The 52,440-nt window shown below is 71.1% G+C and carries 48 protein-coding genes, 5 pseudogenes and 1 riboswitch; of the genes and pseudogenes, 18 read left to right on the top strand and 35 right to left on the bottom strand.

The features are described from left to right. Window positions 1–286: 286 nt before the first annotated feature. The 3 genes from ACWC24_RS37160 to ACWC24_RS37150 all read right to left on the bottom strand — a co-directional run bounded on the left by ACWC24_RS37160 (window position 287) and on the right by ACWC24_RS37150 (window position 4,284). The gene (locus tag ACWC24_RS37160; RefSeq protein ID WP_450667326.1) at window positions 287–811 is read right to left on the bottom strand and encodes a GNAT family N-acetyltransferase; all 525 of its coding nucleotides are present in this window, start codon (window positions 809–811) and stop codon (window positions 287–289) included. Between the two features lie 73 nt (window positions 812–884). Then, window positions 885–2,774, bottom strand: a complete 1,890-nt coding sequence (locus ACWC24_RS37155; protein WP_450667325.1) for an ATP-binding cassette domain-containing protein — start codon at window positions 2,772–2,774, stop codon at window positions 885–887. 229 nt (window positions 2,775–3,003) lie between these two features. Further along, the gene (locus ACWC24_RS37150; RefSeq protein WP_450667324.1) at window positions 3,004–4,284 is read right to left on the bottom strand and encodes a M20 metallopeptidase family protein; all 1,281 of its coding nucleotides are present in this window, start codon (window positions 4,282–4,284) and stop codon (window positions 3,004–3,006) included. Between the two features lie 160 nt (window positions 4,285–4,444). Here ACWC24_RS37150 and ACWC24_RS37145 point away from each other — a divergent pair, with 160 nt between their 5' ends. After that, the gene (locus ACWC24_RS37145) at window positions 4,445–4,873 is read left to right on the top strand and encodes an ankyrin repeat domain-containing protein (protein WP_450667323.1); all 429 of its coding nucleotides are present in this window, start codon (window positions 4,445–4,447) and stop codon (window positions 4,871–4,873) included. Here the strand turns inward: ACWC24_RS37145 and ACWC24_RS37140 are convergent. The 15 genes and pseudogenes from ACWC24_RS37140 to ACWC24_RS37070 all read right to left on the bottom strand — a co-directional run. Next, window positions 4,870–5,091: pseudogene (locus tag ACWC24_RS37140) on the bottom strand (integrase core domain-containing protein); the annotation flags it as partial. The gene ACWC24_RS37145 and the pseudogene ACWC24_RS37140 sit on opposite strands and share 4 nt — an antisense overlap. After that, window positions 5,046–7,388 carry a family 43 glycosylhydrolase gene (locus tag ACWC24_RS37135; protein ID WP_450667322.1) on the bottom strand — a complete coding sequence of 781 codons (2,343 nt, stop codon included), beginning with the start codon at window positions 7,386–7,388 and terminating at the stop codon, window positions 5,046–5,048. The gene ACWC24_RS37135 and the pseudogene ACWC24_RS37140, both read right to left, overlap by 46 nt. 19 nt (window positions 7,389–7,407) lie before the next feature. Further along, on the bottom strand, window positions 7,408–8,871 hold the full coding sequence (locus ACWC24_RS37130) for a sulfatase-like hydrolase/transferase (RefSeq protein WP_450667321.1): 1,464 nt from the start codon (window positions 8,869–8,871) through the stop codon (window positions 7,408–7,410). Next, window positions 8,868–9,854, bottom strand: a complete 987-nt coding sequence (locus ACWC24_RS37125) for an aliphatic sulfonate ABC transporter substrate-binding protein (protein ID WP_450667320.1) — start codon at window positions 9,852–9,854, stop codon at window positions 8,868–8,870. The genes ACWC24_RS37130 and ACWC24_RS37125 overlap by 4 nt, the downstream gene beginning before the upstream one ends. A gap of 67 nt (window positions 9,855–9,921) precedes the next feature. After that, entirely contained in the window at window positions 9,922–10,701 is a 780-nt protein-coding gene (locus tag ACWC24_RS37120; RefSeq protein WP_450667328.1) for an ABC transporter ATP-binding protein, read from the bottom strand. Window positions 10,702–10,802: 101 nt separating this feature from the next. Next, complete coding sequence (locus ACWC24_RS37115; protein WP_450667319.1) at window positions 10,803–11,615, bottom strand: ABC transporter permease; 813 nt, start codon at window positions 11,613–11,615, stop codon at window positions 10,803–10,805. Window positions 11,616–11,646: 31 nt separating this feature from the next. After that, window positions 11,647–12,903: an ROK family transcriptional regulator gene (locus tag ACWC24_RS37110; RefSeq protein ID WP_450667318.1), complete on the bottom strand. Its 1,257-nt coding sequence runs from the start codon at window positions 12,901–12,903 to the stop codon at window positions 11,647–11,649. Between the two features lie 164 nt (window positions 12,904–13,067). Beyond that, window positions 13,068–14,051 carry a formylglycine-generating enzyme family protein gene (locus tag ACWC24_RS37105; RefSeq protein ID WP_450667317.1) on the bottom strand — a complete coding sequence of 328 codons (984 nt, stop codon included), beginning with the start codon at window positions 14,049–14,051 and terminating at the stop codon, window positions 13,068–13,070. Between the two features lie 100 nt (window positions 14,052–14,151). After that, window positions 14,152–15,801, bottom strand: coding sequence for a dipeptide ABC transporter ATP-binding protein (locus ACWC24_RS37100; protein WP_450667316.1), 1,650 nt, complete (start codon window positions 15,799–15,801; stop codon window positions 14,152–14,154). An 84-nt stretch (window positions 15,802–15,885) separates the two neighbouring features. Next, window positions 15,886–16,821 carry an ABC transporter permease gene (locus tag ACWC24_RS37095; protein ID WP_450667315.1) on the bottom strand — a complete coding sequence of 312 codons (936 nt, stop codon included), beginning with the start codon at window positions 16,819–16,821 and terminating at the stop codon, window positions 15,886–15,888. Beyond that, entirely contained in the window at window positions 16,818–17,780 is a 963-nt protein-coding gene (locus ACWC24_RS37090) for an ABC transporter permease (RefSeq protein WP_450667314.1), read from the bottom strand. Before ACWC24_RS37090 ends, ACWC24_RS37095 begins: the two co-directional genes overlap by 4 nt. A 4-nt stretch (window positions 17,781–17,784) precedes the next feature. After that, window positions 17,785–19,404, bottom strand: coding sequence for an ABC transporter substrate-binding protein (locus ACWC24_RS37085; RefSeq protein WP_450667313.1), 1,620 nt, complete (start codon window positions 19,402–19,404; stop codon window positions 17,785–17,787). A 239-nt stretch (window positions 19,405–19,643) separates the two neighbouring features. Beyond that, window positions 19,644–19,760 (bottom strand): putative leader peptide, encoded by a 117-nt coding sequence (locus ACWC24_RS37080; RefSeq protein WP_450667312.1) that lies wholly within the window; start codon window positions 19,758–19,760, stop codon window positions 19,644–19,646. 34 nt (window positions 19,761–19,794) lie between these two features. Continuing rightward, a riboswitch (SAM riboswitch) is annotated at window positions 19,795–19,908 on the bottom strand. A 102-nt stretch (window positions 19,909–20,010) separates the two neighbouring features. Next, entirely contained in the window at window positions 20,011–20,835 is an 825-nt protein-coding gene (locus ACWC24_RS37075; RefSeq protein ID WP_450667311.1) for a DUF1684 domain-containing protein, read from the bottom strand. A 107-nt stretch (window positions 20,836–20,942) separates the two neighbouring features. After that, the gene (locus ACWC24_RS37070) at window positions 20,943–21,866 is read right to left on the bottom strand and encodes a TIGR03564 family F420-dependent LLM class oxidoreductase (RefSeq protein ID WP_450667310.1); all 924 of its coding nucleotides are present in this window, start codon (window positions 21,864–21,866) and stop codon (window positions 20,943–20,945) included. 410 nt (window positions 21,867–22,276) lie between these two features. Here ACWC24_RS37070 and ACWC24_RS37065 point away from each other — a divergent pair, with 410 nt between their 5' ends. Beyond that, window positions 22,277–23,551, top strand: coding sequence for a sulfite oxidase (locus tag ACWC24_RS37065; protein ID WP_450667309.1), 1,275 nt, complete (start codon window positions 22,277–22,279; stop codon window positions 23,549–23,551). A gap of 57 nt (window positions 23,552–23,608) precedes the next feature. On the opposite strand, the pseudogene metX reads toward ACWC24_RS37065, so the two are convergent. The 3 pseudogenes from metX to ACWC24_RS37050 form a co-directional block, all read right to left on the bottom strand. Next, window positions 23,609–24,780: pseudogene (metX, locus tag ACWC24_RS37060) on the bottom strand (homoserine O-acetyltransferase MetX). Continuing rightward, window positions 24,777–24,902 (bottom strand): annotated as a pseudogene (locus ACWC24_RS37055) (PLP-dependent transferase); the annotation flags it as partial. The pseudogenes ACWC24_RS37055 and metX, both read right to left, overlap by 4 nt. Next, window positions 24,902–25,729 (bottom strand): annotated as a pseudogene (locus ACWC24_RS37050) (zinc-binding dehydrogenase); the annotation flags it as partial. The pseudogenes ACWC24_RS37055 and ACWC24_RS37050, both read right to left, overlap by 1 nt. Window positions 25,730–26,752: 1,023 nt before the next feature. Here ACWC24_RS37050 and ACWC24_RS37045 point away from each other — a divergent pair. Genes ACWC24_RS37045 through ACWC24_RS37025 form a run of 5 tightly spaced genes read left to right on the top strand, consistent with a single transcriptional unit; the run spans window position 26,753 to window position 31,733 of the window. Then, window positions 26,753–27,649 carry a TauD/TfdA dioxygenase family protein gene (locus ACWC24_RS37045; protein ID WP_450667308.1) on the top strand — a complete coding sequence of 299 codons (897 nt, stop codon included), beginning with the start codon at window positions 26,753–26,755 and terminating at the stop codon, window positions 27,647–27,649. Next, window positions 27,646–28,539, top strand: a complete 894-nt coding sequence (locus tag ACWC24_RS37040; RefSeq protein WP_450667307.1) for an ABC transporter permease — start codon at window positions 27,646–27,648, stop codon at window positions 28,537–28,539. Before ACWC24_RS37045 ends, ACWC24_RS37040 begins: the two co-directional genes overlap by 4 nt. Continuing rightward, window positions 28,536–29,267 (top strand): ABC transporter ATP-binding protein, encoded by a 732-nt coding sequence (locus ACWC24_RS37035; RefSeq protein WP_450667306.1) that lies wholly within the window; start codon window positions 28,536–28,538, stop codon window positions 29,265–29,267. Before ACWC24_RS37040 ends, ACWC24_RS37035 begins: the two co-directional genes overlap by 4 nt. Before the next feature lie 46 nt (window positions 29,268–29,313). Further along, entirely contained in the window at window positions 29,314–30,366 is a 1,053-nt protein-coding gene (locus tag ACWC24_RS37030) for an ABC transporter substrate-binding protein (protein WP_450667305.1), read from the top strand. Window positions 30,367–30,404: 38 nt separating this feature from the next. Then, on the top strand, window positions 30,405–31,733 hold the full coding sequence (locus tag ACWC24_RS37025) for an LLM class flavin-dependent oxidoreductase (RefSeq protein ID WP_450667304.1): 1,329 nt from the start codon (window positions 30,405–30,407) through the stop codon (window positions 31,731–31,733). A gap of 63 nt (window positions 31,734–31,796) precedes the next feature. On the opposite strand, the gene ACWC24_RS37020 is transcribed toward ACWC24_RS37025, so the two are convergent. Then, window positions 31,797–32,174, bottom strand: coding sequence for a hypothetical protein (locus ACWC24_RS37020; protein ID WP_450667303.1), 378 nt, complete (start codon window positions 32,172–32,174; stop codon window positions 31,797–31,799). Window positions 32,175–32,462: 288 nt separating this feature from the next. On the opposite strand from ACWC24_RS37020, the gene ACWC24_RS37015 reads away from it, so the two are divergent. After that, window positions 32,463–32,867, top strand: a complete 405-nt coding sequence (locus ACWC24_RS37015) for a VOC family protein (RefSeq protein ID WP_450667302.1) — start codon at window positions 32,463–32,465, stop codon at window positions 32,865–32,867. Window positions 32,868–32,959: 92 nt separating this feature from the next. Here the strand turns inward: ACWC24_RS37015 and sigJ are convergent, their stop codons facing one another. After that, a complete protein-coding gene (gene sigJ / locus ACWC24_RS37010) occupies window positions 32,960–33,892 on the bottom strand; it encodes an RNA polymerase sigma factor SigJ (protein ID WP_450667301.1) in 933 nt (310 codons plus the stop codon). A gap of 101 nt (window positions 33,893–33,993) precedes the next feature. On the opposite strand from sigJ, the gene ACWC24_RS37005 reads away from it, so the two are divergent. After that, window positions 33,994–34,395, top strand: coding sequence for a hypothetical protein (locus ACWC24_RS37005; RefSeq protein ID WP_450667300.1), 402 nt, complete (start codon window positions 33,994–33,996; stop codon window positions 34,393–34,395). 42 nt (window positions 34,396–34,437) lie between these two features. Here ACWC24_RS37005 and ACWC24_RS37000 read toward each other — a convergent pair whose 3' ends face one another. The 7 genes from ACWC24_RS37000 to ACWC24_RS36970 form a co-directional block, all read right to left on the bottom strand. Beyond that, window positions 34,438–35,766: an MFS transporter gene (locus tag ACWC24_RS37000; protein WP_450667299.1), complete on the bottom strand. Its 1,329-nt coding sequence runs from the start codon at window positions 35,764–35,766 to the stop codon at window positions 34,438–34,440. A 38-nt stretch (window positions 35,767–35,804) separates the two neighbouring features. Further along, the gene (locus tag ACWC24_RS36995; protein WP_450667298.1) at window positions 35,805–36,128 is read right to left on the bottom strand and encodes an HGxxPAAW family protein; all 324 of its coding nucleotides are present in this window, start codon (window positions 36,126–36,128) and stop codon (window positions 35,805–35,807) included. Between the two features lie 850 nt (window positions 36,129–36,978). Then, window positions 36,979–37,530 (bottom strand): type 1 glutamine amidotransferase domain-containing protein, encoded by a 552-nt coding sequence (locus ACWC24_RS36990; protein WP_450667297.1) that lies wholly within the window; start codon window positions 37,528–37,530, stop codon window positions 36,979–36,981. Window positions 37,531–37,753: 223 nt separating this feature from the next. Beyond that, window positions 37,754–37,981: a hypothetical protein gene (locus ACWC24_RS36985; protein WP_450667296.1), complete on the bottom strand. Its 228-nt coding sequence runs from the start codon at window positions 37,979–37,981 to the stop codon at window positions 37,754–37,756. A gap of 109 nt (window positions 37,982–38,090) precedes the next feature. Beyond that, window positions 38,091–38,468, bottom strand: a complete 378-nt coding sequence (locus ACWC24_RS36980) for a PaaI family thioesterase (protein WP_450667327.1) — start codon at window positions 38,466–38,468, stop codon at window positions 38,091–38,093. 230 nt (window positions 38,469–38,698) lie between these two features. Continuing rightward, entirely contained in the window at window positions 38,699–39,733 is a 1,035-nt protein-coding gene (locus ACWC24_RS36975) for a hypothetical protein (RefSeq protein WP_450667295.1), read from the bottom strand. A gap of 92 nt (window positions 39,734–39,825) precedes the next feature. Then, window positions 39,826–40,941 carry an endonuclease/exonuclease/phosphatase family protein gene (locus ACWC24_RS36970; protein ID WP_450667294.1) on the bottom strand — a complete coding sequence of 372 codons (1,116 nt, stop codon included), beginning with the start codon at window positions 40,939–40,941 and terminating at the stop codon, window positions 39,826–39,828. Window positions 40,942–41,028: 87 nt separating this feature from the next. Between ACWC24_RS36970 and ACWC24_RS36965 the strand changes: the two genes are divergently transcribed. Then, window positions 41,029–42,129, top strand: coding sequence for a sensor histidine kinase (locus tag ACWC24_RS36965; RefSeq protein WP_450667293.1), 1,101 nt, complete (start codon window positions 41,029–41,031; stop codon window positions 42,127–42,129). Between the two features lie 8 nt (window positions 42,130–42,137). On the opposite strand, the gene ACWC24_RS36960 is transcribed toward ACWC24_RS36965, so the two are convergent. Then, entirely contained in the window at window positions 42,138–42,650 is a 513-nt protein-coding gene (locus tag ACWC24_RS36960; RefSeq protein ID WP_450667292.1) for a hypothetical protein, read from the bottom strand. A gap of 188 nt (window positions 42,651–42,838) precedes the next feature. On the opposite strand from ACWC24_RS36960, the gene ACWC24_RS36955 reads away from it, so the two are divergent. The 5 genes and pseudogenes from ACWC24_RS36955 to ACWC24_RS36935 all read left to right on the top strand — a co-directional run. Further along, on the top strand, window positions 42,839–43,642 hold the full coding sequence (locus ACWC24_RS36955) for an alpha/beta fold hydrolase (RefSeq protein ID WP_450667291.1): 804 nt from the start codon (window positions 42,839–42,841) through the stop codon (window positions 43,640–43,642). Beyond that, window positions 43,642–44,931: a PP2C family protein-serine/threonine phosphatase gene (locus tag ACWC24_RS36950; protein ID WP_450667290.1), complete on the top strand. Its 1,290-nt coding sequence runs from the start codon at window positions 43,642–43,644 to the stop codon at window positions 44,929–44,931. The genes ACWC24_RS36955 and ACWC24_RS36950 overlap by 1 nt, the downstream gene beginning before the upstream one ends. Continuing rightward, window positions 44,928–45,275: an STAS domain-containing protein gene (locus tag ACWC24_RS36945; protein ID WP_450667289.1), complete on the top strand. Its 348-nt coding sequence runs from the start codon at window positions 44,928–44,930 to the stop codon at window positions 45,273–45,275. The genes ACWC24_RS36950 and ACWC24_RS36945 overlap by 4 nt, the downstream gene beginning before the upstream one ends. A 127-nt stretch (window positions 45,276–45,402) precedes the next feature. Then, complete coding sequence (locus ACWC24_RS36940; protein ID WP_450667288.1) at window positions 45,403–47,502, top strand: SpoIIE family protein phosphatase; 2,100 nt, start codon at window positions 45,403–45,405, stop codon at window positions 47,500–47,502. A 75-nt stretch (window positions 47,503–47,577) separates the two neighbouring features. After that, a pseudogene (locus tag ACWC24_RS36935) lies at window positions 47,578–48,333 on the top strand (YhjD/YihY/BrkB family envelope integrity protein); the annotation flags it as partial. A gap of 10 nt (window positions 48,334–48,343) precedes the next feature. On the opposite strand, the gene ACWC24_RS36930 reads toward ACWC24_RS36935, so the two are convergent. Together ACWC24_RS36930 and ACWC24_RS36925 are read right to left on the bottom strand one after the other, a co-directional pair. Continuing rightward, window positions 48,344–48,595 (bottom strand): helix-turn-helix domain-containing protein, encoded by a 252-nt coding sequence (locus tag ACWC24_RS36930; RefSeq protein WP_450667287.1) that lies wholly within the window; start codon window positions 48,593–48,595, stop codon window positions 48,344–48,346. Continuing rightward, a complete protein-coding gene (locus ACWC24_RS36925) occupies window positions 48,595–49,086 on the bottom strand; it encodes a DUF2975 domain-containing protein (RefSeq protein ID WP_450667286.1) in 492 nt (163 codons plus the stop codon). The genes ACWC24_RS36930 and ACWC24_RS36925 overlap by 1 nt, the downstream gene beginning before the upstream one ends. Before the next feature lie 245 nt (window positions 49,087–49,331). On the opposite strand from ACWC24_RS36925, the gene ACWC24_RS36920 reads away from it, so the two are divergent. Then, window positions 49,332–49,616 (top strand): hypothetical protein, encoded by a 285-nt coding sequence (locus tag ACWC24_RS36920; RefSeq protein WP_450667285.1) that lies wholly within the window; start codon window positions 49,332–49,334, stop codon window positions 49,614–49,616. 202 nt (window positions 49,617–49,818) lie between these two features. Here the strand turns inward: ACWC24_RS36920 and ACWC24_RS36915 are convergent, their stop codons facing one another. Continuing rightward, window positions 49,819–50,463: an NADPH-dependent F420 reductase gene (locus ACWC24_RS36915; RefSeq protein WP_450667284.1), complete on the bottom strand. Its 645-nt coding sequence runs from the start codon at window positions 50,461–50,463 to the stop codon at window positions 49,819–49,821. 93 nt (window positions 50,464–50,556) lie between these two features. Between ACWC24_RS36915 and ACWC24_RS36910 the strand changes: the two genes are divergently transcribed. Continuing rightward, on the top strand, window positions 50,557–50,940 hold the full coding sequence (locus tag ACWC24_RS36910) for a winged helix-turn-helix transcriptional regulator (RefSeq protein ID WP_450667283.1): 384 nt from the start codon (window positions 50,557–50,559) through the stop codon (window positions 50,938–50,940). 71 nt (window positions 50,941–51,011) lie between these two features. On the opposite strand, the gene ACWC24_RS36905 is transcribed toward ACWC24_RS36910, so the two are convergent. Continuing rightward, window positions 51,012–51,374 (bottom strand): PRC-barrel domain-containing protein, encoded by a 363-nt coding sequence (locus ACWC24_RS36905; RefSeq protein ID WP_450667282.1) that lies wholly within the window; start codon window positions 51,372–51,374, stop codon window positions 51,012–51,014. A 354-nt stretch (window positions 51,375–51,728) separates the two neighbouring features. Here ACWC24_RS36905 and ACWC24_RS36900 point away from each other — a divergent pair, with 354 nt between their 5' ends. Beyond that, a complete protein-coding gene (locus tag ACWC24_RS36900; RefSeq protein ID WP_450667281.1) occupies window positions 51,729–52,172 on the top strand; it encodes a hypothetical protein in 444 nt (147 codons plus the stop codon). Window positions 52,173–52,440 lie beyond the last annotated feature (268 nt).

The raw sequence follows: 52,440 nt of genomic DNA, 5'->3' as shown, positions 1-52,440 counted from the left end.
TCGTGGTGCCTGGCGACGTCCTCAAGACAAGCAGGCCCGAGAGGCGTCCGCAATGACCCCTTTTACTAGTTGTGGCCGCATTGGGGTGTTTGCCGATTGGTGTGAGCTGGCTCTCAATCCGCAGGTCAAAGCATGTGTGCGCGTCCAAACATGTCCCTTTTCATCCACTATCGCGGGTAGTGGGTGACGTGGGTCATGTGGGGTGCTTCACCGGTTCCGCGACACTGCGCGCACGGGGGATCACGGTGCGGGTGCGGTCGATGTGACCGCGCGTACGTCGACGGGCTCAGACCAGGTCGGTGGCGAGGAGGTCCATCAGCAGGCCGTCGTGCCACCTTCCGTCCGAGCCCCGCTCGTACGCCCGCATGATGCCGATCGGACGGAATCCCACCTTGCGGTAGCAGGCGATGGCCGCCGCGTTGTCGGCCGCCGGGTCGATGACGAGGCGGTGGTGGGCGTGGTCCTCGATCAGGTGCTGGACCAGGGTGCGGACGGCGTCCGTCCCCAGGCCCCGGCCGTGGACCGACGGGTCGAGGTAGACGTCGATGCCGGCGTGCCGGTACTCCGGGTCCTGCTCGGCGTACCACTGGATCTGTCCGACCACCTGTCCCTCGTACTCCACCACGAACACCTGGGTGTCCGCGTCGGCGAGGTCCTCGGCCACCTCCGCCGCCAGATCGGGGCCGCCCCGCCACCACCGGTGCACCTCCGGCGTGGCGCGGATCGCGGCCAGGCGCGGGATGTCCCGGTGGTCGGCGTGCCTCAGGACCACGCCCCGGCGTCCGTGCAGGGTCGGCGATGCGGTGCTCATGGCCCTGACGGTACGGGCTCGGGGCGGGTTTGCCACGAGTCGATACGGCGGCGGACGGACGAGGCGGAGGCGGTCAGCGGTCCTGGGAGAGTTCAAGGAGTTCGGCGAAGGTTCCGCCGGCGTGGACGAGGTCGTCGTACCGGCCCTGCTCGGTGATCCGGCCGTGCTCCATCACGACGATATGGTCGGCGATCTTGGTGTTCTCCAGGCGGTGGGTGACCACGATGGTGATGCGGCCTGCGGCGATGGCCTTGATCCGCTCGAAGATCTGGTGCTCGCCGCGCGGGTCCATCTGGGACGTCGGCTCGTCCAGGATCAGCAGCCCGGGGCGGCGGTACAGGGCCCTGGCGCACGCCACGCGCTGCCACTGACCGCCGGACAGCTCGGAGCCGCCGAAGATGTCGCGGGACAGCAGGGTGTCCAGGCCCGCGGGCAGATCGTCGACGGCTTCGCGCAGGCCGACCGCGTCGATGGCCTCCCAGACGGGTGCGTCGTCGTGGGTGCGGGGCTGGCCGAGGGTGACGTTCTCGCGGACCGGCATCGGCCACTGGGCGAAGATCTGCGGTACCAGGCCGGTGCGTGCCCACACGGTGATGGGGTCCACCTCGGCGAGGTCGGTGCCGTTCCAGGTGACCCGGCCCTTGTCCGGCAGGTAGATGCCGGTGAGCAGGCGGGTGAGCGTGGACTTGCCCGAGCCGTTCGCTCCGACGATCGCGAGGATCTGGCCGCGTTCCAGGGTGAGAGAGACGCCGTCGACGGCGGGCTTGTCCTTGCCCGGGTATTGGTAGACGACCTCCTCGAGCCGGATCTGCTCGGTCGCGGCGCCGTGCCTGACCACGCCTCGCTTGGGGGCGCGAGCCGCGGCGTCGTCGAGAAAGGCCTGCATGTCGCTCAGGTAGAGACTGGTGTGGAAGACCGCGGCACCGTTGACGACGACCTGGGAGAGCGCGGCGAGCGTGGTCTGCACGGCGATGACGGCCGTGGCCGCGACCGCCAGTTCGATCCGGCCCGAGACCGCGAGCCACGCGAGGGCTCCCCAGGTGGCGACGAGGAAGACACCGCCGGCCGACGCGGAGAGGACCGCGATCCGCAGGGTCCGCGGCGCGGCGGCCAGGGTGCGCCGGTCGCACCGGTCCGACAGGGCCCGGTACCAGTAGACGAGGTAGTCGCTCATCGAGTTGGCGCGCACCTCGTCGCCGTACTTCGAGGTGGTCGCCCACCAGCGCATCATGCCGCGTACGTTGCGGTCGGCGACGTTGGCGTAGTGGATCTCGTAGTCGACCCGGGCGGTCAGGACCGCACCCGCACCGGCCGGCAGCACGGCGAGCAGGAGCAGCGGCAGCATCAGCGGGTTCAGCACCGACAGCACACCGCCGGCGGTGACCATCCGGATCAGCGCGGACAGGAACCGCTGGGCGTCGGTGACCATGACCTGGGTGCGGATCACCCCCATCTCGGCCGCCTCGTGCCGGTCCGAGAACCCCTCCTCCGCGTACGCGGACGCCTCCACCCGGCACACCGCCTCGACCAGCGAGCTGTCCGTCTCCGTCGTCAGCCTGGGGGTGATCCGCCGCTCCGCGTACACGGCCACGGCCGCCGCGCCGCGGCCCAGCGCGGCGGCGAGTGCGACCACCAGCAGCGCCGGGACGGCTCCGCGCAGCCGGTCGCCCGCGGAGCCGTCGCCGAGGACGGGCCTCATGGCGCGGGCGGTGGCGGTCAGCAGCACGGCGGCCGAGACGCCCGTGACCACCTGGCAGCCGAGCAGGTACTGAACGGCCCGCCGGTCGGTCCGCCAGGACAGCCGGGCGATCCGGCTCAGGACGGAGGGGATCTGTGCGCACATCCGCCGGAAGGAGACTTCGGCGAGCGGATTGACGGAGTACTGCCCGCTGTAGGAGATCTCCGCCGACGGTGGCGGAGGAGGCGCGGTGGCTTGCTGTCGGTCGGTGTCGGCCGAGGTCATGTCGATCCCCCTTGACGGTGGTCCAGCATGGTCGTGAGGCTCAACGACCAGCCCGGGATATCGAACACATGTGTTTCGGCCGGACCTGGAAGCCCGGGACGGCGCGCGTGGCGGCGCGTGCCGGATGCATGGATCCAGTCCCCGCAACAGGTGTGCTGGACAGGGCGATTGGCCGAAACGCCGACAACGGCCGTCGCGGTGCCGACGACGGCCGTCGCGGTGCCAGGCGTTACGCCCCGTGGGTGCGCTCCGCGAGCCAGCCGGCCATCGCCCGTACGCCGATGCCGATGGCGCGCTCGTCCGGGAGGAAGTCGGGGAAGTGCGGGTAGCTCGTCGTGACGGGTGCACCGGGGGTCCGGACGCCGAGGAACGTGTAGGTGCCGGGAACGCGGTTCAAGTAGAGGGCGAAGTCCTCACCGCTGAAGGGCGGGAAGGCGGCGTGGAGTTCGGTGACCGCGTCCGGGCCGAGGGCGCGGCGCAGGTGGCGGGCCAGCAGGCGAGCGTCGCGCTCCGGGCCGACCAGGGCCGGGAACGGCTCGGTCGGAAAGCGCACCTCGGCACCCGGGTAGGGGACGGCCGCTCGGCGGACGGCGTCGCGTACCTCCACGTACCGTTCCTGCGGCCAGCAGCGATAGGACACGTTCACCTTGGCCTCCTGGGCGGTGGCCCGGAGGGCCACGAACCGCTCGAGCGGCCCGCCGGGCGTCTGGGCGTCGGCGATGATGCGCTCCAGGTCCGCCGGGGTCTGCGGCTGGGCCACCGTGGCGAGCGCGCCGAGCTCGGCGGCCAGGCGCCGCGCGGCATCGACCGCGTCCGGTCCGGCGAGCGCCACCTCCCCCTTGTCCTGGCCCGGCATTCCGTAGCCCGCGGTCGACGCGAACCGGCCGACCGGGAACGGTCCGCAGTGCAGCGCATGGATCTCCTCGACGCCCAGCCGCTCCAGCACGCCCGCGTCGATCACCGCGCGGGCGCCGGAGAGACTCTCCTCGGCGGGCTGGAAGAGGAAGACCGCAGTTCCGCTCAGGCGCGGGCGCAGCCGGGCCAGGACCCGGGCGACGCCGATGCCGATCGCGGTGTGGAGGTCGTGGCCGCAGACGTGGGCCGGCGCGGGGCCGGTTCCGACGATGTCCGTGGGCGGAACCGCGTCCATGTCCGCCCGATAGGCGACGGTCCGGCCGGGGCGCGAGCCCCGCAGGACACCGACGACACCATGACCGCCCACCCCGGTGGCAACGGTCAGTCCCGCCGCCCGCAGCTCCCGGGCCACCACTGCGGCCGTGCGCCGTTCCTGCCCCGGGGCCTCGGGGTGCCGGTGGATGTCCCGGCGCAACTCGATCAGCGCCTGCCCGATCCGCGCCGTCTCGGCGTCCACGGCCGCCTGCCGCACCGGTCCTCTCCACCCCGCGGCGGCGGCCGGCCCCGCACCCGCCCAGACGGTTCCCGCAGCGGCCGCCGCCGCGCCGGCCAGTAACGTGCGGCGCGCGAGGGCGCGTTCCACAGGACGGTTCACTGTCTTCTCCTTCGGCCCAAGGGGTCTGCCGAGACACAGACTCGCCGAACGCGCATGGCGCTGCCCATCCGGTGAGCCACCGCTTCGGGGTAGGGGCACCTGCACCTCGGGGTGTTGTCGTATCGCCGTGGCGCGGTGGTGATCGCTAACCTCGACGACCATGAATCAGCGACGTCAAAAAAAGCTATCCCAGCGGCTGTTCGGGGCGATCCTGGATGCCGACCCCGCGCACGCGCGGGTGTTGCTGCGGCGTGGAGCGCACCCGGAGCGGCGGGACCGCGACGGCACCACCCCGCTCTATCTGGCGTCCGTGCAGGGAGAGGCCGGGATCGCGCGCCTGCTCCTGGAGGCCGGTGCCGGCCCGGACACCGAGAGCAGGGGTGAAGGCTCGGACGGCACACCGTTGTGCGCGGCCGCGTGCTGGGGGCACACCGAGACCGTGCGCGTGCTGTTGGCCCATGGAGCGGACCCCGGCCGCCGTGAGGAACACGGAAGGGGCTGGTCCCCCTTGGAGTGGGCGAACCGCGGAGCCCATGCCGCGATCGCCGCCCTCCTCGTCGCAGCCGGAGCGACCCTCTTGAACGACTAGGTGTATTGACCCGCAGGGTTGTTGACGCGGCTGATCGGTGGGTGGCCTCCGAGTGCGGTGTGGCAGCGGTGGTGGTTGTAGGTGTGCAGGAAGTCTGCCGGGGCGGCGGTCCGCTCGTCGTTTGAGGTGTAGGGCCGCAGGTAGGCCCATTCGTCGAACAGGGTGCGGAGGTTCAGCCGCCGTAGGTGTGCACGTAATCGAAGTGGGCGGTCGTTCCTGCCGTGTTGAGGGAGACCAGGCCGATGCGCAGCGGCTGCTCCTTCGGCAGGGTCCATACGCCGGTCCACGTCCAGCGCGTCCCGTCGGTGCTGGTGGCGGCACGCACCCGGTGCTCGTCGCCGGAGGGGTCGTAGTGGTACGACAGCCGCAGCCATGTCGTCTGTGCCGCGGGGCCGCCCCACATCGGGCCGTACGCCACCGGTGTCGGCGGTGTGGTGGTGGGCCGGGCCCCCTCCTTCGCGAACTCGGTGACATGGGTGACCTTGCCGGTGTGGGCGATCGGCAGGACGGCGTGGACCAGTTTGAAGTACCGGTCGTCGCCGCCGTAGAGGACGAGTCCCGCCTGCTGGTTGCCCGGTCCGGAGTCGAGGTGAAGCTCGCTCTCCACGGTGAAGTCGCCCGCGGGCGCGGCCCGGGTGAGCACCGACGCGGTGTTGTCGCCGAGGTTCAGCTCGGCGTTCTGCGTCGCCCAGGACAACGTCCCGTCGCCGGTCGTCACTCCGGTGGCCGGGCCGCGGACCCAGGTCCAGTCCGTGGTGAGGGCCGGGGTGTCGAACTCGTCGCTGTACGCGGGCAGCAGCCGTCCGGGCTGCGGGTCGGCGACCCGCCGGGTGACCGGACTGTACAGCGTCACGGCGCCCACGTTGTCGGCCGCCGCCCCGGTGCCGCGTGCCGCGATGCCGATCCGGCCCGCGTGGGCGGCCGCGGCGGGCAGGGTGCGCTGCTGGGTGGCCACCGCGTCGTGCAGCCGGTCGGCGCTGACCTCGACGGTGAGCTGTCGGCCGCGCAGTTCGGTGGCGACATTGCGCCAGGCGCTCCACTGGAAGCCGGACGGCAGCGCCGTCACCTGTTCGCCCGCGCTGACACCGTTCACCCGCACGTCCGTGACCAGCGCGCCCCGGTCCCGGTCGAGCCAGGCCACGACGTAGTTGCTCGCGTTCGTGCGGGCCAGCAGCAGCCCCGCGGCGCCGGTCGCCGAGGTCACCCGCAGGTCGGCCTCGGCGCGCACCTGCGCTCCGACCGTCGCGGCCGACACCAGGGAGGCCGGGTCGGTGCCGCTGCCGCTGTGGGTGACGTACCCGCCGGAGTCCTGTTCGGTCGCGGTCGCCCAGCCGGCCGTGCCGGAGTCCTGGGGCTGCCAGCCGGTGAGGGAGCCGTCGTCGAAGGTGCTGCCGACGTCCCAGGTGGTGACGGGGGCGGGCTGGGCGTCCGTGGAGGGGCCCGCACCGGCCCGGACGACGGGCCAGCCGTCGATCCAGTCGAGCCGGTCGATCAGCAGGGGGCGTCGGCTGAGCGTGCGGTCGATGCCGGGGACGGGGTCCAGGTCGGGGTCGTCGGCGGGGACCGCGTGATAGACGAGCCAGTCCTGGCCGGACAGGTCGGTCTGGAGCGCGTTGTGTCCCGGCCCCACCCATCGGTCACCGTTCGCGCCCAGCACCACCGCACCCTTGCTGGTGCCGGCGGTCAGCTCGACCCCCTGGTCGTCGGTGAAGGGGCCGGTCGGGCTGGTGGCGCGGCCCACCTTGACCTGGTAGCCGCTGAAGGCGCCGTCGCAGCAGCCGGCGTCCGAGTAGAAGAGGTAGTAGAAGCCGCCGCGGCGGGCCACGAAGCCGCCTTCCATGCGACGGCCCTGTGCGACCTCGGTTACGGCGCCTTCGACGCGGGTGCGGTCGCCGTTCATCCTGGCTACGCAGATGGTGTCGTAGCTGCCCCAGTACAGGTACGGCTGTCCGCCCACGTCGGTGAACTGGGCCTGGTCGATGTCCCCGGTGGCGCAGCCGCTGTCGTCCGGCAGCACCGCGCCCCGGTCGGTCCACGGGCCGGTGGGCGTGGGCGCGGTGGCCACGCCGACGGTGTCCTTGCCGGGCACGGAGTAGAAGAGGTTGTAGTGGCCGTCGGTGTAACGGATGTCCGGTGCCCACAGCCGGGACCCGCCGTGCCAGGCGGGCTGGGTGGCGGGCGTGAAGACCTGACCGGCGTACTCCCAGTGCGTCAGGTCCGCCGACCGCAGGATCGGGAGCATGCGTTCGCCGGTCTCGCCCGCGCTCTGGAAGACCGGGTTCTGGGTGCCGTAGGCGTACCAGTAGCCGTCCTTGCCGCGGATCACCGCCGGGTCGGGAAAGGTGTCGACGACTCCCGCGGTCACCGGGTTCGTGTACGTCGTCGCGGTCTGCCGTGGCGCCGCCGAGGTCTGCGGGACGGCCGTGGCCTGCTGGACGGCGGGCGGCAGGGCCGCCAGGAGCACGGCGGCGAGTGCGGTGAGGACCCGGGCCGTGCGGCTCGCTCTTCGGTTCATGCCGAGAGGACCTCTCTTTTCAGCGGGTGGGTTCGAAGGAGCTCAGGGTGGGGTCGTGATCGGAGGCGCCGATGTCGAACATCTGGGTCATCCAGTGGTGGAAGTTGTCGCCGCGCTCCCTCAGCAGGTCGTACATGCGGCGCATCATCCGGCGGCGCACGTCGGCCAGTTCGGGATGTCCGTAGCGGTTGGACAGCTCGTGCGGGTCGGCTTGGAGGTCGTAGAGCTCGTTGACCGACTCCGGGTTGACGACGAGCTTGTAGCGGTCGTCGCGCAGCATCCGCTGTGGGCAGGGGAAGTGATGGCCGTGGAACTCGGCGAGCAACTCGTCCGGCCAGTCGGGGTGTTCGCCGCGTACGAGCGGAAGCAGGCTGCGGCTGTCGGTGGCGGGCGAGGTGTCGCAGCCGGCCAGCTCCAGGACGGTCGCGGTGCAGTCGGTGAGACTGGCGAACTCCCGTCGCACTTGGGGCCGTCGGCCGGGGACGCGGATGATTCCGGGGATGCGGTAGATGTCCTCGTACATCGCCGGGCCCTTGTCGTGCAGCCGGTGGGCGCCGGTGAACTCGCCGTGGTCGGCCGTGAAGAACACGGCTGTGTCGTCGGTGAGCCCCAGTTCGTCGAGCCGGTCGAGGACGCGGCCGATCTGTTCGTCGATGAGGGTGACGTAACCCCAGTAGACGGCGATCAGTTTGCGGGTGACCTCGATCGGCATGGTGTCGAAGGTCCAGTGCGCGCTGTAGTTGCGCTGGACGGGGGGTTTGCCCTCGAAGGTCTCGGCGATCGACGCGGGCAGTTCGACCAGGTCCGGGTCGTACCGGTCGTAGTAGGCGTCCGGGATCAGGTACGGCAAGTGGGGGCCGAAGAAGTGGGTGGCCAGGTAGAAGGGGCGCCCGTCGGCCGCGTACTTGTCCAGTTGCTCGATGGCGCGGCTGGCGAGGTAGTGCTCGAAGGTCGCCTCGACGGGCTGGCGCAGCCGGGCGGCAAGCAGGTTGCCCGGGTTGCCGTTGGGGGTGGTGCCGCGAACGGGATCGGTGATGCGGTACGGCGGCAGGCCGCGTTCCTCCAGGTAGGCCAGGTAGTCGGGGTGGCCGACGGGGTTGTGCCAGCCGGGCAGGTCGGGGCCGTCGAAACCGTGGGAGGCCGCGTTGCGGCGGGCCCCGGCGTGCCACTTGCCGATCAGGCCCAGCTGGTAGTCCCGTTCGGCCAGGGCGCGGGGGAACGTGAAGGCGTCCTCGCGCAGGTCCTCCGGATAGCCGACGTTGCGTTCGTGGTTGGCGAGGAGACCGTGGCGGAAGGGGGCCTGGCCGGTGAGCAGACTGGCGCGGGCCGGGGTGCAGATCGCGGTCGGGGTGTAGAAGCGGTCGAAGCGGGTTCCGCCGGCCGCGAGCCGGTCCAGGTTGGGGGTGGCGACATGCGGGTTGCCGTAACAGCCCAGGGTGTCCACCCGGTGCTGGTCGGTCATCAGGAACAGGATGTTGGTCACCGGCGGGCCGCCTCGGCGTAGAGGGCGGCGGTGTAGAACGAGTCGGCGGCGGGAGCCTTCTTCAGCTGGCCGGTGCCGACGAAGAAGTCGCTCATGCCGTCGAGCCACTTGGCGACCGTTCCGTCCTCGGTCTTGGCGACCAGGTCGGCGGTGGTCAGCGTCTTCACATGACTCGCGTCGGATCCGACCTTGGCCTCGGGGACCTTGAGCAGCTTCGCGGCGGCGGCGATCGCCGCGTCGGGGTGCGCGGAGCGCCAGTCGTTGGCCTCGGCCAGCACCTTGACGACCTTCTTGTCCGTCGCCGAACTGACCTTCCGGCCGGAGACGAACGCCGTCGGGAAGTTGCCGCCGATGTCCTGTGTGCTCGCCACCTCCACCAGGCCGGGCACCTTCTCCTTGATGGTGTCGAGCAACGGGTACCAGATGCCGGCCCCGTCGATCTGCCCGGAGGCGAACGCGGAGACGATGGTGGCCGGTTCCATCGCCACCTTCCGGATGTCGTCCATGGTCATCCCGGCCTGCCGCAGTGCGAGGTTGAGCACCATCTCGCCCGAGGTGCCCTCGGGCACGCCCACCTTCTTGCCCCTCAGCCCGGCGACGGAGGTGATGCCGGGCCGGGCGATGACCCGGTCGGCGAAGGTGAGCGTGTCGATCGCGACGACCTTCGCCTTGCCGGACGCGGGCAGCCACAGGGCACCGGGACCGATGTAGCCGTAGTCGAGGTCGCCGGTGCCCAGTGCCTGGATCTGGACCGGACCGTTGACGAAGGCCCTGATCGAGGCGGAGAGACCGTGCTTCTTCCACAGGCCCTGCGCGTCGGCGATCGCGAGCAGGCTCGCGCCGTTGTAGTCCTCGATGTAGCCGAAGCGGATCTTCGTGGCCCCGTCGCCGCCGGCGTCGTCGGACGACGAGCAGGATGCGACGGAGAGTGTCAGTGCGGTGGCGGACAGTGTCGAAATGAAGGCGCGACGGGACAGACTCATGGAAGGGTCTCTTCTTTCGGTGGGCCGGGGTGAAGTCGGTGGGCCGGAGTGAAGAAGGGGAGGGAGGTCAGACGGCCCAGCCGGCCGGCTGCTGGTGGTAGACCGACGTCCAGACCTCGTTGCGGATCCGGGTGAACTCCGGTGACAGGCGCAGTTCCTCGGTCCGCGGATACGGCAGGTCCACCTCGATGATCCGGTGGATCCGGCCGGGCCGGGCGGCCATCACGACCACGCGCCGGGCCAGGTACACCGCCTCCTCGACGTCGTGCGTGACGAACACGACCGTGCGGCGCTCCCGCGTCCAGGTCGTCAGCAACTGGTCCTGCAACTGCACTCGGGTCAGGGCGTCCAGTGCGCCGAACGGCTCGTCCATCAAGAGCACTTCGGGATCGACCGCGTAGGCGCGCGCGATCGCACAGCGCTGCTTCATCCCGCCGGACAGCGCCTTGGGCAGCACGTCGGCGAAGTCGGTGAGTCCCACGAGGTCGATGGCGTGATCGGCGCGCCGCCTGCGCTCGCCGGCCGGCAGCGAGGCGATCCGCAGCCCGAACTCGACATTGCCGCGTACGGTGAGCCACGGGAAGAGCGCGTACTGCTGGAAGATGACCCCGCGCTCGGGTCCGGGACCGGTGACCCGCGCGCCGTCGACGAGCACCTGCCCCGCGCTCGGCTCGACCAGCCCCGCGGCCAGGTTCAGCAGCGTCGACTTGCCGCAGCCGGACGGTCCGACGACGGTGACGAACTCCCGGTCGCCGATGTCCAGCGACACCCGGTCGAGTGCGGTGAAGTCCCCGCTCCTCATGGGGTAGGACCTGGTGACCTCCTGGAAGGAGATCTTGGGGCGCACGGGCGATGCGGACGACACGGGTGATACGGACGGCGAGGGGGACGCGGGGGGTATGGGGGGCGTGGCCGGGACGGAGGGCTTCTCCAGAGGTCCTCGGAGGGTCATCGTCGCTCCTGCCATCCGGTCAGCCGGCGTTCGGCGAGCAGCAGCAGTCGGTCCATGAGGAGCCCGATCACCCCGATGGTGATGAGACCGACGAAGATCGTGGGGATGTCGTAGTAGGTCTGGGCGTGCATCATCTCGTAGCCGAGTCCCTTGTCCGCGGCGATGAGTTCGGCCGCCACCACGGTCCCCCAGGCGGCGCCCAGGCCGATCCGCATCCCCACCAGAAGGAACGGGGTCGCCGCCGGGACCACCACCTTCAAGAAGATGACTCGGTCGGGTGCGCCCAGCACACGGGCCGCGTCGATGAGCGTGCGGTCGACGCCGATGACTCCCTGGAAGGCCGCCACCACGCTGGACAGGAACGCGGCGAGGAAGATGACGAACACCTTCGGCGTCTCGTCGATGCCCATGAGCACGATGGCCAGCGGAATGATCGCCAGCGGCGGTACGGTCCGGAAGAACTGCACGTACGGTTCGAGGAGTCCGCGGGCCACCGGGTACCAGCCCATCAGGAATCCGACCGGCACGGCCAGCAGGGTGCCGAGCGCGAAGCCCAGGAACACCCGGCGCAGACTGGCCAGGGCGTCCTGTTCGAGCGTGCCGTCGCCCAGCAGGTGCACGGCGCGGTAGGCCACCGAGAGCGGCCCCGGCACGTCCACCGCCCGGGTCGCGGCGGCGACGGCCCACACGGTGACGCCCACGACCAGGGCGATCAGGTTGAGCAGGGCCGGAGGCGGGGTCCGGCGGCCCCGGCGGGGCGCCGACGCGGACGAGGCAGGGGTCTTGCCGGAGGCGCTGATCACGGCCATGGCGGTCTCCGCGGGACGGGAGCGTTCATGATCACTCCAAGGGATCGGAGGCGGGGTAACGGGCGAGCAGGGGGGATTCGTGCAGGACGAGGGCGATGGCGCCGAGTGCGCCGCCCGCCTCGCCGAGGGTGGCGGCCCGAAGGTCGGCCCGTGACCGCGAGATCGGCATGAGGTGCGCGCGCAGCGCGCGTTCGACGGAGCCGAACAACGCCGTTCCGGCCGCGGCCAGTTCGCCGCCCAGCACCGTGACGTCGGGACCGATCGCGTTGCACACCGCCGCGAGGACGGTGCCGACGCGGCTTCCCACCTGCTCCAGCACCCGGACCGCAGCCGGGTCGTGCGGCAGCAGGGCCAGGAAGGCGGGCAGGTCGGCTGCCGTGCCATGGGCGTCCAGGACCGCGCCGATCGAGGCGACGGTCTCCAGGCAGCCGCGCTTGCCGCACGAACATCGGCGCCCGTCGGGCTCGGCCGTGATGTGGCCGAACTCGCCGGACAGCCCGTGCGCGCCGCGGTGCAGCGCCCCGCCGACCACCAGACCGCCGCCGACGCCGTACGACAGCCGGAGGTACAGCACGTCCTGCACACCGGCCGCCGCTCCCCAGGTCGCCTCGGCCAGCGACGCGAGCCGCGTGTTGTTGTCGAGGAGCACGGGGACGCCGAACCGCTTGCGGAGCAGGAGGGGGAGGTCGGCGAGGGCGGGACGGGGAGCGGACTCGGTGCCGCCCACCACGCCGTCCGCCGGGCCGGTGCCGGTGCCGGTGCCGGTGGCGAGGTCGGCCGGTGTGCCGGATTCGGTGTCGGCGGACGGCCGGGCGTCGACCGGGCCGACCACGCCGACGCCGACACCGCTCAGCGCGCCCAGCCGCAGCGTGCCCCCGGCGAGTCGGCCGACCAGGACTCCGGCCAGCTCGACCCGGTCCTCCCAGCCGAGGTCCGGGGCGTGCGCCTGGCTCGCCGAACCGATCACCTCGTGAGCCAGGTTGACCGCGGCCACGTGCACCGCCCGCCGGGCGAAGTCGATGCCGATCGCCTGGCCGGCGTCGGGATGCAGGGTCAGCGTCTCGACCGGACGGCCCCGGCGCCGCTCGGCGGGCGCGGGTGCCGTGGCCACGACGGCGCCGCTCTCCACCAGGGCGGTGACGATGTCGTACAGCGTCGTGCGGGACAGACCGCTGAGCCTGCCCAGCTCGCCCCGGCTGAGCGGGCCGTGCGTGCGCAGCAGTCGGAGTACGCGTTCCTCGTGTCCCCGGCGCAGGCGCGCCAGCGGTCCCTGATGGTCGGATGGCATGCAGCCAGGATGGGGACGGCCCCACTTTTACGTCAACAGCCCGGAAAAATTCCGGAGTTCGCGGCCGACCCTCGCGCGGGTGCGATCAGTGCAGGTCGGAGACGTGTCGTCGGACTTCGGGACGGCCGCAATGTTTCATGACGCCGCAACAAACAGTGTCCGCGTCAGACGTCCCGGACGCAGCGGAAGCCCAGATTCCCGGTGCTGCTGTCCGGTGTGTTTGCGGTGCGCGCCGAGACCCGGTAGCGGTTGCAGTACGAGTGATGGCACAGGTACGAGCCGCCGCGCATCACCCGCGACGTGCCCCGGGCCGGCCCTCGCGGGTCGGTGCGGCGACGGGGAACGTGTCCGGTGCCCCACCAGTCCGCACACCACTCCCAGACGTTGCCGGACACGTTGTACAACCCGAAGCCGTTGGGCTCGAAGGCGTCCACGGGTGCCGTCCCCCGGTAACCGTCCTCCGCCGTGTTCCTGGTGGGGAAGCGGCCCTGCCAGATGTTGCAGCGGTGCTCCCCGCCCGGCGTCAGCTCGTCGCCCCAGGGGAACCGGCGCTGTTCGAGCCCCCCGCGTGCGGCGTACTCCCACTGTGCCTCGGTCGGCAGCCGGACGCCGGCCCACCGGCAGTAGGCGAGCGCGTCGTGGTGCGAGACATGGACCACGGGATGGTCCGCCCGGTCGTCGACATCGCTGCCCGGCCCCTCGGGCGCGCGCCAGTGAGCTCCTTCGACACCGCACCACCACGGGGACTGCGGCGGCCGGACCGCCCCGCGCCGCAGCTGTGCGGGCAGGAACCCCGCGAACACATAGGACCAGCCGAATCGTTCCGCCTCGGTGACGTGACCGGTCGCGTCCACGAACCGGGAGAACCGCTCGTTGGTCACCGCGTGGACATCGATCCAGAAGGGCGACACGGTGACCTCGCGCACGGGGCCCTCGCCGTCCTCCGGGAACCCGTCCGGGTCGTCGGTCCCCATCAGGAACGTGCCGCCGTCGAGCAGCACCATGCCCTGGTGCCCGCCCGGGTCGGTGGCGCCCGGCGGTCGGTGCGGCTCCAGGCGGACCGTGGCCCCGAGCCCCGTCCGAGCCGTGTGGGTGCCGCCGCCGGGGGGTGTGCAGCAGCTCCCGGGTTCCGCCTCGGACGGTGCCATGTGACCTCCAGCATCGGACTGATCCGCTGCCCCGAGGCTACGTCCCTCACGAACAGCGCATTTTGACGGTACGTCGGCTCAGTGTGCCGTCATCGGTCCTTCACCCCGTCACCGTCCCGGCCGCGCGGACCGGATCCCGACCGCCAGGGATCGCCGCGAGCAACTCGCGGGTGTACGCGTGCCGTGGGCGGGCGAAGAGGTCGTCCGCAGGACCCGTCTCCACGACCCGGCCCGCCCGCATGACGGCGACCTGGTGCGCGATCTGGCGTACGACGGCCAGGTCGTGCGAGATGAAGAGGTACGCCACCCCCAAGTCCGCCTGCAACTCGGCCAGCAGCTCCAGCACTTGGGCCTGCACCGACACGTCGAGCGCGGAGACGGGCTCGTCGCACACCACCAGGTCGGGGGAGAGGACGAGCGCGCGGGCGATCGCCACCCGCTGACGCTGCCCGCCGGACAGCTCCGCGGGCCGCCGCTCCAGCACGGCCGCCGGAAGCGCCACCCGGTCGAGCAGTTCGCGGGCCCGCGCGAGCCGGGAGACGCGATTGCCGACCTTGAAGGCGCGCAGTGGCTCCGTGATCACCTCGCCGATGGAGAAGCGCGGATCGAGGGACGCGTACGGGTTCTGGTAGACGAGCTGGGCACGGCGGCGCAGCTGTCTGGCACGAGTGCCTGTGGCGGTGGTGACGTCGGCGCCGTCGAACAGGACCTGCCCGGCGGTCGCGTCGGCGAGCCGGAGCACCAGCCGCGCGGTGGTGGACTTGCCCGAGCCCGACTCGCCCACCAGCGCGAGGGTCCGTCCGCGCCGGAGGGTGAAGCTGACGTCGTCGACGGCACGCAGGGTCCGGGGCCCGTCGCCGGTGCGGGGCAGCCGGAACTCCTTGACCAGGTTGCGCACTTCCAGCAGGGGACCCGTGTCCGTCGTGGGCGGCGCGGATGGGGACGGGCGGCGGCGCCCGCCGGTGAGGCTCGGGGCGCTCGCCAGCAACTGCCGGGTGTACGCGTCCCGGGGGCCGGCGAGGACGTCACGGGTGGGGCCCGCCTCCACCACCCGGCCCTGCGCCATGACCACCAGCCGCTGCGCCCGGTCGGCGGCGACCCCGAGGTCGTGGGTCACCAGCAGGACCGCCGTGCCCGACTCCTCGGCGAGGCGCTGGAGATGGTCGAGGATGACCCGCTGCACGGTGACGTCGAGCGCGCTGGTCGGCTCGTCGGCGATGATCAACTCGGGTCGCGCCGCGATCGCGACGGCGATCAGGACCCGTTGCCGCATTCCGCCGGAGAGTTCGTGCGGGTACTGCCGGGCCCGGACGGCCGCGTCGGGCAGTCCGGCCCGGTCCAGGACCTCGATCGCCTCGGCGGCGGCCGAGCGGCGGCTCGCGAGTCCGTGGATGCGCAGCACCTCGGCGACCTGCTCGCCGATCCGTTTGACCGGGTTGAGCGACACGGTCGGGTCCTGGGGTACGAGGCCGATCCGCGCCCCGCGCACGGTGCGCAGCTCCGCCTCCGACAGCGTGGTCAGGTCGTGCCGGCCAAACCGGACCGTGCCCGCGTCGATGCTGCCGCTGTCCGGCAGGAGCCTGGTGATGGCGTGCGCGGTCGTGCTCTTGCCGGAGCCCGACCCGCCGACCACCGCCGTCACCTGTCCCGGCCATACGTCGAGGTCCACGCCCCGGACGGCCGCCACGGTGCCGCCGCGAGTGCGGTACGAGACGGACAGGCCGCGGATCTCCAGCAGTGGTGCGGTCACGTCCGCACCGCTTTCAGAGCCCTCACTGTCCGCCCCGCTCTCATTGCTCCCACCACTCCCACCCTTCTCTCGTCGGTCGGTCGGTCATCGTCGGCGGGACCATTCGCCGTCCAGCGCCCTCGCGACGCGGTTGGTGGCCAGTACGGTCGCGGCGATCGCCAGACCGGGCAGCGCGGTCAACCACCAGGCGTTGGCCAGGTAGTTGCGGCCCTCGGAGATCAACGTGCCCCACTCCGGAGCGGGCGGGGGAGCGCCGTAGCCGAGGAAGCTCAGCGCCGACACCGCCAGGATGGAGGCGCCGAAGTCGAGGGTGGCCAGGACGATCACCGGGCCCGCGGCATTGGGCAGCACATGCCGGCCCAGCACCGAGTACCAGCGGGCCCCACAGGAGCGGGACGCCTCGACGAACACCGCCTGACGCACCCGGAGCACCTCGGCGCGCGCGACGCGGGCGAAGGAGGCGACACTGGCGATGCCGACCGCGACGGCCACCTTCACCGTCCCGTATCCCAGCGCGGTCACCAGGGCCAGCGACAGGAACAGCGCGGGGATGGACAGCAGGACGTCGACGAAACGCATCACCACGTCGTCCACCCAACGGCCGACGAACCCGGCGACCACACCGAGCAGCCCGCCCACCACGAAGGCCACCAGCACCGCGATCAGCGTCGCCTTCAGGGACAGCTGGGCGCCGTGCACCACCCGGGCGAACACATCGCGCCCCAGCTCGTCCGTGCCGAACCAGTGCGCACCGCTCGGGCCGCGGAAGTTCTGCGTCGGCACCCCCTTCAGCGGGTCCCGCGAGGTGAACAGCCGCGGCCGGAACGAGGCCGCCACCACCAGCACCAGCACGCCGACCGACAGCAGCAGACCGGGCCGGAGCACCAGGAACCGCAGCATCCGCCGTACGCCGAGGCGGCGCCCCGGTTCGGGAACGGACGACGCACCGACCGGCCGGGCGAGGCCGGGCGCGGCCTCGGCGGGAGCCTCGACAAGGCTCTGACTCAGGCTCTGGCTCATACGACACGCGCCCTTCCGCCCGGGGAGGCCATCACGATCCGTGGGTCGAGCAGCGGATAGACCAGGTCGACGACCAGGTTCGCCGTCACGAAGACCAGCGCGCCGAACGCCACCACCCCCTGGACCACCGGGATGTCCTGGGCCGTGACAGCCGCCGCGGTCACCCGGCCCAGGCCGTCACGGGAGAACACCGTCTCGACGACGACCGAACCGGCGATCAGCTGCCCCACCAGCAGGCCGACGACCGTCAGCGCAGGCAGGGAGGCGTTGCGCAGCGCGTGCCGCAGATGGACCCGCCACCGGCCCGCGCCCTTGGCACGGGCGGTCTCCACATACGCCTGGTCGAGCGCGGTGAGCAGGCTCTTGGCCAGCACCTGCGCGATCTGGGCGCCGGTCGGGACCGCCAGCGTCAGCGCCGGCAGCACCAACCCGCTCGGCCCGTCGTTGCCGAACGCGGGGAACCAGCGCAGACGGAAGGAGAACACCTCGACGAGCAGCAGCCCCACCCAGAACGTCGGGACCGACACCCCCAGCGGCGGCAGCGACAGCAGCAGCTGCCGCAGCCGACGCCGCGTGGTGTACGTCGCGGCCACCGCCAGTCCGCCGCCGAGGACCACCGCGAACAGCAGCGCTGTCGCGGTCAGTTGGAGGGTCTGGGGCAGAGCGTCGGCCAGGGTCGAGGCGACCGGTCGGCCGGTGCTGACCGAGTCGCCGAAGTCCCCGCGCACCGCCCGCCCGAGATACTCGGCGTACTGCGCGAGCACCGGCTTGTCGAAGCCGTACTCGTGCCGCAGCGCGGCGATCTGTCGGGGATCGACCTGCCCCGAGTCCATTCCGGCACCGGCCATCGCCGTGACCGGGTCACCCGGCAGGTAGTCCAGCACCAGGAACGACACGGTGTACGCCGCCCACAGCACCCCGACCGCCTGCGCGAGCCGTTTGAGCACATAGCCGCGCACGGGGTCAGCCGATCCAGGTGTCGTGCAGCTGGATCCGGCTGGAGGCGTCGAAGGCGAGGTCGTGCACCTTCGTGGACACGCCCAGCTGGGTCTGCAGCTCCACCACCGGCACGTTGTAGGCGTCGCGCACGATCGACTGCTGTGCCTGGGCCACCAGCCGGCTGCGCTCGGCCGGGTCGCTGGTCGCGGCCTGCGCGGACAGCGCCGTGTCCAGGCCGCCTGCCGGTACGCGGTAGAAGTTGGCCAGCTTCGTGGAGAAGGTGCTGCGCAGGATGTCGGGGTCGGCGCGGGTGATGTTGCTCCAGATCACGTCGTATTCGCCCGACTGCTGTATCGGCGACAACTGGGTGAGCTGGAGCTGCCGGAGGGTCACCTGGACGCCTACGGACTTCAGTTGCTGCTGTATCAGCTCCAACGCGGGCTGGTTCGTGGCCGCGTTGGGAACCCAGTCGATGGTCAGGCTCAGCTTCCGCCCGTCCTGGACGCGGATGCCGTCGCCGCCCACCCGCCAACCGGCCTCTTCCAGCAGGGACTTCGCCTTGGCCGCGTCGAAGGCGAGATCCGGGGCGAGATCGGTGTAGTCGGGCGTGGTGTGTGCGAGGACGCTGGTGGCCGCCCGGGTGCCGGTGGGGAAGACGGTGTCGGCGATCTGCTTCCGGTCGACGGCGGACAGGATCGCCCGGCGGACCCTGATGTCCTTCAGGACCGGCCGCGCGTTGTTGAGGGCGAGTCCGAAGACGATGCCGGGGTTGGCCCGCCGCTGGAGGGCGACCTGGCCGCCCTTGAGTGCCGCCTCGTCGGCCCGGCCCACGCTGCCGATGGCGTCCACCTGGCCGGACCGGAGACTGCCGGCGCGTACGCCCGCCTCCGGTACGACCTTGAACACCACCTGGTCCAGATACGCCTCGCCCCGCTTGTTCCACCGCGAGGATCCCCAGGCGTAGCCAGGGCGTCTGGTCAGGGTGACCGACTGGTTCTGCACGTACTGTTTCAGCACGAACGGTCCGGACCCGATCACCCCGTCACTGCACTTCTGCTGCGGTGACTTCGTCACGCTCGCCGAGGACTCGATCCCCAGCGAATGTGTGGAAGTCGCTTGCAGGAACTGGGCGTTGGGCTGCTGGAAGATGACCTTGACGGTGAGCGGGTCGACCACCGTGGTGCTTTCGACACCGCTCAGATAGCCCTCGGCCAGAGTCCCCAGGACACCGAGCTTCGGCACCGCGTCGAAGTTGTCCTTGACCACCTGGGCGGTCAGCGGGGAGCCGTCGCTGAAGGTGACACCGGAGCGCAGATGGAAGGTGAAGGCGGTCGAGTCGGCACTGATGTCCCAGCTCTTCGCCAGCCACGGCACGATCTTGCCGGTACGGGGATCCTGGTCCGTCAGGGAGTCCACGATCTGGCGCACCGAGTAGATCGTGTCGTTGCTGCCGACCTGCTGGGGATCCACGCAGCCGGCGTCCGAACCCACGGCGAAGGTCAGGGTGCCGCCGGACCGCGGCTTGCCGCCTCCTGTGCCGGAGCCGTCGGTGCCCGACCCGCAGGCGGTCAGCAGCACGCCGGTGGTGAGCAGGGCGGTGAGCGTCGCCCATCGGGGAGTTCTGAAATCCGGTAGTGCTCTCACGAGAGGTTCTCCTCTATGCGTCGCCCGGCATGGAGCACCGCACGAGGCACGACCGCGCACAGGCGCGCGGTCCCGGTCGGCGCGACGCCGATGACGGGGAAGTGCCCTGCGGACAGGGGCCAGGCGGAAAGCGGATCAGGAAGATCAGCAGGAAACGGGGGATATCGACCGCTGATGGGTGTGACGGATGTCGACCGTCGGCGAGGAAGGTCGCCGAAGCCCGGCCGCGGGAAGGGCCGTCAGGCCTGACAGAGGCAGCTGGTCGAGCGCTTCAGATCGATGTGGCGTCGGCGCGCCAGCCGGGAGAACACCATGGCGACCAGGGAGGAGGCGGCAGGGCCACCATCGCGTCGCATCACGGTCCTCCACCTCGTCGGCCCTGAACACAGGGCCACGCGCTTGCGGGGATCGTCGCTGATCCCGCCGGGCTTTCACCTGGAGCACCCCGCCGCGCGGGAGGGTTGCCGGTCAGCGAGCCAGGGCTTGACGCTGACACTCAATGCCGTTCTTGATCGTACGGAGCGGTTCCGACGTACGTCAATGCCGCGACCGGACGCTCCCGCGGCGACGTGGGGACGGCCGCGGTCGCGCCCGGAAGGTCATGGTTCAGGAACCGCCGCGCTCGCGCGGGAGCTTCTGGCCCGCCTCGATCGCCACCGTCAGCCGGTTCTCCGCCGGCGGCAACGGGCAGGTGGCCAGGTCCGTGTAGGCGCACGGCAGGTTGGTGGCCCGGTTGAAGTCCAGGACGACCGTGCCGTCGGCTGCGGGCGGTTCGACGGACAGGGTCCGGCTGGCGGTGTAGGTGGTGACCCCGGCGGTCGTGTCGGTGAACAGCACGCTCAACCGGCCCTGACCGGCCCCGGGAAACGCGGTCAGCGACAGCCGGTGCCCGTCCACCTCGAACTCGATCCTGCCGGGCGCCTCGTACACGTGCTCCAGACCCTCAACCACGGCGCCCACGGTGGTGGACCGCGGCTCGTCGAAGGGGATGTAACGGCCCGTCACGGCCCAGCGCGGGTCGGGGGCGTAGGCCGGTGTTCCCATGAAGGCCGTGCGCAGCGGCGCGTCAGGGTGCCGGGGGCGCACGATGTCATGACCGCCCCGCTTGGCGACCTCGATGACGGCGTCCTTCCAGACCGCGTCGACGCCACCGCGTTCGGGCAGCACGCCGAAACGGTGCTCACCGCTCACCGGCTTCCCGTCGACGACCAGTTCCTCACCGTCGTCGAGCGCGACGACGACCCCGTCGGGGCCGGTGTGCCAGCTACCGGGCGCGTCGCTGAAACGCTGCGGCCGGTCGTCGAGCCAGTGCAGACCGGTGATCGCCAGGAAACCGTGCGGGCCGGAGAGCCGGGCCTCTTGTTCGCGGTACCACTCCAGCCACTGTTCGGTGAAGGCACGGAGGTCTGCCGTGGTCGCCTCGCTGGTCATGAAATCTCCTTCGGTGTACGGAGGTTGGCCCCCGCGCGGGGATGCTGGGTCGGGGGCTGGGGACGGGGGTCTTCGGAGCTCGGCGGGATGCCGTGGATCCGAGGGGCTCAGGCGGCCAGTTCGCCGAGGAGCGCCCAGGTACGGCGCCGGTCCGCCGCTCCCGCGATCTCGGTGCCCGAGAACACGACCTCGGTCGCGCCGGCGTCGCGGTAGCGCCGTACCTCTGCCTCGACCGCCTTCTCGTCGCCGATCACGGCCAGGTCCGCGGCGCGCCGGCCGCCGGAGAGCTCGATGACCCGGGCGTAGGACGGGACCTGTTCGTAGAACGCGAGGTTCTCGGTGGCCTTCGCGCGCACCGCGTCCACGTCGTCCGTGACCACGCCGGGTACCAGCGCCACGATCCGGGGCGCGGGCCGTCCGGCGGCCTCGGCCGCGGCGGCCAGGGCGGGGACGATGTGTTCCGAGAGGGCGCGCGGTCCCGCGAGGTAGGGCAGGATCCCGTCCGCCAGCTCACCGCTGACCCGCAGCGCCTGCGGGCCCATCGCGGCGACGAGCAACGGGACACCGGACTCCGCGCCCGGTACGCGCGCGGGGATCGGGGTGGTGGCGGTGAGCAGCTCACCGTGGAAGTCGGCCGTGCCGGTCTCGGTCAACTGGCGCAGTGCGGTGAGGAATTCACGCAGCCGGGCGATGGGCCGCCGGAACGGCAGGCCGAAGCCGGTCTCCGTCAGCAGTTTCGTGCCCAGGGCCAGTCCGAGGTGGTAGCGGCCGTGGGTGGCGGCCTGGGCGGTCTGGGCCTGACTGGAGACCAGCAGGGGGTGGCGGCCGAAGACGGGGATCGCGGAGGTGCCCACGTGCAGCTCCGGTACCGCGCGTCCGACGATCGCGGCGAGCTGGGGTGAGTCCGCGCCGAAACTCTGGCCGAACCACACGGACCGCAGCCCGGCGGACGCGGCCTCCTCGGCCAGTCGCACACTGGCGTCGACCTGGTTCTGCGCGTCGGATGCGTTGAGTGCTACGCCAACAGTCATGTCAGTGGGAACGGGCGGCCGGTGAGCCGGCATTCCTGCCGAGTGTGACGGCTGTATGTCAGTCGTGTGAGGCGGTGCTGCCCGGTCTGTCGGTCGGGTGCGGGGCGCGGCAGCCACGCCGGCAGACCCGCCTGGACACGCGGTTCACCGGCAAGTGGGCTCCGTTGACGCCTTCCGCCCCGCGTGCTTACATCCCGCCATGCCGTTGTCGGAGCCGCTGACCCGCCGTCGCGCCGTGGACCTCGTCCGCGTGGCCGCCGCGCTGTGTCGGACGACCGGCTGACCTCGCGCTGCCGCCAACCTCCTTCCAGCACAAGCCGGTCGGGCACGCAGCGGACCGTCCCGGCAAGACTTGCGCCGAGCCGTCGAGCCCTCCCTTTCGTCCCGCCCCGTCATGACGAGGACCCGCCATGCCTTCCTCCACCCCCACCGGCCGACACCTCGAAACCGACTACGACCGTCGCAGACTGCGCCAGTGGCTCGCGGGAGAGGCCAGAGCCGACGGGGTCACCCGCCGTCGGCTGCTCGCCCTGCTCACCGCGACCGCCTCCGCGACCGCGATCGGTGGCGCGCAGCCCGCCCACGCCGCCGACAGGACGATCGTCAAACCGCTGCCCGCCGAGTGGTTCATCGAGCGCGGCACCAACGCCGAGACCCGCTGGGAGGCGCTGCGCGGAACCGGCCACCACACTCCGAACGAACTCTTCTTCGTGCGCAACCACACCGCCACACCCGTCCTGGACGCCGACGACTGGCGGCTTCGGCTGTGGGGGAGCGGCTTGCGCGGCAGACCGGGGGAGGACCGGCCGGTGGAGTTCGGGTACGACGATCTGCGCGCGCTGCCGGCCGTCACCCGGACCGCCTTCGTCGAGTGCGCCGGGAACGGCCGCTCCTACTACACGACGCAACAAGGGGAGACGGTCACCGGCACCCCGTGGACCCTGGGCGCGATCGGCGTCGCGCGCTGGCGCGGGGCGCGCCTGGCCGACGTGCTGCGCAGGGCCGGGCTGTCCGCGCGAGCCGTGGACGTGCAGCCGCGCGGTCTGGACGCCGAGTACGTCAGCGGCGGTGAGAGCCTGGGCCGGGTACGCCGTCCGCTGCCGCTGGCCAAGGCCCTGGACGACGTACTGCTCGCGTACGAGATGAACGGCGATCCGCTTCCGTACGACCACGGCTACCCGGTACGGGTGCTGGTGCCCTCATGGGTGGGGATCGCGTCGATCAAGTGGGTCGGCGACATCGAGGTGTCCGCACAGCCGCTCTTCTCGCCCTGGAACACCACCTTCTACCGGCTGTTCGGCCCCGCCCACCCCGAGAACGGCAGCGCGCCGATCACCCGGCAGACCACGAAGAGCGCCTTCGAGCTGGCGAGCGGGGCCACGTTCACGGCCGGCCGCAGGCACGTACTGCACGGCCGGTCGTGGTCGGGCGCGGGAGCCGTCGCCGAGGTCGACGTCAGTACCGACGGCGGTACCAGCTGGCGGCGCGCCCGGCTGCACGACCGGCCCCAGGCCGGTACCTGGGCCCGCTGGTCCCTCGGCTGGCAGCCCGACACGCCCGGCCCCACCCACCTGATGGCCCGCGCCACGGACACGGCGGGCCGCACCCAGCCGGACATCGCCGTGCCGAACACGCAGGGGTACCTGTTCGGCGCGGTGGTGCGGCATCCGGTGAGCGTGGTGTGACAGAGGGCGGTTCCAGGAGGGGGCCGTGGCGTCGACGGCCGCGGGGATCGTGGACGGTCACGGCCTTCCGCGCCCGGCGTCCTTCCGGGGAAGGAGTTCGCCCACGAGGTCGGCGACCTGCGCCACCTCGATGAGGAAGCCGTCATGGCCGTGAGGGGATCCGATCAGCCGGAGGCCGTCGGCGGTGGGGATGCCCGCCGCCAGTTCCGCCTGTTGAGCCGGTGGGTGGAGGCGGTCGGAGTCGACCCCCGCCACGAGGGTGGGGGCGGTGACCCGGCGCAGGGCTGCGCGCACGCCACCGCGGCCCCTGCCGACGTCGTGGCTGTTCATGGCCTCGGACAGCACGACGTAGCTGCCCGCGTCGAAGCGGCGTACCAGCTTGGCGGCGTGATGGTCGAGGTAGGACTCGACCTGGTACCGGCCGCCGTCCCCGGGGTCCTCCGGGCCCTGGGGCGTACGGCCGAAGCGGGCGTGGAGTTCCGGCTCGCTGCGGTAGGTGACGTGGGCGATCCGCCGGGCCAGACCGAGTCCGGTGTGCGGGCCGCGGCCGGTGTCGTGGTAGTGGCCTCCGAGCCAGTTCCGGTCGGCGCGGATGGCACGCAGCCGGATGTCGGCCCAGGCGATCTGCTCGGCGCTCGCGGCGGCGGTCGTGGCGAGCAGCAGGAGCGCGCCGGTTCGCCCGGGACGGGACACGGCCCACTCCAGAGCCCGCATCCCGCCCATCGAACCGCCGACCACCAGGGCCCAGCGGTCGATGCCCGGCGCGTCGGCCAGTCCGGCCTCGGCCGCCACCTGGTCGCGCTGTGTCAGGAAGGGGAAATCACCGCCCCAGCGGCGTCCGTCCGCTGTGGGCGAGGAGGGACCGGTACTGCCCTGGCAGCCGCCGAGGACATTGGGCGCCACGACGAACCAGTGGTCCGGGTCCAGGGCGCGACCCGGTCCGACGAGGCCGTCCCACCAGCCGGGGGTGGGGTGCCCGGGTCCGGCCGGTCCGGCGACGTGGCTGTCCCCGGTGAGGGCGTGCAGCACGAGGACGGCGTTGGAGGCGTCCGGCGCGAGCCGTCCCCACGTCTCGAACGCGAGCCGCGCACCCGGCAGTTCACCACCCGCCTCCAGCGAGAGCGGCTTCTCACGGCTGTACCACCGGCGACGTCCCGGCGGGTCCCCTCCCGCCAGGCACCGGTGGCCGGCGGGAGAGGTTCCTGGGAGGACGTCAGTACGGTGCTCAGGACGCGCCCTTGGCCGCGCGGAAGCCTGCCTCCAGGTCCGCCTTGAGGTCGGCGAGGTTCTCGATGCCGACCGACAGACGCACCAGACCCGGTGCGGCGCCGGTCGCCGCGAGCTGTTCCTCTGGGTGATGAGACGGAAAGTGTCGATCCGAGCCGGAGCGCTGTCCCCGTCCTGGTGCGGTGACAGCTGGCCGGACAGCGCGCCGACGAGCGCGACGCGAGCCCCACGGCGTGCCGCGGCGAGTGCGGCGGTCAGTTGCTCACCGCCCACGGTGTCCAGCACGACGTCGATGCCCTCGGGTGCTGCCTCCCTCGACTGGCTGGTGAGCGAACGTGACTGGTCGCCGGGCACCAGCGCCGAGTCGTAGCCGAGGTCGGTGTGCAGCCGCTCGGCCTTCACCGGTGAACGGGTGGTGCCGATGACTCGGCCGGCGCCCAGCAGCCGGGCCACCGGGCCGGCCGGGGATCCGACCCCGCCCGCCGCACCGGTGACGAGGACCGTGTCGCCCGGGCGCACGGCGGCCAGCCGGGTCAGCGCGCCATAGGCCGCGTCCGACGACAGGTGGGTGGCCGGATCCGGCAGTGCATCGTCGACCACGGTGCAGTCCGCGGCGGCCACCAACGCGTGCTCACGCCATCCGAACAGGTGCGTGACGATGTCCCCAGGCCGCAGCCGGCTGCCCGGTCCCGCGGCGACGACCTCACCGACGGCGGGGCCGAAGAGCGCGTCACCGACGTGGATCGTCGGCAGCGGCACCCCCTCGGGTGCGCCCCCGATCAATGTGCGCAGCCCGGGGAACACGAGGAAGTACCGGTTGTGGACGAGGACTTGACCAGGGCCGGGCGCGTGCAGCTCTTGTGCGACGACGGCGAGCTCGGGGCCGGGCAGGCCCTTGGGCTCGGCGACGAGGCGGACCTCGCGGGTGACGGACGGCGGGGGAGCGGGCATGGAAGAACTCCTGGGTCGAGGAGGGAGGCCAGGTGGCGGGCCAGGAAGGAACCCGGCGGCGGGCCGGCGCGGGCGCGCACACGTTAAGTCCTGACGTGCGGGTCAAGGGCAAGCGCCAAGTGTCTCCGGAGGCCCCGGCGCGCGACTCCACCGGCCGCCCGCGGCCCCTCCTCGGTGCACGCCACCGACCGTTCGTACCGGCTGTCTGTCCACTCCTTGGACATGCCGCGCACCTCGGCGAGCGGTCGGCGCCGACTGCCCGCAGGGTGCACGCGCCCCGTCCGCCGAACGTGCACGGAGTCGGTCGGCGCGTCCCGGCGACCCCTCGTCAACACCGATGCTGACCAGGCATTTCTGCTCCCGCATGGGGGCGCTGTCAGGGGGCGCGACGGGTCTGGCGCCATCCGCCCCGACCGGTTCGCACGGGTCTGGCGCGAGCCGTTGCCCGGCGTCGGACCGTTGCGGTTCCGGACGGATGGAGAGTCCTCTGTGTCCGCGATGCGAGACGCATTCTTGACCACCCCGGTGGACGTCTGCTGAACTCCCGTCCCATGAACCCGCACGTGGACCTCACCCGGCGGCGCCACATCGATCTGGCGCACGTCGCCAGCACGTTCTGTTGTCGCTGACCCGGTAAGCCGTCCGCGGCAGCGATCGACGCGCACCGAGCGCGCACGGACATGGCGACGTGGCTGATGCAATGTCAAACCGCGCTCGGGGAGCCGTAGTTCCGCAGGGCCGTCGCATCCGACCTCTCAGCGGCTCCTTCCGGGTTCTTCGCCCGCACTCCTCCTTCCCGGCCGCGGCCGGAAGCCCGTGGCGCGGGATTCGGCGGTTCGCCATCAGCCCCCTGGCGGCGGGTTCCGCCCGGCCGTGCCTCCCGCCTGGACGACGGCTGCCTGCCTCCGCGTCGTGACCGCGGCCCCTTTCCCATTCCCGTTCGGTCGGCGAGGCGATCCGTCATCGCCGCCCATCCCTCAGCCCACGGTGGCTCGCCCACCCCTCCCCGAGAAGGACCTCCTCATGCCCGTGTCCATTCGCAAGCTCACCAGCCGCATCGGAGCGGTGGCCGAAGGCGTCGATCTGACGGCGCCACCGGACGGCTCCACGCTCACGGCACTCCGTGAGGCCCTCAACGAGCACAAGGCACTCGTCTTCGACGACGTCGGCCTCGACGACTCCGGCCAGGAGCGCGTGGCCCGTTGGTTCGGCGAACTCACCACCGCCCATCCGAACGTGGCGGCCGTCGACGGCACGACGAATGTGCTCGCCGTCGACAGCGGGACCTCCAAGGCCGACGAGTGGCACACGGACGTCACGTTCGTGGTCAACCCGCCGCAGGTCACGACGCTGAGATCCCTCGTGACCACGCCCTACGGCGGTGAGACGCTCATCGCCAACGCCGCCGCGGCCTATCGCGACCTGCCCGCACCGCTGCGCACCCTCGCCGACTCCCTGCGAGTCGTGCACACCAACCAGTACGACTACGCCCGCCCCGCGGCCGCCACGGCACAACAGCAGGAGTACGACCGGGTCTTCGTCTCGACACCGTACGAGGCCGAACACCCGGTCGTGCGGGTGCATCCACTGACGGGCGAACGAGGCCTGTTCATCGGTGGGTTCGCCAAACGGATCGTCGGCCTGTCCAGCGGCGAATCCGCCGATCTGCTGCGCATCCTCCAGTCGTACGTGACCCGTCCGGAGAACATCCTGCGCTGGACCTGGTCCCCCGGTCAGCTGCTGATCTTCGACAACCGGATCACCCAGCACTACGCGGTGGACAACTACGACGACCACCCGCGACTCCTGAACCGGGTGACCGTCGCGGGAGAGGTGCCGATCGGCGCCGACGGGCGCCGCAGCGAGCAACTCGTCGGCGACGCCTCGCACTACACCGGCGTCCTGGCGGTGGCGGCATGACCGAGGTCCGCATCCCGGCTCCCGCCCTCCTCAGGGGCCCGGACGCCGCGACGAAGAACGAGAGGGAACGTGAGGTGTTCGTTCCGCGCGGCGCGCGCCGCCGGACGACGCTCGGCACACTCCGCGAGCGGCTGCGCTGGCCGCTGGGCATCTACACGACTCCGGTAGTGATCCTCGTGGCCTGGGAGGTGCTCGCCCGGGTCGGCGTGCTGACGAAGACCTACGCCCCGGCTCCGACCTCGATCGTGAAATCCGCCGTCGATCTGTGGCGGCAGGGGGTGCTCGGACCGGACCTGGCCATCTCCCTGCAGCGGGCCGGTATCGGTCTCGCGATCGGTCTGACGGTGGGCATCGTCGCCGGAGTGCTCGGCGGACTCCTGCGCAGCGGTGAGTACCTCTTCAACGGCGTCGTACAGGTACTCAACACGATCCCCCTCCTCGCGGTGCTGCCCCTGATGATCGTGTGGTTCGGCATCGACGAGCTCACGAAGGTGCTGCTGATCTCCTTCGGGGCGGGCGTCCCGATGTACCTCAACCTGTTCGCCGCGATCCGCGGTGTCGACCAGCGGCTGATCGAGATGACCCGCACGACCGGGGCGGGTACGTGGCGCCTGGTGACGCGTGTGCTGGTGCCCGGATCCCTGCCCGGCTTCCTGGTCGGCCTGCGCTTCTCCCTCGCGTACAGCGTCCTCGGCCTCGTCGCCGCGGAAACCGTCAACGCCGACCAGGGACTCGGCTTCCTCATCACCCAGGGACAGACCTATCTGCAGACCAACCAGGTCTTCGTGGGGCTGGTGATCTACTCGCTCCTCGGTCTGCTCGCCGACCAGGTCGTCCGGGCTCTCGAGCGGGTGCTGCTGCGGTGGCGCCCGAGTTATGAGGCGTCATGAGCAGCACAGTTGCGACCGATCTTCGCCGGAACACCGGTGTCGTCGTCGAGCGGGTCGTCCGGCGGTTCGGCGACCGGGCGGTGCTCGATCAACTCGATCTCACCATCGCCGACGGTGAGTTGGTGATCCTGCTCGGCCCCTCGGGCTGCGGCAAGAGCACCCTCCTACGGCTGCTCGCCGGACTGGACCGACCCGACGGCGGACGCGTCGAGGTCCCGGCGAAGCGGGCGATCGTCTTCCAGGCCGACCGGCTGCTGCCCTGGCAGCGGGTCCTTCCCAACGTCACCCTCGGCCTGCACGGACCCGACGCGGACCAGCAGGCACGCGACGTGCTCGCCGAGGTCGGACTCTCGGGCCGCGAGAAGGCCTGGCCCAAGGAACTCTCCGGCGGCGAGGCGCAACGGGTCTCGCTCGCGAGGGCGCTCGTCTCGGAGCCCGAACTCGTCCTGCTCGACGAGCCGTTCGCGGCCCTCGACGCCATCACACGGCTGCGCATGCACGACCTCGTACGCGCCCTGCGGACGAAGCACCAGGCGGCCATGCTGCTCGTCACCCACGACATCGACGAGGCGATCGCCCTGGCGGACCGAGTACTCGTCATGAGCGACGGCCGCATCGGCAACTCCCACGCGGTCCGCCTCTCCGCCGCCGACCGCGAGGCGAGCCTCGCTCGCGAGGAACTGCGTGCCCGGCTCCTGGAAGACCTCGGCCTCGCCGGACAGCACTGACCTCCCCGAACACCGGCATCCAGCACAGAAAGCACCGGACAATCCCATGCACAGGACAACCAGCAGAATCGTCACCGTCGTCGCTTCCCTCGCCTTCGCGAGCACTGTCGTCGCCTGCGGCTCGTCCTCGGACGTCACCGCGCCGCTGAGCAACGCCGGCAACGCGAGCAGTGCGAAGCATCCTGAATGGAGCAAGTACACCTTCACCATCGGAGACAACGGTGGCGACGGCAGCCAAGCCCTCGCGAAACTGACCGGAGTCTTCGACAGTGCGCCCTACAAGGTGAAGTTCGCCCGCTTCACCTACGGCCCGCCGCTCGTCCAGGCCGCGGCGTCCGGGGACATAGACCTGGGCAGCGTCGGTGACGTACCGCCGATCACCGGCGCCGCGAAGGAGTACGGCTTCAAGATCGTCGCGGTGAACCGCTCGCTCACGCCCGACCAGGCGGTCGAGAACATCATCGTGCCCAAGGGCTCGAAGCTGAGGACGGCCGCCGACCTCAAGGGCAAGCGGATCGCCGTTCCGCAGGGCAGTTCCGCCCACGGACTGGCCCTGAACGCCCTCAAGAGCGCCGGCCTCGGCCCCAAGGACGCCAAGCTCGTCTTCCTCGACCCGGCGGCCGCCGCGACGGCGTTCAACACCGGCAAGGTGGACGCCTGGTCGATCTGGAACCCGCAGTCCGCGATCGCGGTCAAGAACGGCGCGCGGGTCCTGGTCAAGGGACTCCCGCCGATCGACCAGACGAGCAGCTACTACGTCGCGACGGACAAGTCGCTGAAGGACAGGACCAAGCGCGCGGCCCTCACCGACGTCCTGGAGCGGCTCTCCCGCGAGTACGCCTGGGCGATCAAACACCCCGACCAGTACGCGAAGGCGCTCTCGCAGGAACAGGGCATCCCCCTGGCCGACGCCAAGGCGTCCCTGGCCGCCTACTCGAACCGCGTGACCCCGGTCGAGAAGTCGGACATCGAACTGGAGCAGAAGCTCGCGGACGCCTTCCTGGAGGCGGGCCAGATCACCAAGAAGGTCGACCTCGCGTCGATCACCGACAACCTCCTTCCGGCCGGCTACGACAGCTCCGAGCTGACCTTCGACTGAGCCCCGCCATCCACCTCGACACCCGAAGGAGAGAACCCATGACCGCAACACGGCGCCGGCTCCACCTCAACGCCTTCCTCATGGAGGCCGGCCACCACGAGGCGGCCTGGCGGCTCCCGCACAGCAACCCCCGGGCGGACTTCGACCTGCGCCACTGGATCGAGTTGGCGCGGCTCGCCGAGAGCGCCAAGTTCGACTCGCTGTTCCTCGCGGACGGTCCGGCACTCATCGGAACCGGTGAGTTCAGGCCACCGGGCCAGCTCGAACCACTGACGCTGCTGACCGCCCTGTCCCAGGCGACCAGCAGGATCGGCCTCATCGCGACCGTCTCGTCCACGTACAACGAGCCCTACAACCTCGCACGCCGACTCGCCTCCGTCGACCACGTCAGCGGCGGCCGCGCCGGCTGGAACATCGTCACCTCGGCGGGAGCGGACGAGGCCGCCAACTTCGGCCTCGACGACCGCCCCGGCCACGCCGAGCGCTACGCCCGCGCCGACGAGTTCCTGAAGATCACCAAGGCGCTGTGGGACAGCTGGGAGTCGGACGCGGTCGTCGCGGACAAGGCCGGCGGACGCTACGCCGATCCCGAGCGGCTGCACCGGCTCGAGCACCGGGGCACGCACTTCAAGGTGGCGGGTCCGCTCAATGTCCAGCGCCCGCCCCAGGGTTATCCGCTGCTCGTGCAGGCCGGCTCCTCCGAGGACGGGAAGGACTTCGCGGCCCGTCACGCCGAGGCCGTCTTCACCGCTCACACGACGTACGAGCGCGCGGCCGCCTTCTACGCCGACATCAAGGCCCGCACCAGGGCCGCGGGCCGCGACCCCGAGGGCGTGATCGTCCTGCCCGGTATCGTCCCCTACATCGGGTCGACCGAGGCGGAAGCCCGGGCACTGGCACGGGAGTTCGACGAACTGCGCGTTCCGGAGTACGGGCTGCGTCAGCTGGCCGCCGTGTTCGAGACCGAACCGTCGGCCTTCGAACTCGACGCGCCCCTGCCGGACTTCATCCGCGCCAAGCCGAAACTGGAGGGCGCACAGAGCCGTTCCGACCTGATCATCGACCTTGCCGCACGGGAACAGCTCACGGTCCGTCAGGTCATTTCCCGACTCGGCGGCGGACGCGGCCACTTCGAGTTCGTCGGCACGCCCGAGCAGGTCGCGGACACGATCATCGCCTGGTTCGAGGGCGGTGCCGCGGACGGGTTCAACATCATGGCGCCCGCCCTGCCCTCGGGCCTCGCGGCCTTCGTCGAGCACGTCCTGCCGATCCTGCGCGGCAAGGGCCTGTTCCGCGAGGAGTACGAAGGCACGACCCTGCGCGAGCACTACGGGCTCCCGGTCCCGGCGAACCAGTTCCATGCCTGACCGGCACCCGGCTTCCGCCGCTCACCGAGCGGCGGAAGCCGGGTGCCGGCCGTTACGGCTGATTCAGCACCTGGAACTGCTCGAGATCTTGATTCCGGTGACGCTGTAGCCGTCGGCGAAAAGGGTTTGGGTGTTCGGCGGAAGGCAGATCGAGCTTCCGTCCTGGAGCCGCAGATACGCCACGTCGTCATTTCGGGTGTTCATGACCCCGTAGTGCGGTCGGGGCTTGACCGCCTGATAGCTGCTGGTGACGTCCTTGTACTTCGAGATCGGCTTGCCCGTCAGCAGGTCGTCGTTGTTCAGGTAGAAGCAGACATAGGGGTAAGGACAACCCTGGGTGGGGGCTTCCGCGTGGGCCGCGGACGCGCCGGTCAAGGACATGGCCGCGAGGGCCACGCTCGCCCCCGCGAATCCCGCAGCCTTCCGGATCACGGACTTCATCAGACCTCCAAGAACTCGGTGAATCAGTTGCATCTGCCCGCACAAAATCTTCCGGCAGCCGCCGCCCGACTCACAACGATGGAATGATCTCAACCCGGTTGACCTGCAAAAACAGCAAAGCCTGGGATGCCGTCCCGATGACGGCCTCGGCTGGGCCCGTGCGGGCCGGATCGGTTCGGGGACGTAGGACTCACGATGGATCGCTCCTGTGCCGCTGGGCCGATGCGGCGGGGGACACCGCTTCCTACGCTGCCTTGGTCAGAACATGATCGATGTCGAGGAGCAGCCATGCCCGCCACCGGCCAGAGCCACATCCGTATCGCCCGGCCCTCCCGTGACCTCGCCGCAGCGGAGCGGTTCTGGGTCGGCGGGCTCGGCCTGAGCGTGCTGTTCCGGTCGGAGAACGCGGGCAGGCCGGACGAGCACGATCTGTTGATGGTCGGCTGGCCGGACGCCTCCTGGCACCTCGAACTCGTCCACGACGCCGCAGTGGAACCACGGCCCACCGAGGAGGACCTGCTCGTCGTCTATCTCGACGAGCAGGTACCGCAAGCACTGCTCGCACGCCTGGAAGCCCACGGCGGCAAGCGCGTGCGGGCGCGCAACTCGTACTGGGACACCTGGGGTGCCGGCGTCGAAGACCCGGACGGCTACCGACTGGTGCTCAGCACCCGCGGCTGGAGCAACTCCTGACGGCACCGGCACCGGCACCGGCACCGGCCCAGGTCCGGGCCCAGGCCGGGACAGTATGAACTGCTGTCAGGGACTGGGTTCGAGCGCCGAGTTCAGTGGCCGGCGCCGCTGTCCTGCTGCGTCCACGGTCGCAGCTTCTCCGGGTTGCGGACCGCCCAGATCCGGGTGACGCGCCCGTCGGAGACGTCGAACGCCGCCACCGTCATGACGGTCCCGGCACGCCGGGCCACCAGGCCCGGCACACCGTTGACCGATCGCTCCAGGAGCTCGAGCCCCGGAGCCCTGTCGGCGATGGCGACCAGGTACCGGGCGATGCGCGCGCCGCCCTCGACCGGGCGCAGTACGGTGCCGACCAGGCCGCCGCCGTCGGCGGTCATCACGGCGGCCGGGTCGAGGAGACCGACGAGCGCTGCGATGTCCTTGGTCTCCCATGCCGCCTTGACCCGCCGCACCACCTCGGCCCGGCCGTTCGCGGCCACCGGAGCCTGTGCGACGCCGACCCGCCGCCGGGCGGAGGCCGCGAGCTGCTTGCAGGCCGCGGGGGTGCGGCCGAGCACGTGGGCGATCTCGGCGAACGGGTACCGGAAGATGTCGTGCAGGACGAGCGCCACCCGCTCGGCGGGCGTCGTCGACTCCAGCACCACGAGGAAGGCCATGGCCACCGACTCGTCCAGGACGATCTGTTCGGCGGGGTCCGCAGGGCCGGCGGGATCGGCTCCCGCCGTGTGGTTCCACTCGGAGCGGTCGGGCAGTGGCTCGGGCAGCCACGCGCCGACGTAGTGTTCACGGCGGGCCCGTGCCGAGCCGAGCAGGTCCAGACAGATGCGGCTGGTCACCGTCGTCAGCCAGGCGCCGGGGGAGAGGATCTCCTCCTGCCGGTCCTGCGGCAGCCCGTACCAGCGCGCGTAGGCGTCCTGCACGGCGTCCTCCGCCTCGGTCACCGACCCGAGCAACCGGTAGGCGACATTGACCAGTCGACGTCGCTCGTCGGCCGCCCCGGTGGTACCGGCCCGCGTACCTTCCATGCTTCCGGTCGCCCCCTCGCCTTACCTTTCGCCCGCCTGCGTCGTCGGACCGGTGAGACCTTATCGATCTGTCGCCCGAGGGCGGACAAGGGGACTGCGACATGGCCACTGAGATGACGGGCACGGCGAGCGTACGGCGGGGCTCCTCGTTCCTGCGGATCGCCATCATCCTCCAGACTCTGACCATCTTCCTTCAGGCGGTTTCCGCAGGCCTGTTGCTGACCGTTTCCTACGGAGAGACGCTGCACAGTGCCGGAGCCCGCGTGATGTACGGGGCGTCGATGCTGTACGTGCTCGCGGCGGTGCTGGCGTGGAAGCCGGGCGGCGGCTCGCCCCGGCCGGTCCGGCACGCGTCGGGGTTCCTCGTACTGGCCTCGATCCAGGTCGTGCTCGGCATCGCGCACATCCCGTCGGTCCATCTCCCCCTCGGGGTGCTGATGTTCGGCCTGAGCGTGCTGGCGCTGTCCCGACACCGAGGCCCGGCTCGGGGCCTCCACGGTTGATCCCGTGAGGGGTGACCGCCGTCGACACGCTCGTTCCCGGTCCTACGACCCCTCGGTCACGGTTCTGGCTTCGGGTTCGGGCTCAAGTCCGGGCCCGGACCCGGACTTGGATCCGGGATCTCCGAGGGGGATGTCGCGCAGGCTCCGCAAGGGCGAGAAGAACAGCCACAGGCCCGCGCAGCAACCACCGACGACGGCGATCCACAGAGTGGTCCGGACACCGAGGAAGGTGGCGAGTGCGCCGCCGGCCAGGCCGCCCAGCGGAAGGGTGCCCCAGGTGAACCAGCGAGCGGCGGCGCTGACCCGGCCGAGCATCTCCGGTGGGCACACGGCCTGTCGGTAACTGGTCAGCGAGATGCTCGACACAGTGGAGGAGAAGGTCCACGAGATCCAGCCGAAGCCGAACAGCAGCACCCACCAGCCGGATCCGGCCATCGGGATCAGCAGGCCGGGCAACGACAGCACGGTCATCGAGATCCAGCTGATCCGCGCGGAGCCGAACTTCCGGGCGAGGTGAGGCGCCGCCACGCCGCCCGCCACCCCACCCACGGCCCCCAGCGCAAGGAGCAGCCCGACCAGGCCCGGGCGCAGGTGCAGCGTGCGGATCAGGAAGACCGGGCCGAGGGTCTCCACGATGATGACGAAGAAATTGGCCGTGCCGGTGAACGCCACCGAGTTCCGCAGGATGGGATCGCGGACGACATGACGGAGCCCGTCACGGATCTGCGACCGCAGCGTGGTCCGCGGGCCGGTCCCGGCCCGGGGCGGCCGGGGCTCGGGGGTACGGATCGCCGTCAGCGCGCTTGCGGACACCGCGAAGGATACCGCGTCCGCCGCCATCGCCCCCGCGGCGCCGACCAGCGTCACCAGACCGGCGCCCGTACCGGGCCCGGCGACCTGCGCGACCGACCGGGAGGCGGCGAGCTTGCCGTTGCCGTCCAGGAGTTGGTGGTGTTCGAGGACCGCGGGCAGGTAGGCCTGGTAGGCGACCGCGAAGAAGACGGAGAGCACGCTGGAGACCAGTGCCACGGCGTAGAGCTGGGCAAGTGTCAGGGCTCCGATCGCGTGGGTGAGCGGCACCGACCCGATCACCAGGAACAGGGCGGCGTCGCACCAGATCATCAGCCGTCGTTTGGCGACCCGGTCCACCACGGCCCCGGCCGGCAGAGCGACCAGGAGGTACGCGCTCGTCTGCGCCGCGGCCAACAGACCGACCTGGAGAGCCGAGGCCTCCAGCAGCACGACGGCGACCAACGGCAGGGCGAGAACGGTGATCTGGGACCCCATCTCGCTGACCGTCTGGCCGCCCCACAACAGCAGGAACGCGCGGTTGCGCCAGAGCGAGGCGGGTCCGCTGTCGTCGGCGGTCATCGTGACGTCCCGGCGTCCGCCGTGCCGGTCCCCGTTCGTCAGGGCGCCTCGATCGTACGGGCCCGGCCGCCGTGGCGCCCTGCCAGCCGGCATCCGAGGCAGTTCTCGTGCCCGCCACGCACGGTGTGGTCCCGTGCCGAGAGCCGCCGCTGGTCGACGCTGCGCGGTACGGGCGGCTTGCCCCAGCCCGCCAGATGCAGAGCCCACGTGATCAGAGCCGCCGTCACCAGCACGGCGAGGCCGACCCAGATGCCCGGGCGCCAGCTGACGATGCCCATACCGACGGCCAGTGCCCCGATCGTGGCGACGGCGAACCCGGTCCATCCGGCGATGGTGTGGCCTTCGTCGTGGTGTCCGCTCACGTACGTGCCTCCTTGCGCCCGGGGACTGCAATGGCTCAGCAAGCGACGAATTTATCCTGCGTGCCAAAGGGTTTCAATGCACGGCGGTCCCCGTCCCGCATCCCCGTCGACGGCCTGGAGCGCGACGTCCTCGTCGTCCGCGCCATGGCGAGCCGGCGTGCCGAACTCTGAGCTGCGCGCCGGGATGGAGGCCCCCTCCGTGACATCAAGGCGCTTGCTGAGCAAGCTTCCTGAGGTTCAGTCACGCCGTATGCCGCTGCGTGCGGCGCGCGTTGACGCCGTCCCCCTCCGTGGATGGGGACGGCGTCAGGCATGGTGCCCCAGCCGTCGCCCCCTCGTTCGGGTGCCTGCGCAAGGGTGTCCGTCGTAGCGGCGCGCGAGTGCGGACATGCCAGGGCGGGCGAGCAGGACTGCTATTTCGTATAGTTCGGGCGAAATGCGTCTAGATTGTCAGAAACGCGGAACTCTGGAGAAGCAAGGGACACAGGAGACAGCAGGAGCAGCAGAGGAGGCAGGCAGATGCGTCGAAGGATGGTGCAGGAGAGGTCCGGCAGGAAGTCCACGTCCAGCCGTCGCGCGCTGGAGGAGACGGAGAGGGGCTCGCGTCCCGAGATCCGGAAGGACATCGCGCGAACGTGGTGGCCCGATGAACGCTCCGGACGGGTGCCGGGCGGCGGTCCATAGGGGCAGAGAGTGAATGCAGGCGGGACTTCTGGCCTGATCCGCCCGGATCGGGCTTCGTCATGGACGGGGCCTCGTGGACGGGCCGGGAAGCGCCCCGAAGCCTCGCGTCCGGGCTGGTGGCCCCGCTCGCGGAAGCCCCGCTCGCGGAAGCCCGCTCACGCCTGGGCTAGGAAGCCCCGCTCCCGGTCTTGGCGAACTCGGTGACGAACGCCCTGCAGAACGCGGGAAGATCGTCCGGCTTGCGGCTCGTGATCAGTGTGTTGGAACCCGCGTCGCAGAGGTGTACCTCCTCGTCGACATGGGTGCCGCCGGCGTTTCGGATGTCGGTGCGCAGACTCGGCCAGGACGTCAGGGTGCGCCCCCGCAGCACGTCCGCCTCGACCAGAGTCCACGGCGCGTGACAGATCGCCGCCACCGGCAGCCCCTCTTCGAAGAAGCCCTTCACGAACGCCACCGCCGCGTCGTTCATCCGAAGGTTGTCCGGGTTGGCGACGCCGCCCGGCAGGACCAGGGCACCGAACTCCCGTGCCGTGACGTCGTCGACGACCGCGTCGACGGGGAAGGTGTCCGCCTTGTCCAAGTGGTCGAAGGCCTGGATCTCGCCCGACTTCGTGGAGACCAGGACCGGGATGTCCCCGGTCTCCGTCACGGCCTTCCACGGCGCGGTCAGTTCGACTTGCTCGACGCCTTCCGGCGCCACCAGAAATGCGATGCGCATAACGGTCGCCCTCCTTTCGGACGCGGCGGAGGAACGCGCACGGCGAGGTGTGTGCTCCCCGGGCTCGCGGTCCGGCCGCGAGGCCCCGCGCCGGCCTCCTGCCGACCCGGATGCGGCGGCGGTGAGAGGCCGCCGAAGTCCACCGCGTCGTCCATCGGGTACCCCCTGTCGACCCGCCGAATTCTCCCCTCACGGGCCGGGAGCGCCCGCTCCGCCACGTACGTCAGCCGACGCCCGTCCGCAGGTAGCGCACCCCGCACTCGCGGCAGAAGGGATCGGACGCAGGCGTGCCCCAGGCCGTGGACGGTTGGGTCCACGCGGCCGGATCGAGCGGCTGCCCGCACAGAGCCTGGGTCTCGCCCTCCTCCGTCATGTGCCAGATCTCGACGACGGGCCCGGCGGAGCGCGGCGATGGATCCTCCGCATACTGCGCACGCAACTCGTACCCCACGCGTCTTCCTCGCTTCCCGTCTCGAACGTCCTGCCCACGGGACCCGAGCCGGGTTCCCACGCCGGATACGGACGAATCATCGCGAAAGCCGACGGTGGCAGCCGCGTGCTCACCCGGGCGGTCTGTTCAAGCGGATCAGCGTCTGCTGCCCGTCGGCGACGATCTTCCGCTCGCCGTCCGCCCCGACGCCGTGGACCTCCAGCCGGCACACGGTGAGCGTGCGCCCGGACTTCAGGACGGTCCCGATCGCTTCGAGATGGTCACCGGCGGCGGGCGCGAGGAGATTGATCTTGTACTCGACGGTGAGCACATCGGAGTCCTCGTCGAACAGCGTGAGGGCCGCGTAACCGCCCGCGCTGTCAGCGATGGCGCTGGTGGCGCCGGCATGGACGTAACCGTGCTGCCGGCTCACCTCGGGGCGGACCGGAAGCACGACATGGACGCGGCCGGGGCCGATGTGGGTCATGCGGGCGCCGAGGTGGGCCATGAGCCCCTGCTGGTCGAAACTCGCCCGGACGCGCTTCCGCACCTGCGGACTCGCCTCTTCCAGCCGCGTTCGGTCGTCCACGTGCGCTCCTTCGTGGGTACCCGGTGGGACGGCGCCAATATGGCACTGCTCGACGGTGCCCCGCCCGGTACTGAACGCGACCGACCGCGACCGACCGCGACCGGGCAATCGGCCGCCGCCCAGCCCGCGTGAGGGCGGGCGGCGGCTGCTCAAGCGCTCCACACGCGCGCCACGTCGTCCACGACCTGCACGAACTGTCGGGCGGACCGGTGGTGATGCGTGGGGGAGAAGCCGGGAACGACGCCCATGAGCTTCCCCTCGACCGGATCCCACAGCGACAGATCGGTCTCACCGCTGCTGAACAGGCAGGTGCCGTCGCTGAAGAAACGCCCGGTCGGGCCTTCGAACGCAAGGAGCTCCACGGCCGTCGGCATGCGCCACAGTCCGGTCCGGGCGGTTCGACTCGTGTCGAAGATCCGCGCACCGGGCCGCATGACATCTTCGTCGTCGCCGATACCCCCGACGGCGACCCGGACCGAGTCGATCCAGGTCATCGCGTGATCCCAGTAGTACTCCCGGCCGCACACATCGACCCGGCTCGGACCGTCCTCGGACTCCCAGAGGTCGACCTCGAGCCATCGGTCGAGATCCCACACCGAGGGGATCCCGACCGGATGCCACACCCAGCCGTCGTCCAGGACCCGCCTTCCGTCGGGGCTCACACGCAGTGCGCCGTGGAAGTAGTCGAGCCGATGCTCCGCATCGGTGTCCCCGTCGGCAGGCGCGGCGAGCGACCGCTCGGTCAGCAGTGCTCCCGTCCGCGGGTCCGAGACGTCCAGCCGGTTCCAGGCCGTGCGGTGGATCACGACACAACGCCCGCGGCTCTGGGCGAACTCCAGCGAGAACGGCACGGTCCTTTCGTGGCCGCCCTGGTTGTCCAGGGTCAGCGTGACGTCGCCGGTCCGCAGGTCGATCACCTCCCCGAACCGGCCGTAGTCGTTGACCACGGCGGCGAAGCTGCCGTCGTGGGAAGCGTGCAGGCGTCTGCGCAGCCGACGGCCGTTCCACGGCTTGCGGTCGGGCTCCTCCGGAACGGCGGTGGTCCCGAGGGCCTTGTGGACACCGGCTTCCATGTCCCATCGGCCGATCGTCCCGTCCAGGCCCAGTACCAGCCACACGGGCCGTTCCCGATCGCGCACCGGCGCCAGATCGGCGACCGCACCCAGACCCGGTGGCACCGACATCTCGCGGACTGCGTCACCGCTCCCGATCACCGCTGACCCCCCTGCCGGAAACACCGGCGGCAGCCTATCCAGGATCAGGGCCGTGGCGATGGCTACCAGCTGATCCCGGCCGCGACCGGCAGGTGGTCGCTGCCGGTGGCCGGCAGCACCCACGAGCTGTCCGCCTCCACGCCGCGCACCAGGATCTGGTCGATCCGCGCGACCGGGAACGCCGACGGCCAGCTGAAGCCGAAGCCGTCCCCGGCTGCTTCCTGCGCCGAGCGCAGCTGCGAGGTGAGGCCGGCGAGCGCGCGGTCGTCCGTGGTGCCGTTCAGGTCACCGAGCAGTACCACCCGTCCGTCGTGCTCGGCGGCCATGGACTCGGCGAGCGCCTGCGCGTTCCTGTCCCGGCTCTCCGTCCAGAAGCCGCCCCGGGGCATGACGCGTACCGATCCCAGGTGGGCCACGTACACCACCAGCGGCCCGTGGTCCGTGGCCACCGTGGTGCGCAGCGCCCGGTTGTACGCCATCTTCTCGTCGGCCGTTTTGGCGTCGCCCAGCGGCCCGACGTCCTGCCCGGTGTCGACCGGTCGCGTGTCCGACAGCGGCAGCCTGCTCCAGAGCCCGACCGTGCCCAGCACCGTGTGGTACGGGTACGCCTTCGCCAGCGCCTTCTCGTACAACGGCCGGGCCTGCGCGGTGATCTCTTCCAGGGCGAGCAGGTCCGCCTCGGAAGCGGCCAGATCACGGGCGGTGCGGGCCGGGTCGGGGTTGTCGGCGTCGACGTTGTGGCTGACCACGGTAAGGTCGCTCCCCGGGTGGGACTTGTCGCCGAGCAGCCCGCCGAAGAGGCCCACCCACACCACGACCGGCAGCAGCAGCGCGGCGACCGCGGATGCGGAGCGGCGCCACAGCGCCGCGGCCAGCAGCACGGGGACGAACAGGCCGAACCACGGCAGGAAGGTCTCCGCCAGGCTGCCGAGGTTTCCGATCCGGTTCGGGATCTTCGCATGCAGCAGCATGAGCAGGCCGAGCAGCACCGCCAGTGCCGCGAGCACCGGCCCGCGCTTCCAGGGCCCCGGACGGGAGCCGGCACGGATGGCCCGGCGGACGAGCACGCGCAGCGTCCCCGGCCGGACATCCCGGAGTCCGGCGTCGCCCCGCCCGGCCGCCAGGGGCTCGCGCGTACGGTCGGTGGCTGTTCGTGCTGACGGCGGGGTTCGAGTCATGCTGCCAGTCAAAGCGATGTGGTGTTGCCGGCACGTATCCGGTTTTCGATATGCCGACGATATGTTCCGGTTCGTAGCATCGAGAGCATGCGTGTGCCGATCGTCGAGGGTAGGCAGCCCGGTCTGAGCGTCCGCGTCAAACTCACCCTCAGCTATGCCGGGTTCCTCATGCTGGCCGGCGGCCTGCTGCTCGCCGCGGTGTGGGTGTTCCTCACCCGTGTGCCGCACGTCGGGCTCCTGCTCCAACCCGACTACCAGTACTCCGTACTACGGGACTTCGCCCCGATCGCGGCCGTCGTGCTGGCCTTCCTGCTGGTGTTCGGCCTGCTGGGCGGATGGATCCTGGCCGGTCGCATGCTCGCCCCACTGAACCGCATCACACGCGCCACCCGCATGGCCGCGGACGGCTCGCTCTCCCACCGGATCGAGCTGGAAGGCCGCAGCGACGAGTTCCACGAACTGGCCGACGCCTTCGACGCGATGCTCGAGCGACTCGAAGCCCATGTCGCCGAGCAGCGGAGATTCGCGGCCAACGCCTCACACGAGTTGCGCACGCCGCTGGCGATCTCGAAGACGCTTCTCGACGTGGCGCGCACCGATCCGAGCGCCGACACCGGCGAACTCATGGACCGCCTCCACGCCGTCAACACCCGAGCCATCGGCCTCACCGAGGCACTGCTCCTGCTCAGCCGCGCCGACCAGCGCTCCTTCGCCCGGGAGCCGGTCGACCTGTCCCTCCTGGCGGAGGAGGCGACCGAAACACTCCTGCCCCTCGCGGAGAAGCACGGCGTCACCATAGAGACCGGCGGAGCCGTCGGCCGCACCCTCGGATCGCAGGCGCTCCTGCTGCAGTCGGCCATGAACCTCGTGCACAACGCCATAGTCCACAACCTGCCCCAGCAGGGCACGGTGTGGGTCGACACCAGCGTGCGCCCCGAGACCGTGGTGCTCACCGTCGAGAACACCGGTGAGAAGCTCACACCGGAGCTGGTCTCGACACTCACCGAACCGTTTCAGCGCGGCACCGAACGCGTACACACCGATCACGCGGGTGTCGGCCTGGGCCTCGCCATCGTCAAGACCATCACCCACGCACACGACGGCACGCTCACCCTCACCCCACGCTCCGCCGGTGGGCTCCGCATCACCGTGGAACTGCCCGCCGTGGACAGGCGGACCGACCGGTGAGCGGAGGATCACGGCAGCTCGGCGCCCTCGACGCTGAGCAGTTCCACGAGCTCGGATCGGTGCAGGGCGGCGACGGTTTCGAGCAGGTCGGGATGGCGGAGCAGCACGGCGGCTTCGTGATCCCGGCTGCCGGGATCGGTCAGCCGATGCAGGTCACCCGCGTCGCCGTGGTGCTCGGTCTCCCTGACGGCCCGCTGGGCGGACGAGGCCAGGGCGGGATCCGCCAGCAGACAGGCCGCCCAGCTGACGACGGTCTCGTCGACCCAGGTCCGCCAGGCAGAGTCGTCGGGCTGCGGATCGTATCCGTTCAGCCAGTCCAGCCGGTGCGCGCCGCTGGGCGCGAGCAGATGAAGCAGCTGCACGTCGAAGTCGGTGGGGTAGCGCAGGGCGGCAGCGAGGAATGCGGCCTGCCGGGCCTGGGCCTCGGCCAGCGCCCGGCTGAGCGCGCCCGCGGGCGCGGGGTAGGCGGCCAGGAGCCATCGAGTGGAGGCGGCTATGACAGGCGTCAGGTCATCGGTCACGGCAGTGGGTCTCCCGGGAGCGCGCTCGCCGGTGTCCGGCCGATCCGTCCTGCGAGCTGGTTCGCGGAGCCGCGCTGCCCCGCCTGTGACGCAACAGCGTAGACAGGCGATCTGTCCGGGGAAATGGCCGGCGTCACAGCATGCGGCTCACACCGAGGCCCTGGGCGGTACCTGAGAGACTGAAGAGCATGGATGTCGCTCGGAGGAACAATGTCGCCGTCACCGGCAACCCGCGGGGGCGGACAGTGGTGCTGGCTCATGGGTTCGGCTGCGATCAGAACATGTGGAGGCTGACCCTGCCCGCCCTGGCCGAGGACTACCGGGTGGTGCTGTTCGACTACGTCGGTTCGGGCCGCTCGGACGCGACCGCGTTCTCGGAGGACCGCTACACATCCCTGGCCGGCTACGCCCAGGACGTGGTCGAGGTGTGCGAGGTGCTCGATCTGCGCGACGCGGCGTTCGTGGGCCATTCCGTCAGCGCGATGATCGGTGTGCTGGCGGCCGGCATGGCTCCGGAGCGGATCGCGGCACACGTGATGATCGCGCCGTCCGCGCGGTACATCGACGACGACGGCTACCACGGCGGCTTCAGCATCGACGACATCGACGAACTGCTGACGTCGCTGGAGTCGAACTATCTGGGCTGGTCGGCGCAGATGGCACCGGTGATCATGGGGAACGCGGACCGGCCCCACCTCGGCGAGGAGCTGAAGAACAGCTTCTGTGCCACCGATCCGGACATGGCGCGAGTCTTCGCCCGGACCACGTTCCTGTCGGATTCGCGGCAGGACCTGAAGAACGTGCGGGTGCCGACCCTGGTACTGGAGTGCGCCCAGGACGTCATCGCTCCCCGTGAGGTGGGCGCCTTCATCCACGAGGCGATCCCCGGTTCGATCCTTGTCACGTTGGATGCGCACGGGCACTGCCCGCACCTGTCCGCGCCCGAAGTCACCAATGAGGCCATCCGGGACTTCCTGGCGGGCCTTTGGTGATGTGCCGCGCCGGGCAGCACCCCGATCCGCACGACGCCCACGACGGGGAGTCGGCCGATCCGACGTTCGCCGCACTGCTGGAGGACAGCGCCGAGGAACTTTATGAGAGCGCACCGTGCGGATACCTGTCCACGCTGATGGACGGCACCGTCGCGAAGATCAATACGACGCTGCTCACCTGGCTGGGCCTGGAGCGTGAGGCGGTGGTGGGCCGGATGCGGTTCACCGACCTGCTGACCGTGGGCGGCAAGCTCTATCACGAGACGCACTTCGCACCGCTGCTGCGGATGCAGGGCGAGATCAACGGCATCGCCCTGGAGATCAAGCAGGCCGACGGCCGGATGCCGGTGCTGGTCTCCGCCGTGGTCAAGTACGGCAGCACCGGTGAGGCCCTGCTGATCCGCACCACCCTCTTCGACGCCCGGGACCGCCGTGCCTACGAGGAAGAACTCCTGCGCGGGCGGAAGGAGGCCGAAGAAGCGCGCAGGCAGGCGGAGGCGGACCGATCCCGGCTCAAAGACGCCCTCGCCGTCCTCCAGCAGTCCCTGCTGCCCGACACCCTGCCGCCGATACCGGGCATGGAGACGGCCGCCTACTATCACACCGCCCACCCCGACCGGCTCGGCGGCGACTTCTACGACGTCTTCCCGGTCGACGGCAAGCGCTTCGGCTTCTTCCTCGGCGACGTGTGCGGCAAGGGGCCCCAGGCCGCCGCGGTGACCTCGCTGACCCGCTACACCCTGCGCGCCGCCGCTCTGCACGAGGTCGAACCCGTCGCGGCCCTGAGCACCCTGAACCAGGTGCTTCACGAGCGGTACGCAGGCGGCAGCGGTGACCCGCGATACTGCACCGCGATCTTCGGCACCCTCGAACCCGGTCCCGGCACCGGGCAGGTCGCCGTCCATCTGGCCTCGGGCGGACACCCTCCGGCCATCATCACGCGCGGCGACGGCACCGCCGAGTTCCTGCCCACCCCGGGCGGCCTCCTGGTCGGCGTCCTGCCCTCCGCGCCCTTCAGCGCCGCTTCGGCCGTCCTCGCCCCCGGCGACACCCTCCTGCTCTACACCGACGGCATCACCGAAGCGCGCACCGGCGAGGACCGCACCAGCCTGTACGGGGACGAGGCCCTGCTCTCCTTCGCCGCCGACCTGGCCGGCCGCCCCCCGTTCGCTCTGGTCCAGGCGCTGACAGGCCTCCTGCACGGCTTCGGTGACGGACTCGACGACGATACGGCTCTGCTCGCCCTCGGCGTCCCAGCCCTCGACTGCCGAACAGGAAGCAGCCGATGAGCCCCCTGAGGATCATCACCCGAGATGCCGCCGGCGGTCCGGTCCTGGAGATCTTCGGCGAGCTCGACCACGACACTGCCGCCGAACTGCGCGCACTGATCTCCACCATCACCCTGCGACCGGGCCAGCGCCTGCTCCTGGACCTGGGCGGCATGGAATTCTGCGACTCCAGCGGCCTCAGCGCGCTGATCGCCGCCCATCACCACGCTCGGGCCGCACAAGCGGACATCGCCCTGGCCGCCGTCCCCGCCCACACGCTGCGCATCCTGCGCATCGTCGGCCTCGACCAGATCATCCCTGTCCACTCGGACCGACGAGAGGCCTCGGAGCCACCGCGGGAGTAGCCGGTGTTCCAGAACGGACGCCGTGCGCGGCGCGACAGCCGTAGCTGTCTTATATTCCGCAAGTAGTGACAGAAGCTGCGCACGAGGGCAGGTGGGAAGGAGCCAGGACCCGAGAGGAGCGGACGGCATGGCCAGTGGCGCTGATCCGGGCACGGAGGCCGAGGTGCTGGACGCCGCGTTCGCGGAGACGGTGCGCCGGACCGGTGCGTCCATCGGTGCGCTGTACCTGCTCGCGTCGGACAAGCCGCTGCTCTGTCTGGAACTGGTGTGCGGCCTCCCGGTCGAGTTCGCCGCGCCGTGGGAGAGGGTCGTGCTCGCCTCCCCGGCACCCGTGGCCGAGGCCGTGCGCGAGGAGCGCATGGTGTGGGTCGGCAGCCAGGAGGAAATGGCCCGCTCCTACCCCCGTACCGCCCTGGTGCTTCCCTATCCGTTGGCGCTGGCAGCCGCGCCGGTCGTCGGCACCCGGCGATGGGGGACGCTGCTGCTGATGTGGCCGGCCACGCGTCCCTCCCACATGACCCCGCGCGAGCGCGGCAACATCACCTCCAGTTGCCGTCGTCTGGCCCGGGTGCTCGAGGAAGCCGCCGAGCAGAGCCGGCCCGTCCACCATGCGGCGCCCCGCGCCGTTCCTGTGGGAACCGGACGTCGGCCCTCGGCGCTGGCGGTCACCGACTTCGTCGAACGGCTGCCGGGCGGAAGCTGCTCCCTCGACCTGGAGGGTCGCTTCACCTACATCAGCTCCGGTGCGGGCGACCTCCTGGGCGGTGACGCCGGTCAACTGCTGGGGACCGTGCCGTGGCTGTCGCTGCGCTGGCTCGACGACCCCCTCTACGAGGACCGCTACCGTGCCGCGCTGATCAGCCGGGAACCCGTCTCGTTCACCGCCTGCCGTCCGCCGGACCGGTACCTCGACTTCCACCTCTACCCCGATGACAGCGGGATCAGCGTCCGCATCCTTCCCGGCAGCGCACATGTGTCGCCCCCGCCGCCGGTCGATCCCGCGGGCGGGGACGTCCCGGCCCGCGTCAGTCAGCTGTACCAGCTCACACACCTCGCCGCCGCGCTGACCGAGGTCGTGGGCGTCCAGGATGTCGTCGACCTGGTCGCCGACCAGATCATGCCCGCCTTCGGTGCCTGCGGCCTCGTCCTGTCCACCGTCGACGCCGGCCGGTTCAGGATCACCGGCCACCGCGGCTACGCCTCGGAGACCGTCGCGCGCCTGGACGGCCTCCCGCTCGGCACCCGTCTCACCCCTGCCGGGCAGGTCCTGGCGGTCGGCACACCCGCGTTCTTCGCCGACGTCGAGGAGATGCGGCGCAGCCATCCCGAGGCCCCGTCGGTCAGCGACAAACAGGCCTGGGCCTTCCTGCCCCTGGTCATCTCCGGCCGACCGGTCGGCATCTGCGTCCTGTCCTACGACAACCCCCACACGTTCGCCGCCGAGGAACGTGCCGTCCTGACCTCCCTGGCGGGACTCATCGCCCAGGCGTTCGACCGTGCCCGCCTCTACGACACCAAACACGAACTGGCCCACGGCCTCCAGCAGGCGCTGCTCCCGCAGAGTCTCCCCACGATCGACGGCCTGCGCGTGGCCGCCCGCTACCTCCCCGCCACCCGGGGCATGGACATCGGCGGAGACTTCTACGACCTGATCCGCCTCGGCGACACCGCGGTGGCCGCCGTCATCGGGGACGTGCAGGGACACAACGTCGCCGCCGCCGCCCTGATGGGGCAGGTACGCACCGGCGTCCACGCCCACGCGACCCTCGGCACGACCCCCGACGAGGTCCTTCGCCGGACCAACCGGCTCGTCGCGGATCTCGGCTCCGATCTGTTCACCAGTTGCCTCTACGTCCACCTCGACGTCGCCCGCCGAAGCATGATCCTGGCCAGTGCCGGTCACCCGCCACCGATCATGCGCCTTCCCCGCGGCGGGACCCGGCCCCTCGAGGTCCGGCCCGGACCGCTCCTCGGCATCGACCCCGACGCGAGCTTCCCCATGACCGAGCATCCGCTCACCGAGGGGATGCTGCTGGCCCTGTACACCGACGGCCTCGTCGAGACACCGGGCGTCGACCTCGACGACTCCATAGCCCGTCTCGCCCGCCACCTCGCCCGAGCCGACGACCAGGACCTGAACCTGCTCATCGACACCGTGCTGAGCAAGGCCGGTACCGCAGAGCAACGCCTCGACGACATCGCGTTGCTCGTACTGCAGGACCGCTGAGAGGGGGCGGCGGGGGCACGCGTTCCCGATGCGATCCGTGGGCATGGCGGGCGCCGGCCGAGGTACCCGGGGTACGTGGCCGGGGACCGGAACGTTTCACCCGTCGGCAGGGCGATTCGGCAGGTGGGCGAGGCCGCCGGGAGCGTGTGGCGCGCCGGTCGGGAGATCGAGCTGCTGCACCGCGCGATGGCCTTCGCCACCCTGTTCTTCGTCACGCTGGTGCCCCTGCTCGTCGTGATCACGGCGGCTCTGCCTGCCCGGGGGAGCGGGGTCGCGGACTGGATCAACGAAGGTCTCGGCGTGTCCGGCAGCTCGGCCCAGGCGGTGGACAGGCTGTTCGCCTCCCGCCGCGCCGTCCTGAGCACCACCACCGCGCTGGGTCTGGTCGGCCTCGCCGTGTTCGGCATCTCGCTGATGGCCGCAGTCCAGAACGCCTACCAACGGATCTGGCACCTTCCGCCCGGTCGTTGGCACACGTTGTGGCGCCAGGTTCTGGGCCTGGCCGGACTGATCGCACTCATCCTCCTCAGCACCTGGCGTGGCCTTCCCTGGCTCGGCAGCGCTGCCGCGACGACACCCCGGATCGCGGTGGGCGCGTGCGGCGGCGTGCTCTACTTCTGGTGGCTCCAGCACCTCCTCCTCGACTCGCGCGTCACCTGGCTGCGCCTGCTTCCCGGCGCGTTCGCCACCGTGGCCGCCTTCGCCGGTCTGCGGATCTTCTCCGAACTGGTCTTCGTGCCGCTCATCGTGTCCAACGCGGTCTCCTACGGCGCGGTCGGCATCATCCTGGTGGTGCAGTCCTGGCTGGTCGGTGTCGGTTACACCGTCTACGGCGGCGCGCTCATCGGCCGCCTCGTCCCTCCAGGGCGCCCTCGGCGTCCTCGGCGTCCTCGGCCTCCCAGCGCAGCAGGTCGCCCGGCTGGCACTCGAGCACCTCGCAGAGCGCGGCGAGGGTCGCGAAGCGCACGGCCTTGGCGCGGCCGTTCTTGAGCACCGCCAGGTTGGCGGGTGTGATCCCCACCCGGTCCGCGAGCTCGCCCACGGACATCTTCCGCCGGGCCAGCATCACGTCGATGTCGACGGCGATCGGCATCAGATCACCTCGTCCAACTCGGCCTGCATCTGCGCCGCTTCGACATCGCGCGCGACGGCCTGGGCGAGCAGCATCCGCAGTACGAGCACGACGAGCGCGACCCCCAGGATCGCCAGGCCGATCCCGCCCATGATCACGGTGACGCCCGGGTCCTCCCGCTGGCCCGGCGCGTTGACGGCCGTGACCGCGAACCACAGGAGGGCGATCGCCACGATCGCGCCGATCACGGCGTCCACGTACCGGAAGGCGGCGTGGGAGAACACGGTTCCGCGTCGCACCATCGCCACCAGCCGCCAGACGCTGACCAGGGCCACCTGGGCCGACACCATGCCCAGGACCGTGATCACGCGAAACGCGGTCAGCGGTATCGACCCGTCCTCCGGGTCGCTCCCGCTGACCAGCACCCACACCATCCCGGCCTGTACGAGCACGGTGCCGGCGAGCACCACCATGAGCACGGCGCGCAGCGCGTGCACGGTCAGCTTTCCCATGACCCATCCTTCAATCGAGTTACGATGGGAATCTATCGAATCTCGATAGGTGGGGCAAGGTGCGTGTCGATGCCCTGTCGTGGCGGACGCGGGCAGGGCCGCGGACCCGGGGCGTCGGCCGCCGTTCGGACCGCCCGAGGGCGGCCTTTCAGGTGATTGCCGCACGCCCCAGGAGCCCGGCCGGCCGTCCCGGGGGTACGAGGTCCAGGCAGAGGACGACCCGGAACGCCGTGAGGAGCTCGGTGATGTACGCAGCAGTCCGACGGTACGAAGGGGTGACCGATCCGGCCGAGGCCGCACGTCTGGTGAACGACGGGTTCGTGCCGATCATGCGCCAGGTATCCGGCTTCGTGGCCTACTACTGGATCGACGCCGGGGACGGAGTGATGGTCTCGACCAGCGTTTTCCGGGACCGGTCCGGCGCCGACGAGTCGATCGCGAGGGCTGCGGACTTCGTACGGGACCACCTGGCCGCACTGCTCCCCAGCCCTCCCCAGGTCGTGGCCGGCGAGGTCGTGGCCCACTCGTGACGGTCGGCTCGGCCTGGGTCCCGGCCGGTATGGGGTGAAGTCGCCCGGCCGGGAAGGGGCAGAGCGGTCCGCCGGCCTGCTCCCTCAGGTGACTTTAAGCGGACGGCCGCGGCCATGCCTGCGCTTCCCGGTCGAGTCGTGACGCCGTACCCCGGTCGGCCGCTTTGCCCGGCAGGGACGGTGGCGGGACGACCTCGTGCCGTCAGCCCTGTGACCGGTCGACGACGGGCACCGCGGTGACGGGGTTGTGCCCCGCGGCGACCAGCCGCATCACAAAACCCGCCACGCCTTCGAGCTGCCGGGCGTGCTCCAGTCCGCCGATCGTGGCGGGCACGCCACCGAGGTCGCGGATCAGCTCGGCGGCGACGGCGAGCGCCGCGTCGTCGTCGCCGCACATCGCCACGGTCCGCTTCGGTCGCCCCGCCGGCGTCGGAGCCAGCCAGCCCGCTCCCGCGAACAGATGCAGCGCCTTGACCACGCGGCTGCCCACGGCCCGCTCGGCGATGTGCTCCACCGCCGAGCCGGTGGACGGCTTGAGCAGGCCGGAGGCGTAGTCGACGGCATTGGTGCAGTCGATCACGGTCTTGCCCGCCAGCGACCCCCGGTCGGCCTCGGCGAGGGCGAGCATCCGGTCGAGCCCCTCCCACGCCACCGCCACGACCACGGCATCGGCCGCCTCGGCCACCTGTACCGGCTCGCACGCCTCGACCGCCTCGCCGAGCCGCTCGGCGATCGCCCGCGCCCTGTCCGGCGAACGGCCGCCGACGAGGACATGATGGCCACGGCGCGACCACGCCTCCGCCAGCGCCGCGGCCATCACGCCGGTGCCCAGAATCCCGATCCGCACGTCGCTCTCCCACTCCTCGAAGTCCTGACACCCCGTACGGTAGGAACCTCGGGCCTACCGATCGGTAGGCCCGAATCCGGTAGGAAGGGACGTGTGACCGACCACTGTTCACCCTTCGCGGCCGACTGCGCGGTGCGCCTGGCCGCCGACCTGATCTCCCACACCTGGGACCCCGTGGTGCTGATGGCCCTGCGCGCGGGCAGGCGTCGCCGGATCGACCTTCTGGGCGACATCGCGGGCGTCAGCGACAAGGTCCTGACCCAGACCCTCGGCCGGCTGTGCGCCAACGGCCTGATCACACGGATCACCGCACCGGCCGACCGCTCTGTCGCGTACGAGCTGTCCGAGCTGGGCGACAGCCTCGCCGAGGGACCGCTGGCCGCGCTCGGCCGGTGGGCCGTCGAGCACGCGGATCAGGTCCTTGCCGCTCAAGAGCGGCACGGCGCCGGCACCGGCGACCGGGCAGCGGCCGGATAGGGGCGCGCGGACGAGCGTGCCCGGGCCCGGCACCCCGAGGGGTGCCGGGCCCGGAGTGGTGCGTGGCGCGGTCAGGCGCGGTAGTCGCCGTACGGAGCGCTGTAGTACGCACCCAGCTCGTCCCGGTACCCCGGGTCGCCGAGGTGCTTGTCCCGGTGGAACTCGGGAGCGTTCTTGATCTGCTCCTTGGTGAGGTCGACCAGGACCTTCTCGTCGTCGGGGTCGATGCTGACCACGGTGCTCGCCGGCAGCATGACCTCCTTGCCGAAGATCCACACGCCGGTGTCGACGACCAGGTAGGCGTCACCGACCTCGTCCGAGTGCTTGTCGACCTTTCCGATGCTTCCGTCGGTCGCCTCGACCTTGTAGCCCGTCAGGTCCGCACCCGCCAGACGGCCGGCGGTCGGCTGGTAGTTCCACACATGCTCAGTCACGCGAAAAACAACTCCTCCGGTCAACGGAGGGACGGCAGAAAAGGCTTCTGCCGACACCTCCTTGGGCTCGTACGCCGCACGCGACGGGTCCTGCGTCCCCTCGGTTCTCGTGGGTCCCGCATTCACCGCGTCACGCGCATCGGATCGAATCCGGAACCGGGACGGAGGTCGGTCTTCCGGCCCGGCTGTCCGGCGGGTACCCCCGATATCCGCTCCGTACCGGCCGTCGGAGAATCGGGACCGCACGCGACGGCGGAGCGGTGGTCCGCCACCCGCAGGAGACGGGCGGGCCCGGTGTACGCCGCACGGCCCAGTCGCCCGCTGGGCGGGGCGCCTTCCGGGCAGAGGAACACCATGGAGAACGATCGCGAGCTGGACCAGGCCCACCAGGTGCCCCACGGTGTCGACGGGAAGACGGTGCGCGCCCTGGGCGCGCTGTCGAAGGCGCTGGAGACCACGGAGCGGGCCCGCGGCCATCTGTACGGGTTCCACCAGCTGACCGGGACGGCGGACTTCGAACTCGACTACGCGGTGCGGCTCCTGCGCGAGGCGGGCCACGAGGAGCAGGCCGCACTGGTCGAACGGGAGCTCGTCGGCAGGAACGTCGTCCCGGGATGCTGGACCTTCCAGATCGTCGAGGCCTACAACTCCACCTACTACCGGCCCTTCGCCGCGATGGAACGCCAGATCGTCGAGGACCTGGCCGAGGGCCGCGACCACCTGCTGGAGGCCCACTTCAAGACGGTCCGCCGCACCCCGGGCCACCCGGACCACACCGCAACGCCTCCCGGCCCCTGACGCGTTCCGAGGGCGCGAGCGGGCCCCGGCCGCTGTCAGCCGGACGCCGCCCGGTGGCCGAACCAGTGATGCCGGCCGGGGGAGGAGGCGGCAGCCGGTGGAGCGGACTCGGCGGGGGCGTCGTCGCGTCGCCGGATCGGCTCGTCGTGCCCGGGGTCGACGGCGGAGGTCTTAGAGCTCCGAACAAAAGTGGGGCCCGGCGGGCGGTGTCCGGCACGCACCCTCGCCGCGTTGCCGAAAGGCCCTGGTAGCTCCGCTACAAGGACCT

It is taken from the genome of Streptomyces sp. NPDC001443, from assembly GCF_053597355.1.
This window is presented reverse-complemented; position numbering and strand designations above follow the sequence as displayed.

Coding starts and splice junctions, on each gene's coding strand:
- ACWC24_RS37065 (WP_450667309.1), top strand. CDS start 22,277: ATGCCTTCCTCCACCCCCACCGGCCGACACCTCGAAACCGACTACGAC.
- ACWC24_RS36975 (WP_450667295.1), bottom strand. CDS start 39,733: ATGTCGGTGCCACCGGGTCTGGGTGCGGTCGCCGATCTGGCGCCGGTG.
- ACWC24_RS37145 (WP_450667323.1), top strand. CDS start 4,445: ATGAATCAGCGACGTCAAAAAAAGCTATCCCAGCGGCTGTTCGGGGCG.
- ACWC24_RS36950 (WP_450667290.1), top strand. CDS start 43,642: ATGTGCCGCGCCGGGCAGCACCCCGATCCGCACGACGCCCACGACGGG.
- ACWC24_RS36925 (WP_450667286.1), bottom strand. CDS start 49,086: ATGGGAAAGCTGACCGTGCACGCGCTGCGCGCCGTGCTCATGGTGGTG.
- ACWC24_RS37040 (WP_450667307.1), top strand. CDS start 27,646: ATGACCGAGGTCCGCATCCCGGCTCCCGCCCTCCTCAGGGGCCCGGAC.
- ACWC24_RS36970 (WP_450667294.1), bottom strand. CDS start 40,941: ATGACTCGAACCCCGCCGTCAGCACGAACAGCCACCGACCGTACGCGC.
- ACWC24_RS37115 (WP_450667319.1), bottom strand. CDS start 11,615: ATGGCCGTGATCAGCGCCTCCGGCAAGACCCCTGCCTCGTCCGCGTCG.
- ACWC24_RS37105 (WP_450667317.1), bottom strand. CDS start 14,051: ATGGCACCGTCCGAGGCGGAACCCGGGAGCTGCTGCACACCCCCCGGC.
- sigJ (WP_450667301.1), bottom strand. CDS start 33,892: ATGGAAGGTACGCGGGCCGGTACCACCGGGGCGGCCGACGAGCGACGT.
- ACWC24_RS37045 (WP_450667308.1), top strand. CDS start 26,753: ATGCCCGTGTCCATTCGCAAGCTCACCAGCCGCATCGGAGCGGTGGCC.
- ACWC24_RS36990 (WP_450667297.1), bottom strand. CDS start 37,530: ATGCGCATCGCATTTCTGGTGGCGCCGGAAGGCGTCGAGCAAGTCGAA.
- ACWC24_RS37025 (WP_450667304.1), top strand. CDS start 30,405: ATGACCGCAACACGGCGCCGGCTCCACCTCAACGCCTTCCTCATGGAG.
- ACWC24_RS37155 (WP_450667325.1), bottom strand. CDS start 2,774: ATGACCTCGGCCGACACCGACCGACAGCAAGCCACCGCGCCTCCTCCG.
- ACWC24_RS37015 (WP_450667302.1), top strand. CDS start 32,463: ATGCCCGCCACCGGCCAGAGCCACATCCGTATCGCCCGGCCCTCCCGT.
- ACWC24_RS36955 (WP_450667291.1), top strand. CDS start 42,839: ATGGATGTCGCTCGGAGGAACAATGTCGCCGTCACCGGCAACCCGCGG.
- ACWC24_RS37005 (WP_450667300.1), top strand. CDS start 33,994: ATGGCCACTGAGATGACGGGCACGGCGAGCGTACGGCGGGGCTCCTCG.
- ACWC24_RS37020 (WP_450667303.1), bottom strand. CDS start 32,174: ATGAAGTCCGTGATCCGGAAGGCTGCGGGATTCGCGGGGGCGAGCGTG.
- ACWC24_RS37030 (WP_450667305.1), top strand. CDS start 29,314: ATGCACAGGACAACCAGCAGAATCGTCACCGTCGTCGCTTCCCTCGCC.
- ACWC24_RS37110 (WP_450667318.1), bottom strand. CDS start 12,903: ATGCCATCCGACCATCAGGGACCGCTGGCGCGCCTGCGCCGGGGACAC.
- ACWC24_RS37135 (WP_450667322.1), bottom strand. CDS start 7,388: ATGAACCGAAGAGCGAGCCGCACGGCCCGGGTCCTCACCGCACTCGCC.
- ACWC24_RS37125 (WP_450667320.1), bottom strand. CDS start 9,854: ATGAGTCTGTCCCGTCGCGCCTTCATTTCGACACTGTCCGCCACCGCA.
- ACWC24_RS37070 (WP_450667310.1), bottom strand. CDS start 21,866: ATGACTGTTGGCGTAGCACTCAACGCATCCGACGCGCAGAACCAGGTC.
- ACWC24_RS36965 (WP_450667293.1), top strand. CDS start 41,029: ATGCGTGTGCCGATCGTCGAGGGTAGGCAGCCCGGTCTGAGCGTCCGC.
- ACWC24_RS37075 (WP_450667311.1), bottom strand. CDS start 20,835: ATGACCAGCGAGGCGACCACGGCAGACCTCCGTGCCTTCACCGAACAG.
- ACWC24_RS37000 (WP_450667299.1), bottom strand. CDS start 35,766: ATGACCGCCGACGACAGCGGACCCGCCTCGCTCTGGCGCAACCGCGCG.
- ACWC24_RS37095 (WP_450667315.1), bottom strand. CDS start 16,821: ATGAGCCAGAGCCTGAGTCAGAGCCTTGTCGAGGCTCCCGCCGAGGCC.
- ACWC24_RS36920 (WP_450667285.1), top strand. CDS start 49,332: ATGTACGCAGCAGTCCGACGGTACGAAGGGGTGACCGATCCGGCCGAG.
- ACWC24_RS37160 (WP_450667326.1), bottom strand. CDS start 811: ATGAGCACCGCATCGCCGACCCTGCACGGACGCCGGGGCGTGGTCCTG.
- ACWC24_RS36980 (WP_450667327.1), bottom strand. CDS start 38,468: ATGGCCCACCTCGGCGCCCGCATGACCCACATCGGCCCCGGCCGCGTC.
- ACWC24_RS36940 (WP_450667288.1), top strand. CDS start 45,403: ATGGCCAGTGGCGCTGATCCGGGCACGGAGGCCGAGGTGCTGGACGCC.
- ACWC24_RS36900 (WP_450667281.1), top strand. CDS start 51,729: ATGGAGAACGATCGCGAGCTGGACCAGGCCCACCAGGTGCCCCACGGT.
- ACWC24_RS36945 (WP_450667289.1), top strand. CDS start 44,928: ATGAGCCCCCTGAGGATCATCACCCGAGATGCCGCCGGCGGTCCGGTC.
- ACWC24_RS36930 (WP_450667287.1), bottom strand. CDS start 48,595: ATGCCGATCGCCGTCGACATCGACGTGATGCTGGCCCGGCGGAAGATG.
- ACWC24_RS37035 (WP_450667306.1), top strand. CDS start 28,536: ATGAGCAGCACAGTTGCGACCGATCTTCGCCGGAACACCGGTGTCGTC.
- ACWC24_RS37080 (WP_450667312.1), bottom strand. CDS start 19,760: ATGCGACGCGATGGTGGCCCTGCCGCCTCCTCCCTGGTCGCCATGGTG.